Origin of the sequence: Kordia aestuariivivens (assembly GCF_014397005.1) — a bacterium.
GTDB classification, from domain to species: Bacteria; Bacteroidota; Bacteroidia; order Flavobacteriales; family Flavobacteriaceae; genus Kordia; species Kordia aestuariivivens.
The window spans coordinates 115,343-173,013 of sequence record NZ_JACGWS010000012.1 but is presented as its reverse complement, the minus strand read 5'-3'; the positions used below and the strand labels follow the sequence as shown (position 1 = coordinate 173,013).

The window sequence follows — 57,671 nt, the reverse complement described above, 5'->3', positions numbered from 1 at the left end:
AAATATATATTCTTTTGCCACAAATGTAATCAATTCAATAAAACATTAAAAATTTGTACATTAGCATTACTAACTAATACACCTAATAATATGAAGATTCTAAAGTATGTACTACTCTTACTGCTAGTACTCATTGTTGCTGGAGCAATTTTTGTAGCAACTAGACCGAATGATTACGATGTGGTACGAAGCAAAGTAATTAAGGCTCCTATTGATGTTGTGTTTAATAATATTAATGATTATAAAAATTGGGAAGCTTGGGGACCATGGATGGAAGAAGATTCTACAATTGTTGTAAAATATAATGAACAAACTTCTGGAGTTGGAGCTAATTACACATGGACAAGTAAAGATGGACCTGGAAAGATGAAAACGGTGAGTTTAACCCAAAATAAATCCTTAGAACAAGTGATGCAGTTTGGTGATTATGAACCAACAGACGTGTATTGGACGTTTGAAGAAGTACCTGAAGGAACAAAAGTAAGTTGGGGAATGAAAAGTGACAAGACAGCTTTTATGTTCAAACTTTTTGCCGCTTTAAGTGGTGGAATGGATAAAATGTTGGGCGATATGGAAGAAAAAGGACTCGCTAATATAGAACGTGAAGTGTTAGCAGAACTCAAGAAAAACCCTCCAAAACAATTCCGATTGGGAGATATTTCTCAACATGAAGCATCTGCAAAACAGTTTATTGGTTTTTATCAAAAAACGACTACCGATGCTAGCATGGAAGACATGACAAAGTTATTTACTGAATTTATGCCGCAAGCGGGAATGTATGCCGTTAATAATAAGCTAGAAGGTTATACTCCCGGATCGCTGTATATCAAATGGGATGAAGAAACTAAAGAAGCTGAATTTTACATTGGACTTTTGTTTGATGATGATACTATACTTCCTGATGGAGAAGGCATGACAAAAACAATACTTCCTGCTGGACAAATTCTGAAAATTTCAAAATTTGGTCCTTATGGAGTTGGCGATATGGATGCGCACATGAAGATTGCAACCTATATGAATGAAAAAAAATTAATGCCTGAAGGAATCGTTTGGGAATTGTATCCTAATGATCCTACAACTGTGAAACCAGAAGAAATTCAAACAGACATTTTTTATTTGGTAAAAGCAGCTGAATAATAACACTAAAAAAATTTAAGAAGATTGTCTAAACAGTATGCATTGACTACTTTTAGACAATCTTTTTAGTAAAACTCAGTTGAAGAACGGAGTCTGATTGAATAAAAATAGCAAATGAAACATTTTTTATTAGTTTTTCTTGGCGGCGGATTTGGAAGTTCACTTCGGTTTCTATTAGGTAAATATCTTAATAGCGAAACAACGGGAATTCCGTATGGAACTTTTGCTGCTAATATTTTAGGAAGCTTATTAATTGGAATTATCTTAGGATTGGCTGCTAAGAATGAAGCAATCAGCCAACAACACACATTATTACTTGCCACAGGTTTTTGTGGTGGTTTTACAACATTTTCAACTTTTGCCTACGAAAATCACGTCTTCTTAAAATCAGGCGATTTTATGACATTCGCTCTATATACTATTGCTAGTTTTGTAATTGGTTTTGCGGCTGTATTTTTAGGAATGTATGTGGTAAAATATTTCTAAATCATTCTTCACCCAAAAAAATAATACGCATTCATTAAAAAAATACTTTTAAATTAAATAACCTTGAAAATTACAAGGCATAAATTAAAATATTCACAAAAATAACAGCTTACATCCTGAATTAAAACACCCTACTGTATCTTTATCATTGTAAAATAAATGTTTTATCATGAAAAAGATAGAAGCTATCATTCGCAAATCTAAGCTTGAAGATGTTAGAGATGCACTACACGAAATTGAAGTGAATTTTTTCACCTACTGGGAAGTTTCTGGTATTGGAAACGAAAAAAAGAGTCCTGTATATCGCGATGTAAATTATAATACACATGATATTGCCAGGTATAACGTCTCCATTGTCGTTACAGATGATTTCGTAGAAGAAACCATCAATGTAATTTTAGAACACGCCTACACTGGAGAAGTTGGTGATGGTAAAATTTTTGTCATTCCTATTGAAGAAGCCTACAGAATCCGTACCATAGAAAACGGAAAGTCTTCCTTATAATACATCATTTACTTTTTTAGATTGCTGCTTTCATTTCGACGCTGCTCGATGTAACACGCAGGAATGACATTTAATGCTTATCAAAAGCTTTTACACCTGCATTAATTTCTACTTTTAAAAAGTTAACTCTTGGCGGAACAGGACACGAATACCGATCGCTGTATGCGCAATATGGATTGTATGCATTGTTGAAATCAATTTCAAGAGTGTTTCCTTCTGGAATTTTTAAATCAATATATCTTCCGCCACCGTAACTTGCAAATCCATTTGTTTCGTCGGTAAATGGTAAAAACAAATCATCTTTGTATTCTGGATCTCTATTTGGATCTTGATTTTGATAGACTTCTAATGAATATTCTTTTCCGTTTAATTTGAACGTTGCAATTCCGTAACGCTTATAGATTGGCGTTCGGGTAGTAGACGTTTTCATTTTAAAAGGTTTGGAATCTGGCGTAAGCTTGAAACTTGCCGTTACTTTAAATGTATTATTTACAGGAAAAAAGTCCAACGCTTTAAAAGTTTTCAAATCTTTTGCTTTTAGCGGCGATGTAGATGCATCTTTATAAGATGCATTCAATTCTCGTTGAAATTCAGTTTCTCCAACTAATTCCTTTTTTTCTTGTGAACAACTTACATTCATCACTAAAACACATATTATAAGAAAGATATTTTTCATCGGTAACGATTTAATTTAAATAATACATCCAAAAATACAATTTGTCATCAAATAATAAAGAACTTTTATTTTTTACCTCCATAATTTAGATAAAACTCATCTTGACTTTTCTATTTTTCTAACAAAACACCTGAAATTTGTTGCTTTTTTACATGTAACGCTCTGATTTATAGTATATGTAGGTTTTTACATTCTTTTTTAACAGAAAATAATTTCAAATAGCCAATAAGGAAGAAATTTTACGGTTTTACCGTAGTTTTGTTTAGCTTTTTTAAATTATCTTTAAACAATATTAACCAATCAATAATTCAAATTATGAAAAAAGTTACCTTAATTTTTACGTTATTAATTACAGCAATTTGCTTTGCGCAGAATGAATCTTCAGGCACAATAGCAACTTCAATTACAACTCCTAGTCCATTATCAGGAGAAACTTTTAGGTTTGGTCCTGGTTTAGTAACACAATTAGACTCAGGGTCAAATTTTGACTTTAACAGCAGATGGTTTTCTTTTGGTAGATTGAATACAGGAAGCCAGAATGTATATGGCTTGCGTTTTCAGTTGCCAAACAGAGCTCTAACGATGGGCTATCAAGACTTAAGTGATATAAATCCAAGACTTCAGTGGATAGGAGCTGGTTCGTCTGCAGGAACTGACTTTGAATTTAGAGTCGCAGATAGTTTTACCTCTACTGCCTCTACACTTGTAGCAACGATGACAAACGACGGTAAAACGTATTTCGGAAATCCATTAAGTTCAAATGAACCTTTAGTTGGTATGGATTATAGCAATTTAACTGGTAGTACACGTACGGGATTAATTGTACAAAACACATCAACTTCTGGTAGCTATTTTACGGGAATTAAAGTAATCAATGATGTTTCAGGATATGTTAAAACAGGTATTGATGTTAAAAGTGGTGGTTCATCTTACAGTACCACAGGTATTAATTCTACCGTAAGTGGAACGTATCAAAATACTGCTATTAGAGGAAGCGTAAATGGTACGGCTAGTGGAGGCATGTACGGTGTATCTGGATTCATTTCTAGTACTGCTACTGGTTTTGGAGCTGCTATTTATGGTAGTTCATCCACAAATACAAACCGATATGCAGGTTATTTTAATGGAAATGTTGTAGTTACTGGAACATTTACAGCTTCTGATGAAAGATTAAAAGAAAATGTGAAAGGTGAAAAGAATGTGTTAGATAAACTAGCTCAATTAGATGCAGTAACTTATACATTTAAAGAAAATGATCAATTAAATCTTCCAAGCGAAGTACAACATGGATTCTTGGCGCAAAACATTGAGCAAGTTTTTCCAGAATTGGTAACTACGATTAACAAGCCTATTTTAGATAAAGAAAATAATGAAGTTGATTCTTATGAGTACAAAGCTGTAAACTATGTTGGACTTATTTCTGTATTAACATCAAGTATTCAAGAATTAAATGAAGAAGTAACTTCACTTCGAAATGAATTAGAAGAAATCAAAGGAGAAGGTATTTCTAAAGATGGAAACAAAGGAACTATTGATGAAGTAGGTTTCTCAATGGAACAAAACATTCCAAATCCTTTCAACAATCAAGCAACTATCAGTTACACGTTGCCAAGTAATACAAAAGCAAACATCGCTATTTTTGATATGTCTGGGAAGTTTATCAGAGAATATGATTTGCCAAATCAAAAAGGAGAACTCGTAATAAACTCAAGTGATATAGGTCAAGGAATGTTTATCTATAGCTTAGTTTCTGGTGGTAAAATAATGGAAACTAGAAAAATGATTGTAAAGTAAAGTAACTTCTTCTCTTAAATTATAATTAGAGAATATACGATACGTATTAGAAGTTATCATAATACCCCAAAATTGAACATAGCCTGAAAGACAGTAACTAATTAAAATATTAGTTGCTGTCTTTTTTCATTAATAGATATATTATTTGAGTATAAAATTTCTTAGAAAACTTAAACCAAAAGTTTCGTAAATCAACATTCATAAACACAGCTTGTCCTCAAAAATTTAAAGATTTTTAGTTTTTGTGTACATTTTTTATGTAGTTTTGAATTCAAATACGACAAAAATGAGAATTTTCACAGTAAATACCTATGTACAAAGAACCTCTTGGAAAAGAAGTTTGGGCATTTATTTATTGTGTTGATATCACTATCACATATAACAATTTAAAAAGTCCGACTTCGCAGTCGGACTTTTTTATTTTAGTGAAACTCCATATTGAGAAGCCAATTACGGCGCACTCAATATTGTAAGTTGAGCTAACTCCGTTGAAGAGCGGAGTCAGTTTTAAAAATAACCAACCAAAAACACGAATCATGAAAAAAATGTACAGCAATTACATTGATTCATTTAAAGGATTATCAAAAGAAATATGGTATCTCGCTTTAATTTCACTTGTGAATAGAGCCGGAACGATGGTGATTCCGTTTTTATCATTGTATTTAACCAAAGAATTAGATTTCAGCGAAAGTGACGCAGGTTCAATTCTTATTTTTTTCGGGATTGGTTCGTTATTAGGATCTTTTTTAGGAGGAAAATTAGTAGACAAAATTGGGTTTTATAAAATCATGATTTTCAGTCTCTTCATTACAGGATTTGGGTTTATAGGCTTGCAGTACGTAACTTCATTTTGGGGATTGTGCTTTGCGATTTTAGGAATTATGACAATTGCCGACATGTTTCGTCCCGCAATTTTTGTTTCGCTGAAAGCGTATAGTAAACCTGAAAATCAAACGCGTTCGTTGGCGCTGATTCGTTTAGCTATTAACTTAGGAATGGGAATTGGTCCCACATTGGCTGGATTGATTATCGTGTCAAAAGGATATGATATGCTATTTTGGATTGATGGTGTTACGTGTATCATTGCTATTATCTTTTTCACCTTTTTAGTGAAAGAACAAAAAAGACCAGCAGTTGATAAAAGTAAACCCGCTATTATCAAAGAGAAATATGCTGCGTACAAAGATAAAAGTTACTGGGTTTTCATTGCGATTTGTTTCTTTATGGGAATGGCATTTTTCCAATTGATCATCACAATGCCGATTTATCAAAATGATCAATTCGGCTTGACCGAATTTGATACAGGACTCATTATGTTTATCAACGTTGCTATCATTGTAGTTTTTGAAATGCCGTTTATTAATTACTTAGAACAGCGCAATATTTCAACCACAAAACTCATCATCGTAGGCTCTTTATTATTTGGACTGAGTTTTTATGTATTACTATATAATGTTTGGGTAGGAATGCTCATTGTTTGTATTGTGATTATAACGATTGGTGAAATGATTGGTTTTCCATATACAAATGCATACGCCCTCAAAAGAGCAAAAGAAGGTCATGAAGGAAGCTATATGGCGCTATACGCGATGGCTTTTTCGCTAGCACATATTTTCAGTTCTAAAACTGGACTGGAAATTGTAGCAAACTTTGGACATCAAGTCAATTGGTTTGTGACAGGAACGTATGGAATTATTGCGATGTTATTATCAATCTGGTTACACAACCGAACTAAAAAAGGATTATAATATGAATTTGAATCAAGTTACAATTTCGTCCACAGATGTTGCAAAGGCAACCGAATTTTACACAACACTAGGATTGCGTCTCATTGTAGATGTACCTACTAAGTATGTTCGATTTGAATGCCCTGATGGCGATGCCACTTTTTCTATTCATCATGTAGAAAAAATGTCTGAAAGCAATAACATTACACTCTATTTTGAAAATGATGATTTAGACGAAACCGTCAAAGAATTGCAGTCAAAAGGAATTGAATTTACGAGTTTACCAGAAGACAAATTTTGGAAATGGCGCGAAGCACATTTATACGATTTGGACGGAAACAAATTGATTCTTTTCAAAGCTGGTGAAAACAGAAAAAATCCGCCGTGGCGGATTTCTTAAGTTGTCTATATTCAGTGTTCAGTTGACAGTTTTCAGTTTTCAGTTTTCACTAGCGTCAAGTAAGTAACAGATTGCTTCGTCGAAACTCCTCGCAAAGACGTTTTCTAGTGATCTAACAGTCAAAGAGCGTAGTCTGAGGTTCTCGAAGACTATTTCAACACTGAAAACTCAATACTCGAATCATTGAAAATCGTATGTGTTTGGTTTTTAAAATCTTCTTCTTTGGCTTTGTAAATGTTTGGCACAAAGGTTTGCGGATTCAAATCGATGAGTGGAAACCATGTACTTTGCACTTGGATCTGTAATTTGTGTCCTTTCTTAAACGTATGATAGACATCTTGTAACTGGATATTTACGGCAGTTTTTTCGTTTGGCACAAATGGTTCCGGATTTTCGAAACTATTACGGAAACGCCCACGCATTACTTCACTACGAACCATTAAATGATAATTACTCAATTTTAAATGATCTTGCATGCCACTTTCTTGTTCTGGCGTATCATGTGGATGCACATCAATAACTTTTACAATCCAATCGGCATCAGTTCCAGTAGTAGCAACTTTTAGCTTTGCCATAATATCTCCCGCAAGGGTAAAATCTTCTGTCAAGACTTCTGTTTCAAAAATAACTACATCTGGGCGACGTGCCGCAAAACGTTGATCGTCGGTCATATATTTTCGTGGTGTAAATACCGTTTTAATATCTTCTGAATATGGCACAGGACGTTTTAAATCACTGATAAATACTTCTTTTGAATCACCTTTTTTAGTGTTTGATAATTCTTGATTCGCGTTTAAGAATAGTTCTTCTTTCGCAATATTTGCTGGTGGCCAAGTATCATAACTGCTCCATTCTTTCTTTCCTGAATCAAAAACATACGCTTCTGGCAAACCAGAATTTTTACTTCCATCACCTTTTAGGAAATGATTAAAGAATTTTGTTTCTACATCACGCTGAAAGTTTAACGAAATAGAATCGCCAAAATAATAATTTCCAACAAAATTTTCTACCTTACTTCTCGCCCATCTTCCGTGATCCCAAGGTCCAAAAACAAGTGTGTTATAGTTATTTGGATTATTTTTTTCAATCGCTTTATATGTTTCTAAAGGTCCATATAAATCTTCCGCATCAAAAAAACCACCAACGACCATCGTAGCTACAGATGATTTTATATTTTTTAAATTCTGAATAATTCCTTTGGGTTTCCAAACACTATCATAGTTTGGATGATCGATGATTTCTTTCCAAAAAACATCATCAATCTTATCAGATTTAGACGTTAATACATTATCTAACTTTTCATATTCAAAATAACTATTCAAATTGCTCAGTGGTCCTGCATCTAAAAAGAATTGATATTGATCTTTAGTGCCTAAGTCGGGCAATTTGTACCACGCAGAATCTTTCGGGACATCTTTCATCGTTCCAAATAAAGAAACTGCTCTAAAGTAACTCAATAAAAAAGCGCCATTGTGATGGAAATCATCAAAAAAGAAATCGCCAATACATGCTTGTGGCGAAGATGCTTTCAACGCTGGATGCGCATCAATCGTAGCATACGTAGCGTAAAAACCAGGATACGAAATTCCCCAAATCCCTACATTACCATTATTATTTTCAACATTTTTTATGAGCCAATCTATGGTGTCATACGTATCTGAAGATTCATCAATTTGTGTGTTATCTGTTTTGTTTGGTATGTACGCGCGCATGTTATCATACACACCTTCGCTCATCCAACGACCACGCACATCTTGATATACAACGATGTTTCCTTCTTTCATTAAATGAACGTTTGGAGCAATTTTAGTAGCATATTCATCTTTTCCGTACGGTCTAGAACTATACGGCGTACGCTTCATTAATATTGGGTATTTTTTACTTTTATCTTTGGGAGAATAAATAGTGGTGTGCAACTTGATTCCGTCACGCATTTCTATGGTAACTTCTTGTTTATCATAGTTATCTTGCACATATGTTTTTTCTGCTTCAGCAGCTTCAGCTTTGATCGTTTTTTGATCTTTACAAGCTGTGACTAAAAGTAGTAATAGTAAGGTTAGTCTAAAAAAGGATTTTATCATTGTAGTAGTTAATTTTGAATGCCTAAATTTACAAAATTATAATCGCTATCATATCGCAATGAGAAAAATCGTAATACTTTTAACGTTTGCACTAGTTACTATAGGTTGTCAAGATAATGCTTCGACCAAAAAAAATGACGCTTCAGCTTCGCTCAGCGTAAACGCAGATAAGAAAGATACTCTATCAAATGTCCAAACAAAACAATTCCCTAAGCTTGAACCAAATCGTTATAATGTTGGTTTTTTAATTATGGATGGTGTATTTAATACCGAATTAACTGCGCCGTTTGATATTTTTCAGCATACTATTTTCCGTGAGAATATTAAAGCAATGAATGTGTTTACAGTGGCAAATACAGATGGAGCTGTGACTACGTTTGAAGGCATGCGAATTCTTCCCGATTTTAATTATTTGAAAGATAGTTTACCCAAGATTGATATTTTAGTCGTGCCAAGTGCCGAACACCATTTAGATACAGATTTAGACGATGCAAAAATGATTGCGTTTGTACAAAAAGTAGCCAAAGATGCGGAATTTGTTACGTCGCATTGTGATGGAGCATTCGTATTGGCTAAAGCTGGATTGCTTGATAATGTAGCTTCTACAACGTTTCCGAGCGATATTAAGAAGATGCGCGAAATGTTTCCAAATTTAGATATTAGAGACAATACACTATTTGTTCATGATGGAAAATTTATTACATCTGCTGGCGGTGCAAAATCGTTTGAAGCTGCTTTGTATTTGTGTGAATATTTATATGGAAAAGAAATTGCCAAAAGTCTCGCTGGCGGATTGGTTATTGATTGGACATTGGAAGGCTATCCGCACACAATTATTAAATAGACTCGTTCCCGCGTAGGCAGGAATCTCATGGATCGCTTTGTTCTTATACTTCCTTAGATCTTTAATCTTACTTTGATAAATGAAATTTCAATCAATAATATTGCTTTAAAAACTTTATTTTCATTTTCTTTGCGGCTCTCCCAACAATTCGAATGCGTTCAATATGACATCGCAAAAATCAAAAGATTGATTGTTAAAAAATATATCTGACTTGTATTACTAAAATTTATGGAAGAAGAAATTAAAGATAATTCGCAACGTAGTAAAGACATTACGATGGTTTTTTATACGTTTATTGCTATTGATATCATTGCTATTTTACTCATTATTTATCAAAGTTATGTACTCCAAAGCTATGAGGAAGACCCAACAAATATGTCTACAATTGAATTGTTAGATATTGTTGTTCCTGTAATGCGCATTGTACAATTTGTAATACATATAGTTTCTATTGTGTTTTTTGTCCGTTGGTTTAAGAGAGCGTATGGAAATTTGATCCGAAAGCATCAACCTATGGAATATAGTGAAAATGGTTCTGCATGGGGATTTTTTATTCCTATTGTAAGTTTGTATCGCCCGATTACGACAGCGAAGGAAATTTATTTAAAAACTCAATATGCCATTAGAGAATATAATTCTAATTTAAAAGTAGATACAGATACTTCCTTTATTGTCATTTGGTGGATTTTTATGATTTTTAATAATATGTTCTCTAGTTATTCTAGCAGAAAGTATGACAATGCTTTTGACATTGCTTCGTTTGTTGACGCCAATGCGTATGCTATTATTTCTGATGTTATTGATGTTGTCGGAATTGTTTTAGCATTGTATGTAATTTATAAAATTACCAAGGTAGAAACCTTATTACGCGATACGAATGAATCTGTTTCTAGTATTGACGAAATCGGAACGGTTATAGAGTAAAAAATCGTCCTACGTTATTTTTATAGGTTTGATATTTTTGTTGATGAATCTTTTGTAGATATTCTTCTTCCAATCGGACTTGAATTTGAATTAAGATGTATGCAATGATGAAGAAAAATAACGTTATATAATTCGGTTGCATTAAAAACAAACCTAGTAAACTCAACAACATTCCTAGAAATATTGGATTGCGCGAGAAGCCAAACAATCCCGACGTAATTAAGATTGTTTTTTCATCCAAATCAATCCCAATACGCCAAGAATATTTCATTTGGTATTGTGCAATCACGGTTATTAGTAACGAAATTAAACATGAAATAATTCCGAGATATTTCACGAAAGTGTAGTCAAAAAAAGAATCCAAAGCATTTTTCTGAAACATCATGAATATGATGTAAAAGAATATCGCTAAAATTGTAGCTCCGAAATATTTCCCGATAACACCATACGCAGAATCGTCTTTAGGGATTACCATTGCTGACTTTCCTATTTTTTTAGAAGTCATGATGCTTTTCAAAATGAAAGCAATAAAAAAGTACCCAATAAAGAATATCGGAATGAAATAGTATAAAAATGTGTTCATTTTTTGGTGTTTGATTATATCAAAAATAATTTTGAAAATGATAAGCACTTCTCGATACAAAATTCTTTCAGAATTTCACTCGAAGTGACGAATCAGTAATTAAGAAGCAAAGCGAAACGATCCAAAAGCGAAGCGATCCAAGAGCGAAGCGATCCAAGAGCGAAGCGATCCAAAAGCGAAGCGATCCAAAAGCGAAACGATCCAAGAGATTCCCACCTACGCGGGAACAAGTCCAACAGCAAAGCGCGTCTAATTACAGACTTTACATTGTTTCTTATCTTTAATTTCACCAATTAAGAATCCTTTGTCGTTAAGTTTGTAATCGCAACAATCCATGTAGCCTTGCACAATGAGTTTTCGTCCGCGTTGTATTTGTGATTTTACAGTTGCCAATGGTAATTTTAATTGAGAAGCAATCGCTGCTTGTTTCATGCCTTTGATATCTGACAATAACAATGGATTTCTATATTTCTGTGGCAAGTTTTTGATAATGCCTGGCAAGCAATCTTTTTCAGAATGTGTATAATTTTCATCACTTTCAATAACTGCATCATCCGCTAATGGAACTTCTTTAGTTGATTTTCGGAAATAATCCAATACGGTGTTTCTACTCACGCTTAACAACCAAGATTTCACTTTCTGCGCATCTTCTATTGTCGAATGTTTTGTATGTACTTTGATGAATACTTCTTGTACCAAATCATCAGTAATTTGCGCATCTTTCACCTTACTCATAATCAAGCGCTTTACATCATTTGCGTAGGTTTCCCAAAGTTCCGTAGTGGTCATATTTTTCTTTGTTTAGAAACTAAGATTGTCTTAGAAAGATAGCAATAACTTTTGTGAAATTAATACTTTGATCTTTTAAAGACAATCTATTTTTCTTTATTTACTTAACAATTACAATTTGTACAGGTACAATTTTCGCAAGTACATTGAGTGCATTGTCCATCTTTACAGTTTGTACAATTACAGGTACAGTTTTTATCAGTTTCCATCATTTTATAAATTTAAAGTTCATACAGAAGACGGAGATCGCGTTAAAAAGATGCATTTTGTGGAATAAAATTAAAATTTATTTTCAAAAACTTAGGTATCTATCTGTGAATCAGATACAAAACCTCCTTAAAAGTAACTACAAGTTCCATCCTCATTTCTAATTATTTTTCCCGTTTTACGGTTTTACGTAAGATTTATCTCAATCTACTTATTATTTTAGACTTCAATTAAGTAACGAATTAAATGACTAATTTTAAAATACTGTTCTTGTATTTGAAGAAACTAAATGTTTTTATCAACGAAAAAGAGTTTGCCATTCAATATGAATCGCATCCAGCATATCCTTCTTTGTTGGCTGTAAGTGACACTTTAAGTTTCTTTAATATTACGAATGGTGCTTTACACGTGAATGCAGCTGAGATTACTTCATTACCTCCTATTTTCATGACAAAACTCAAAGGTAACAATGATGATTCGTTAGCTTTTGTAGAAACTCAAACGGCAAATCACTCCTATACTATTTATCAAAATTCAAAAGCAATTACAATTTCTAAAGCTTCCTTATTAGAAAAATGGAAAGGCATTATTTTTTTGGTTGAAAGTAGTGTTGAAAATCAACAAGAGCGTAACAAATTTACATTTCATCAGTATTTAATAATATGTTGTCTCCTTTCCTTAATCTTACTTTTAAAACCACTTTTTTCAAGTTTCCAACAGCTATTATTTTTTAGTTTTCCACTTGTCGGATGTGTGCTTTCAATTTTTGCGCTCAAAAAAGTATTCAACATTCATACTACGATACTCGATGCTTTTTGTGGTACAACAGACAAACAAAATTGCGCTACAGTTGTAGATTCATCTGTCTGGAAACTCTTTGAAAAAGTAAATTTTAGCGATTTAAGCATTACATTTTTTAGCTTTCAAATCGTGATGTTTTCCTTAGCGGGAATCACCAATACGATCAATTTCTTCTTCCAAACACAATCAATATTGCTCATTGCAGCGATTCCGATAGTGTTACTTTCTATATATTATCAAAAATTCATCATAAAAAAATGGTGCCCAATTTGCATTTCAATCATTGGAATTTTTGTCCTTGAATTTGTGTATGTAGCAACCTATATAGGATTTCAATTTTCAATGGAAGCAACGCTGTTTCAATACAATTTACAATTATTCATATTCCTTTCGTTACTTATAAGTTGGCACTATTTAAAAGGGAAATTAATTACAATTAATCATTTACAAAGTGAATTAATTCAAGCCAATCGATTCAAACGGAATTATCATATTTTCAAAAACACCCTTTTTTCAAACCCTAAGTTTGCATTACCTCAAACCTACTTACTATTTGGAAATTCAGCTGCAAAAATCACCATTGACTTTATGACAAGTCCGTATTGCGGATTTTGCAAAGCGCCTTATAAAATGTTGAGGAATTTCTTAAAAAAACACGAAAAACAGATTGCAGTCCGATTCATTTATAATGTGAATTTGGAAAAACGCGGAGATCCTTCCAAGCTATTACTTAGAAACCTAGTACATATTCATGAGAAATTTGGAGATGAAGCTTTTTTCAATGCCTTAGATGATTTTCACGAAACAAGCAATCATGAAAAATGGTTAAAAAAACACCAACATATAACTGATTCAGAAAACATTGACGAAATGCTTCAATCGCAACGTTTGTGGTGCATTGAGCATAAATTCACCTTTACGCCATGCATATTTGTCAATGGTTACGCATATCCTAAAATGTATGAGCTATCAGATTTGAAATACTTTATCGAAGAATTAATCGACGATAAAACAACAAAATTAGCGGAAGCCGAAAAGCTATCAACAGAGTAGGCAATTATTAAATCAACTTTTTATTATTATGAAAATTTTAAACCTAAAAAACACTAAAAACTTAAGCAGAGCAGAAATGAGAGAAATCGTTGCAGGATTTGGAGAAGCATCACTGAGTGATGAAGATGCAACGGTATTGTGTAACGATGAAACTTCACACACAATAAGTAGCTGTGATGAAATGGACGCAGCATGTGAAGGTCGTGGCGGTGCCAAAATCTGCTCTGGTGGCGGAAATTAATGTCCAAAATACTAAGAGCGTCATTTGCAAAATAACGCTCTTAGTATTAAATATTTATTAAAATTCATCCCTATTACGGCTTCCCGTAATTTTAATTGAAATCATTTACCTACATTTAATAGCATATTTTTATTCGAAATGAAAAAAACGCAAAACAAGTTGTCTGTCATAGTCATATTTGCCTTCTTGGCTATTGTTTACTTGACAAGTTCAACAGCTACCATAGACCAATTAAAGACTTCAATTTCAATTAGTAATCAAGATATTGAGTCGGAATCATTTCTTGAGCCACCAACTTATAACGCTTTAGTTACTCATAGAATCAAAGAAACAGAAAACAATAACATAGTAGTTATTGGGAAATCAGATGATCCAGGAGTTTTTAAACGACCAAATTTTATAAATGATGCGTACCTTTTCGGAAAACCACATCAAGATATTGAGAAAAGCATACAAGATGATTACGCCCAAATTATTTTAAAAAATATAGACGAACCTTTATTAATGGAGTTCTCTCCAAGTGGTGATAAGAAACGTTATTCTACAAATATTTTTATCAGTCCAAATGATACGATTCAATTTGAGGTTAAGGATGAAAAAATAGTATTTATAGGAAAAAATGCCGCACAAAATAATTTATTTACAGAACTAGACGCACAAACTCCACGTTATTCAAAATCTCCTTATGCAGGGGATCTTTTTTTATATAAAGAAGAAATTAAATCTATATATGAACAGAAGAAGAAATTTGTTGCAAATTACAAAGCTATACATGCGCTTTCCAAAGAGTTTCTAGATGTGCTTAATGAACATTTAGAATTTGAATACTACAACAACCTCATCAATCCACGAAATGTAAAAGCAACAACACTAGACATTTACTTTAATGAAGCTGACTGTTTGAAAAACCTTGCGCAAAAAGAATATTCAACCAAAGAAGTGATTTTTGATTTGACTTCATATTTAGACAATATGAAAATTGAAAAGTTTAAAGATTCAAAAGCATTGCGTCATAGTCACTTTTTTAAAAATAACATTAATGCTTTCATACGTAATTACTTCGAAACTTCTGATTACCCAGCCTATTCCAAAGAAAAATTAATCGCTGAAAAAACATATATTGATAAGAATCTAGAAGGAGATTTAAAAGAGTATGCCATCGGCAGAATGATTAGAGATTATTACAGTAAAGGATTTACATATAGCGATGAAAACCGAAAATACATGCTCAATCTTATTGATGAATATAGTAAAACAATTGCTGATAAGAAATCATACAGAAAGAAAATGCAAGAAATTAAAAATGACATTCTCACCTACGATTTCAAACTCTCTGAAAGCGCTTTAAATTCAAAAATGATCAATCATGTAGGTGATACGATTACCTTACGCGACATTTTTAATCGATCCAACAAACGAATTAAAGTAGTTGATTTTTGGGCGAGTTGGTGTCCACCATGTATCAACCAAATTCAGGAAAGCAAACCATTTAAAGATCGTTTGTCGGTGGAAAATAATGTAGAATGGATTTATCTTTCTATTGATTCTGATCGTGAAAAATGGTTAAAAAAAGGTGAACAATTAAATGAGTTTTTACATTTTAGAAATTCATATTTATTACTAAAAGGAAAAAAATCATCTTTAGCCAAAGTACTTGAAGTTCATCAAATTCCTAGATATGTAGTTTTTGACAAGCATCATAAGATTATCGTGAATAGCGCGCCAAGCCCATCCGATGAGGAATTTTTTGAGCGTATTATTGACAATGCGCAATCCGCAACTCCTATTCAGTAGACGTTTCTTTCTTTTGAATCGCTTTTTTATAACGCTTTAATTCTTCTTTCACTTTTGGCGCTAATAGATACAATCCGATCATATTTGGAACTAACATTGAAAAAACCATTGCGTCTGCGAAATCTACAACGGCTTGTAAACTTGCCGCCGCGCCAATGATAACAAACATGCAAAAGATGGTTTTATAGGTATATTCCGCTTTTTTACTTCGTCCAAATAAGTACGACCACGCTTGATGTCCATAATACGACCACGAAATCATAGAAGAGAACGCAAATAGAATCACAGCAACGGTTAATAGGTATGGAAACCACGAAATACCGCTTTCTAGTGCATTGGAAGTTAGGATAGCTCCTTGCTCAAAGGAAACTTCATTTCCCGCAGTAATTTGCCCTGTAATGATCAAAACGAGTGCTGTCATGGTACAAACGACAACCGTATCAATAAATGGCTCTAGTAAAGCAACTAAACCTTCACTTGCCGCATATTTTGTTTTTACAGCCGCATGCGCAATAGACGATGAACCAATTCCAGCTTCGTTGGAAAATGCCGCACGTTTGAATCCTTGAATTAATACGCCAATGAATCCGCCAGCAACACCTTCATAACTAAAAGCACCATTAAATATTTCACCAAACGCCGCAGGAATGCTTTGGTAATTGATTCCGAGAATAACCAAAATAGCAAGGACATACACCGCAACCATGATTGGAACAACTTTATCTGTGACTTTTGCTATTTTTTTAATGCCGCCAATAATCACGATGCCGACGAAAATTGCCATGATCAATCCGAACAACCAACCTTTTCCGAAGAATATACTTTCTTCGCCGCCAGTTACGTATTGAAATAACTGAAATGCCTGATTTACCTGAAACATATTTCCGCCACCAAACGATCCACCAATACACATAATTGCGAATACTACGGCTAAAATTTTCCCAAAACGTTGCAAACCTTTTTCACGCAATCCTTTGCTTAAATAATACATGGGTCCGCCATATACAACGCCATTTTCGTCTACTTCGCGATATTTTACACCAAGTGTACATTCTACAAATTTGGACGCCATTCCTAAGAATCCGACGAGAATCATCCAAAAGGTAGCGCCAGGTCCGCCAATAGACAACGCAATCGCAACACCTGCAATATTTCCGAGTCCGACAGTTGCCGATAAAGCTGCTGTGAGTGCTTGAAAGTGTGATACTTCACCATGATTTCCTTCAATACGAATGGTATCAGGATTGTCGTTATTTTCGGTGGTATGAACTGAATCAGAAACCTCAACGATGTGATCGTCTTCTAAATCGTCATAATTTCCTCTAACTACTTTAATCGCGGTGAAAAATCCGCGAATGTTGATGAGTTTAAAGTACGTTGTAAAATACGTTGCACCAATAATCAGTACGATTAAAACCCATGGAATTCCGACTTCATCTGTGATTGGTATTTCTGCAAAAATGGCATCGGTAAACCAACTTGTAGCGTTTCGGAAATTTTCATTGATCCGTGCATCTAACGATGGTAATTCGTCTTGCGCATTCGCTAAAAAAGGAAGTAAGAAACTTAGGTAACATAATCGTACTGATTTCATCTGTTCGTTTGTTTGATTGGCACGAAGATGAAAAGTATCCTAAAGTTATAAAAGGTTACGCATTGCTGTTTCTAGTGTTGACAATGGTTAAGTATGTACTTAATCACACTCAATTGTAGCATATTGAAGTAAGTCATTTTCTGTGGCATACGCAATGAGTTGTTCTTTTCCAGCAGAACCGCTAATGTTGAGTATTTTTTTGATTTGATAGATGTGCGCCTGAAAACCATCAACGCTTATGTGCATGGCTTCGGCGATTTCTGTGTATGATTTTTTTGCACCGCACAATCCTAAGTTTGCCAATACTTCTTTTTGTCGATCAGATAAAATAATTTTTGATGCTTCTTGCAGCTTGGCAACTTTCTTTTTCTTTTGATTTAATTTTTTGGTGATGGATTGAATGGTGTCAATATGACTTTCATTCGCGGTTTTCAATTTTTCATTTTCCAAACGCAATGCATTCCGTTCCGCTTCAAGCAATACAAATTCAGATTGTTGTTGTTCTTTCTCTGAGAGGAATTTCCAACTGTATAAAAGAATAGAAAAGAGTAAGATGAAGATGAATTTAAACGATAATGCCGTAATGATTCCTAGTAAACTCCAATTGGATAAGCTTATATATTCTTGTACCATTTCATACGGAATGATTCTGTGTGAAACCGCAATTACGATCAAAATAAATAATGAAAAACAAGGCAAATACATGAATTTCATATTTCTATTGGAAAATGCTTTGTTCAATTCATATAATAAAGCCAGTGCGACCACAAGTGAAATAGGAATGTCTATCAACCAAATAAACGTGTTGCTAATTTCTTGATTGTTGTACGAAGTTGCAATGAAAACAAAAGCGATCATGCTGAAGATTCCGCCAAATAGCATCATGAATTCTTTTACAGAAAAACGTTCGACAATGCGAACAATCATATTGCGTTCTTTTTGATGCTCTATAGAAGGTAATGACAAAAGAATGAACAACGAATTGATGAGCGAAATGAAAACGCTCCAATAAATTAACCATTTTGAACTTGCAGAGAATTCAAAGTATTTGGTAGAAATTAAGGTAACAAATGCGCCAATTCCCCAAGCGAAAATTGCCAAGCCAAACCATTTAATTCCAGTGATGGTTTGTAAGTCTTGTCGTTTTTGTTCTTTGTCATAAATACGTTGAATGACGAATGCTGTAAGCAAACAAACGATTGCCGTTACGGTAGCTTCAATGTGCGCGTACATGTTTTTATTATTGATTGATGTTTTAAAGGTACTTAAAATTAAAGTTTATCAATATACTTTACAAAACTTTAGATGAATTGATAATACTGTTTGATTCACAACATCTCAACTGCGTTCGATGTGACACAACATAAACAAAAGAACAAACTAGCAGTTCTCTCTCAATTCCCCAAAACTATCTGTACTTTGTTTATAATATTCAATTGCCTTTTCAGGATTGTTTTGTTTCGTTCATATTAATAACAGTTTGTTTATTATTTCCTTTAGTTTATCTATTGAAGTCAACTGATAATAGATTGACTATTTTTTTCTTAAGCTTTCTAAAATACATTTACATCATTATTAATCTTAAAATTTATTATTATGTCAAGATGGAAAAGACCTTGGATAGGGAATCATAAAAGTAAGAAAACAGGTGTCTGTAGGCAAACTATATTCTGGATTAGGACTTGGAAAAGAGAATGTAACGATACTTAGTATTCCTATAATAAAGGCCCTATATACATATAGATTGTATATGGGGTTTTTACTGTAAGCATTATTTCGACCTAACCATTTTCTTAATGTTTTTCCATATACTTTAGAAAAAGAACAAACTACCAAAAATAAACAATCACTTTTTTTTTAATTTAACATGAATCACAACTCGCAGAAGCTTTTTGAATTTTGTATTGTATTTTTGTGTCATGTCTGAAGAAAATCTTCCCGTAAGCACGAATCTTGAAGCAATTGATTTTCAATTGCAATTGGAAAAGTTGCAGAAAGAATATGATGCAATGGAACAAGAAGTGCAAACGTTTAAAGCACTACTCTACTCACATTTGGCAGACGAAATTGTGGAAGTTCAAGAGTTGACTGTGATTTATAAGGAATTGAAACTTTCCAAAAAACAACAACGTTTGTCACAAAAACAACGCGGAAAGAGATATATCGCGCCAAAAGGCTTGAAAGTAGTTGCTGTACAAAGCGAGAAAACAATCAATAGTGACGATGCCCAAGAGAAAAAACGATTGTATAAAGAAGCCATGTTTCACGTGCATCCAGATACGTTTTCGATGGAACCTGAACAAACCGAATTGGCAACCGAAGTCACCACAAAGTTGATTCAAATTTATAAAGAAGGTGATTTGAAAGCGCTACAAGCCTATCATGCGCATATTTTTAGTGATGCATCTTTAACAGCACTTACAGAAAACGCTACTGTGGCAATTCACGCAAGTACAACTTCACATATAACAATTGAGATTGACGCACTTAGAGAACAATTGCACCAATTAAAAAATTCATCCTTATATAAAGTACTTAGCGAATATGAAAATCCGTATACGTTTGTTGATGAATTGAAAGTGTATTATAAAGATCGACTTGCCAAACTTCGAAAACGTACCCGAAAAGCATTTAAATAATCAGGTTATAAAACTTCATTTCTATATTATTAAAAACGTTAAATAGGGGTTTACCGTAACGAACTGTTTGCGCTTTTTTTTAACTTTTTAACTTATTAACCATAAATTATGTATCATGTTAAAATCAATTTTAAATCTTGAAGGAGCCAAATCGTTAAACAAATCTGAGCAATCTTCAGTTAAAGGTAGTTTTGGAAGGTGTAGCATCTTTTTATGTACTCCAGAGAGTGAAGGATGTCCTTGTTATGACAATCCTAATTCTCCAACTGGTCTTGGTTGTTGTATGGATGGTATGTGTACCGACTAATACTCTGTTTACATACAAATACGAAGTTTACTCATAAAAAAAGGCGCATTTAGCGCCTTTTTAAAGTAATTTTCTTTTGTAGCCTCTAACGGAATGGAATTTCTCCATCACATTCGCATACGGTATCTATACACAAACAACTTGTGTGTGAAGTGTTTCTTCCGCCTTTTAATTTTTCTATTGCACTAAATTTAGAAATTGTCTTCTTGTTAATTGCTAAACTTTTGATTGCTCTTTTTTTCATGATATTTTAGTTTTGGTTTATATCTTTATGAAGATACAAAAATTAAAAAAAGGAACATCTTTCGACATTCCTTTCGTTTTACTACAAACTTATCGCAGTCACTGTGAACTGGTAAATAAGCATCTGTCCAGTTAGATCCTATTTCAAAAATTTACGGAACAACAGTTGGTTGCTGTTATATCGTCAGAAATAGTTTGTGATTCTTGTGATGAAATTGATGTCTTCTTAAAACTTAATTTCTTTGAAAAAAATTTATTTTTAAAATATAATTTACTCAAATACAAGCCGTTACATTAGTATCACAATCATTTCCATTTGTTGGACATTGACCTAAATAACTTTGTCCACAACCTTCCGTGTAGATTTCAAAGCATGCTAAACATGCACTAATACCAGTTGGCGTTAAACATCCTGGATCTCTGGAAACACATTCTTGTTGCGTTTGGCATCTTGTATTATCGGTGTAGAAACATCCATCCGTGTGTCCTCCTCCTTTAATCGAAGAATAATGATCTAGTTTTGACACTGTTTTTTTGCTTAGCGATAAGCTTTTTAATTTTTGCTTTTTCATAATAATTTGTTTTAAATTAATGTTGAAACGAAAGTAAAAAATCAAGTTTTTGAAATATCATTTTTTTACTCATAATAGATACGATTGTACACATTCACACGAAGTTTTATGTCAATATATTCAGAATATGACACACTATAAAAAGAAAAAAAGCACCGTTTTCACGATACTTTTTTAACTATTATTTTTTATCACCATAAACGAGTCTAGCCGCAAAATATAGGTGTTGTTGTACAGTACATGGGCGCCAATGAGAAACAAAGTCGAGGTTCTACTGTTGCGCACCCATTTACAAACGATGGGGCACAACCTTCTGTAAATTCTTCCATACATAAAATTTCATCACTGACGGTATCTTCTCCTCCAACTATTTGATTTACTTCATTAAATCTGGAGATTGTTTTTTTACACAATGATAAACTTTTTAATCTTTTCTTTTTCATGATATACTTTTTTAAGATTTATAATATCATAAAAGTAGCAGATGCCTTTTTCTGTTTTGTTAATATTTACCTAAAGTGAGTGCGAATACACACATTTACAACTAAGTAGTTTGTAAGATTCATGAATCTATTGTTCCACGATTAACTATTTTATATTTCAAAAATTTCTACAGCTTGTTAAAGTCTGTTATTTTTTTGCAAAATATAGGTGCGAATGTACACATTGATACTTTATAAAGTAAATTCTGTTTATCTTTAACTACAAAAAAATTGATGACATTTTCTTTCTTAGACCTTGTGTTATTCGCTGGATTTATTCAAGGAATATTCCTTATTTTCTCTTTACAATTTACTTCCAGAAAAAACAGAGAAGCGAATAAACTACTTATTTTTATTATTGGGCTTGCCACATTTATTTTTGCTGGAAAAATGGCGACATTTCAAATCAAAGGCTTATGAGTTTGGCGTTTTTCTTTACTGTCAGACTGTTCAATTTATATGTATGGACCGCTTTTGTATACTTACTTTAGGACCTTAGTTTTTAAAGAACGAGCAAGCGATTCATTAACATTTAAACCTTTTATTCCTTCTTTGTTATTATTTTTATTTTTCTGTTGGACGCTCACATTGACCACTGAAGAGTACTTTGCCATGAGTTATACAATAGGAATGGGTATTGTGTATCTTGCTATGGAACTTTTTGGCGTAACTTCACTAATTGTGTATGCAATTTTATCCTATAGAATTGTGAAAAAAATTAAAAATTCGACGCATAAAGAATTTATACATGCACAAAAACTAGTACGGTATATAAAGTTCATCGTACTCGGATTGTCTGCCATCATCATATTTTGGTCAATTGGAATTTTTAGGACGTATGCACTGCATAGTTACGATTCATTTATCATCTATAAACTCGTTTGGATTAGCATGGCAATTTTCCTTTTTATCGTTGGTTATTTTAGTTTTACACAACCAGAAATTGTCCGACTAACTGTCGAAAAAACAACAACAAAAGATCGATTACGTCAAGAAGAAATTAAAATCATCACCCAAAAATTACAAGAATTGATTAATAAAGAGCAAATTTTCACGCGTTCAGATTTAAGCTTAAAGATACTTGCAAAAAAACTAGATACTTCTGCAAATAATTTGTCGTGGTTATTGAATTCTGTCTATGGAAAAACCTTTTATGAATATGTTAATGAACATCGTGTGAAAGCTTTTTTAGCAAAGGTTGAAGAAGGCGAACATAAAAAACAGACGCTTTTAGCCATTGCGATGGATGCAGGATTCAATTCAAAATCTACGTTTAATAAATCGTTTAAAACCATTATGAATGAAACGCCTTCTCGATATATTGAGAAGATGGATTCGTAAGGTTGTTATTTTCAATATAATTACTAAAAGCTATTGAAATAAAAATAATATTCTGAGTTAAACTTCAAATTACTAGCTCCTTATTTTCGTTTTCTTTGCTCGCACAAAGAAAAGAAACAAAAGAAAGTGCGCTTTTTAGTTCATGTCATTTATATTTTAAACTAAAGTATTCATGAATCTTCGATTTCCAGAGGTGTTTTTAGCTTTCTCTTCGGAAAGCCAAAACCGTATTCATTTTCCTAAATTTTCTCCAAGGCTTCAAAAATTCTTAACGGAAAATGAATACTACACTGCGGAAAAAGAATCCGTTACGAGTAATTCCTAGACCAACTTAAGTTAGTTACTTAGATTCTTCCTCAAAGAGCTTTTGAAATTTTTTCTTTTGTTTAAATTTTGCAAATAATGGAAGGTTTTGAATTGCTTGAAATCGTCGCAATCCGAGTTCTTTTGCCTTTTTGAGATTTCTGATGGTGTGTTTCAAATCGTCATTTCGAGCATAACTCTGCGCCACACGATAATACCAATAGGCTTGCTCAGGATTAAAATACACTAATAATTGATCGCAATACAAAGCATGTTTGTATTTTTTCGCGCCAATATAACCCATAGAAGATTCGTATGCGCCTGCAAAAATGGTATATTTCAAACGTTTCAACATTTTTGCTTCATTGGTGGTTTCCGCATTCGCGATGTCCAAATCTAAACGTTTCAATTCTCTACGCCACCATTGAAAATTATCGTCAGATTCCGCAGCTAAAATATCGTGAGAATACTTTTTTGAAAACTTTTCATACAGTTCATTTTCTTCATTAATGTTTGCTGCTCGCGATGTAACTTCGCTTTGATATTCTGGAGAAGTTTTTAAAGCTTCCATTTTTTGTTGAATCATTTTGACTTCAAAATACGGCGCAAAATTTTTGACAATACTTTCATATTCCAAAACAGATCTAAATTTATTGTGAATTACCAACGAGTCAGCAATCTTGTATTGAGATTCAAAATACGATTGTACAAATACTGAATCAACAGGTCGTATCTTCTTTTTATAAGCTTGCAATTCTAACCAACCAAAAGCACGTTCAATTTGTTCGCTTGGCGGCCATTTATGTGTATCATTATAGATGAATAATTCATTCGCGACTTCAAATTTGTCTAACCAATTTTTAGTATTGAACATTTCTTGATAGTTCATGTCTTCATCGCCAACCAAACCCACAAAAGAAAACATTTCTTTCGTTGGTGTAACAGATTTGTTGATTGCCAAACCTGCGCCACACGCTACAACTCCTTGTATTTTATCGGTCAATGCAGCAATGGCAGTTGCCAAACGTGAACCGCCTGAAAATCCAGAAGTATAAATTTGTTTTTCGTCTATTTTAAAGGTGGAAAAAACGGTTTCAAACAATCTATTGACAACTTCAAAATTGGTATCATACGGAACGCCGTTTTTGGTTACATTGGAAGCAATTAGTACATAATTAAACTTTTCGGCAGACGATACAAAAGGCATTATTCCTTGTTTGCCATTTCCGCTTGGATCAAATATGAAAACAACTGCTGTGAGTTTGCTTGTATCATACGATTCTGGAAGATATAATGCATACGTATCTGTACTGTTTTGCACAGGAATCGTGTTTAAAATTTTACTTTTTTCAAAACGATCTGTTTGCGCAAATCCGGCAGAAACATAGAGGCTTAGGATGCAGAGAAATACAATACGCATGAATGATACTTTCTCTAAAGTTACAGAATTAATAGAAAGCTTGCTTATTTTTAACATTTTGTATAGTTTCAAACTATATGTGATGTTAATTTGAAAAACGAAATGTATTTTCTACATTTACTTACATTGATTTACAAAAACCTATCTTTTTTAGAAACCAAAAATTCCACAGACTGATGAAAAAAATAATCATAATCGCTGTAATTACAGTATTCCTATGTTCCATTTCAAGTTGTGATAGTTACAAATCGACTACTTCTACCAACGAATTAAAAGCATTGCAAACGCAAATGACAGGTTCGTTTGATAGTAGTGAACAAGCTGCAAAAGATTCAACTTATTATAATATTTCCTTGCACATGTATCCTATTTGGAAATCAAAAGATGGCTATTGGTTGTATGTTGAGCAAGCGCTAAACACAAACCAAGCAAAACCATATCGTCAGCGAGTTTATAAAATAGAATATTTTATGAATACACGATATGTGAGTAAAGTATATACACTCCAAAATCCAGAAGACTTTATTGGGAAATGGAAAACTCCTGAGTATTTTGACCAATTTGATACTTCTATTCTAAAAGAACGCGAAGGCTGTGGTGTTTATTTAGTGAAAAAAGGAAAAAAATATATTGGTGGCACACATGGAGCTGGCTGTAAAAGCACAATGCGCGGCGCAAGCTACGCAACTTCACAAGTAACGATAAAACCCAATGTAATTGAAAGTTGGGATCGCGGTTTTAATGCTAAAGATGAACATGTTTGGGGCGCAGAAAAAGCAGGATATATTTTTGAACGATTGAAGTAAAACCATTCTTTTTTTAAAAATAAAGTGCCACGCAAAGAAAAGACCCGACTTTTTGTGACACTTTTGCATAGTAACATCAGATTGCTAACTATTTTAGTATAATTCGTTTAGTGAATTGTTTGTTCTTTTGCGAAATTTTCAAGAAATACATTCCTGCTTGATAGCCGCGTAAATCTATGGTTTGTTTTGTTTGATCTATACTGTCAAAAGTTGCTTTATAAATATTTCTTCCTGTAATATCGAAAACATTCACAGCTACATTATCGAGTTTTGTCGCTGCATTTATATATACAATTCCGTCGGTTAGTGTTGGTGCGATTGTAATTCCAAATGCTGCTTCATCATTTCCTGTAATGCTTAAGGTTCCGTCTAAGTTGGTTGATGTTGGGTAAAATACAGAGAATGAGTTTGTATTGAATCGGATGTAATAATCATCTTGATAGGAAGTAGCTACTGTATTGATAAAATCGCCCCCAGAAACATAGCCTGAAGTACAGGTATTTCCGTTTACTTTCATCACTTCTAAGTCACTGATTGTTATCAGATTGGAATCAACCAAAATTAAATCATCAACCTCATCACCTAATACATATAAGCGGACATTTACATTGCTTGAAGGTGCATTTTGAGCACTGATGGAGACTTCTCTCCGTAAATACGGTTGCCCTGAGAAGTCTCGAGTATCAGCATTGTCAATAAATAATGTGGTGGTTATAGTCCCTAAGTCATTTCCGTTAGCGTTCATCGCCGCTACGATATTGTTTGATGCATCTAAAATCGGAACCCATTCGTTTGTATTTCCTTGTAATGTTGAAATTTCTACCGTTGGTATGTTTTCACAAACGCCTGCTGTTCCTGTAGCCACAACTGGTGCGCCTTCTAAACAGAACGTAACAGCTGTAAGACTTGTTTCTAATCGGGAAACTTGTAGGTAATAGGTGTTTCCGAATACCACAGGAATAGAGCCATCATTATTAAAACAAGCAACTTCTGTTCCGCCGCAAGCATCGTAAACCGTAAAGTTGTTAAATGTTGAACTCGTATTGAGTGTAATATTTCCTGTCAGTGTAGCTTCAAACGTATACCAACTGTCCAACCATGTTTGTGTTCCGTTCTGGCAACTTCCCACGGAAGAAGCTAAGGTTGAACCGCGTAATTCTGTCGTTACATTTTGTGTGCTACATTCGCCAATTGCCGCAACCTGAATCAATTCTGCGGAAGCGCAATCTACATTTGTAATACTTTCATACGCCGTAATGACAAAACTGTCTGCGCCAGCATATATACTACTACTGACTACACGTAATGTGTACGTTCCGGTAGTGAGTCCAAATATTATTTTTTCGTTATAGAAACACTCAATTTCCGTTGGAACAGTTCCGCAAGTATCGTATAAGGTAAATCCATCCGCGAAATTCACGCCTGTAATTGTAATATTTCCGTTGACTGGCATTGTAAATTCATACCATAAATCGAGATACTCGTCTGTGGGACTTGTTTCACAGCTACTTTGCAAACTTTCGGTTGCTGAAGCATTGTTAAAGTTGATGGTCGTTGGCGTTGTGATATCTGCCGTAATGATTTCCGCATTGGCGCATTCGTCATTTGCAGCCGTTTGAAACGCTTGTATGACAAAACTATCAGCACCCGCAAAACCTGATGTACTTACTACGCGTAACGTGTACGTTCCGGCAGCTACATTGTATATAAAATGATTGTTATAAAAGCAATCGATTTCCGTTGGAACCGTTCCGCAATTGTCATAGAGTGTAAATCCGTCTGCGAAGTTGACTCCAGAAAAACTTAAGTTTCCTGTCACTGGCATCGTAAATTCAAACCAAACATCTAAATAATCTTCTGTTAAGCTTGTATCGCAACTACTTTGTAAACTTTCGGTTGCGGTTGCATTGTTGAAATTAATTGTTGTAGCTGTTGTAATATCTGCTGTGATGACTTCCGCATTAGCGCATTCGTCATTCGCAGCTGTTTCAAAAGCTTGCATTGTAAAACTATCAGCGTTTGCATTACTCGAAGTACTTACCACTCGTAATGTATAGGTTCCTGTGGTTAATCCGAATATAAAATTATTATTGTAAAAGCAATCGATTTCCGTCGGAACCGTTCCGCAATTGTCATAGAGTGTAAAACCATCTGCAAAGTTAATCCCTGTAAAACTTAAATTTCCATTGACTGGCATTGTGAATTCATACCAAAGATCTAAATAATCTTCTGTTAGGCTTGTATCGCAACTACTTTGTAAACTTTCGGTTGCTGTTGCATTGTTGAAATTAATCGTCGTAGCTGTTGTAATATCATCTGAAATGACTTCTGCATTCGCACATTCGTCATTGGTCGCTGTTCCTAAAGCTTGAATGACAAAACTATCAGCGTTTGCATTTCCAGCTGTACTCACCACACGTAATGTATAGGTTCCGGCAGCTAAATTGTATGTAAAATTATTGTTGTAGAAACAATCGATTTCCGTCGGAACCGTTCCGCAGTTATCATATAATGTAAAACCGTCGGCAAAGTTAACGCCTGTGATTCGTAGATTTCCAGTAACTGGCATTGTGAATTCGTACCATAAGTCTAAATAGTCTTGAGTTGGACTTGTATCACAGCTACTTTGCAAACTTTCGGTTGCTTGTGCATTGTTGAAATTAATCGTCGTAGCTGTTGTAATATCGTCCGTAATGACTTCGGCATTCGCGCATTCGTCATTGGCTGCCGCTTCAAATGCTTGAATTTGAAAACTGTCCGCTCCAGCTTGACTGGCAGTACTAACAGCTCTTAATTTGTATGTTCCTGCTGTGAGATTGTAAAAGAATCCATCGTCATAAAAACAATCTATTTCTGCGCCGCCACATGTATTGTATAGTGAAAAACCGTCTGCAAAATTGACAGCTGTAATTCGTATATTTCCCGTAACTGGCATCGTAAATTCGTACCAAACATCTAAGTATGAAGTTGGCGAAGTATCACAACTACTGAGCAAACTTTGTGTTGCCATTTCGTTATTGAAACTGACTAATGTTGTTCCTGTTGTTGTTACTGTAATAACTTCAGCATCAACGCAATCATTGTTTGCTGGTACTTGCGCATGACTGTAGTATATAGTGAATAGAATTCCTAAGAAAAGTAGTTTTGCCCTCATGTAATTGCCCCTAATTTAGTTTACGAGCCATGAAAGTACTTCCTTTTAAATTGTCTCATAAAAAAAATGTGTAAACCGTCTCGATTTACACATTTTTGGTATGATATACTTTCTGTTTAGTTGAAGTTGCTTGTTTCTTCGATATTGGTTTTTTTTTCGAGAAGATGAAAGACCGCTGCGCTGTTAGATTATAGAATAGAGACTGAATAGTAATTATTGGAAAAATTGCGAGGGTTTTTGTAAATATTTTATAACCAATTAGTTAATTATATTTTTAGTAGTTTTCACATAAACTCTTTGGTTATTTAAGAGTATCTCCTCAGCTATTCTACTTCTTCTTTTATTTTCGACTACAAACAAAGAAGATATTCATTAAATCAATTTTATTGATTTATAGCTTTCGTCAGTCCAAATATAGTCTGAAGTTGTCATATATTCAATTCCTTTTTCTTTCAATATTTTGATTCCTTCCATCGTCAAATTTGTTGTCAGAATTAAGTAATGTGACTTATCAAAATCTAACTTTGAAATAACTTTTTCTAACTCTCTTGATAGAACAACATCATTTCGGTCAGTCTTAAATGACACAATTTTTTTCCCAATTTGGTTTTTAGTTATAAGTTTAATAAATCCATTTGGTACTTTTGAAAAGTCGTACTTATCTTTTAAATATATTGTTTGAAATTTTATCATTTTTTTCCAATTGCACACAACGTGTTCACTCATGGTTTATTGCGTGTTTAAGTATCTAATTTAGCAAATAAATCACAGATAAAATATTCCGCAGGAATGTTCGTAAGTCGGCAGTGACCTAGCAATTAAATATACACGTCATAATTTAGCATTTCGTTTTTAACCTAGTTTTAACTTTATTAGACAAGATCATAAACTTATTTAACACCAATTTAAGGGAGTTTAACTCAAACCGTTAAATATTTTTCAATAGCTTTTTCTTGGTGTAGTTTTGTTGTCTAATTTAAATATATTTAACTAAATGACAAAGCAAGATTTTTTAGATATACATAAAGAACGTTTAAAAGCTTTTGTATTAAAACAAAAAGAAAATTTAAAAAATGATTCACCCAATAACTTTAAAAATTTTACTCACAGAGCAGATTATTTAAGCCAACAAATTATTGATAAATCAGATTTATTAATTTCTGAAATATTCAGAGACTATGGTTTATCTTCAACAGATACAATAAACTTCAAAGGGACAATTATTAGTATATTAGAATACTTTCTACTAGGCGTATCTTCAACTTATATTGATTGCATAAAGGATTTTGATGCATACTCAGACAAAATTCTACTTTTAAAATTTCACTCTAAGAATTGAATTGTAAAATCAAATTAAAACGTAAGGTTTTTATACTCGTTAAGATTGATTGTTGGATATCTGTTTTCTGTCAAATAGTTACTGCGTCACCCTGAATTTATTTAGCTTCGCTGATTTAAAAACTCAGGGTCTCACATATATATTTGATTCACAGAAGCATGAGATTCTGAATCAAGTTCAGAATGACGTACTTTGTAGTTTTATGACAATTTAATGAACCTGCAAAAATTACTACATATTTCTTCGATATTGTCCACCGACTTCAAATAACGAAGCTGTGATTTGTCCTAACGAACATACTTTACATACTTCCATTAAGGCTTCAAATATGTTTTCATTATTGATTGCTTTCTTTTGTAATTCAAGTAATAATTCGTCCGTATCGTGTGCTTTTTGAAGATTTTCTAAGATTCTGATTTGATACTGTTTTTCTTCTTCCGTTGCACGAATTACCTCTTTTGGAACTACCGTTGGCGAACCTTTACTACTTAGGAATGTGTTTACACCAATGATTGGAAATTGTCCATTGTGTTTTAAGGTTTCGTAGTATAAACTTTCTTCCTGAATTTTAGAACGTTGGTACATGGTTTCCATCGCGCCTAAAACGCCACCACGTTCCGTAATTCTATCAAATTCTAGTAAAACCGCTTCTTCTACCAAGTCTGTCAATTCTTCAATGATAAACGAACCTTGAATTGGATTTTCGTTTTTCGCCAATCCTAATTCTTTGTTGATGATTAACTGAATTGCCATGGCTCTACGAACCGATTCTTCCGTTGGCGTTGTAATAGCTTCGTCATACGCGTTTGTGTGCAACGAGTTACAGTTATCATAGATTGCATATAACGCTTGCAACGTGGTACGAATGTCGTTGAAATCAATTTCTTGTGCGTGTAAACTACGTCCCGAAGTTTGAATGTGATATTTCAACATTTGCGCTCTTGAATTCGCTCCGTATTTATGTTTTAAGGCTTTCGCCCAGATTTTACGCGCTACACGTCCAATGACTGCATATTCTGGATCGATTCCGTTGGAGAAGAAAAATGATAAGTTTGGACCAAATTTATTGATGTCCATTCCGCGACTTAAATAGTACTCTACATACGTGAAACCATTTGATAAGGTTAATGCCAATTGTGTAATTGGGTTTGCGCCTGCTTCCGCGATGTGATATCCAGAAATGGAAACCGAATAGAAGTTACGTACATTGTTTTCAATGAAATATTCTTGAACATCTCCCATCAATCGCAATGCAAATTCTGTTGAGAAAATACACGTATTTTGTGCTTGATCTTCTTTTAAGATATCTGCCTGAACCGTTCCACGAACTTGTGCTATTGTTTTTACTTTGATATCGTTATAAACATCCGCTGGCAAAACTTGATCGCCCGTAACTCCCAAAAGCATCAAACCTAAACCGTTATTACTTTCTGGTAATTCGGCATTGTATTTTGGACGTTCTTTCCCTTTGTAAATTTCAGCAATTTTTGCTTCCACTTCCGTTTCTAGTTCATTTTCCTTGATGTAGATTTCACATTGCTGATCAATAGCTGCATTCATGAAAAATCCTAATAACATTGGTGCTGGACCATTGATCGTCATACTTACCGAAGTCATGATATCAGCTAAATTAAAACCAGAGTATAGTTTTTTCGCATCATCTAAACAGCAAATAGAAACGCCTGCATTTCCAATTTTACCATAAATATCTGGTCGTAAATCTGGATCGTTTCCGTAAAGAGTTACACTGTCAAAAGCTGTTGATAAACGTTTTGCGGGCATTCCTGCACTTACGTAGTGAAAACGTTTGTTGGTACGTTCGGGTCCGCCTTCTCCTGCAAACATTCGCGCTGGATCTTCTCCTGTACGTTTGAAAGGATATAATCCTGCTGTGTATGGAAATTCTCCTGGTACGTTTTCTTGCAAACACCATTTTAAGATATCGCCCCAAGCTTGATACTTTGGCAACGCTACTTTTGGTATTTGTACGTGTGATAACGATTCTGTGTGTGTTTCTATTTTGATTTCTTTGTCTCGTACTTTGAACGAATAGATTGGGTTTTTGTATGTATTTACTTTTTCGCTCCAACCGATGATGATTTCCCAGTTGTAAGGATCCAAGTTTAGCTTTACGCGATCAAACTCTTTGAGTAATAATTTTACTAAGTCAATGTCTGCTTCTTTCTCGATTCGATCTAAAATAATCGTTTCATCCAAACCAATTTTTGACATGAATGACATCTCAACTGCGCTCGATGTGACATTTGTGATAGAAGCGATTGTTTTATAAATTCCGTACAAACGTTGTGCAACTTCAACTTGTGTTTCAGCTTTTTTATCGTAGGCTCTGTTACTTTCAGCAATTTCAGATAGATAGCGTGTTCTTGATGGTGGAATGACGAATATTTTTTCGCTCATTTCACTTGAAATTTTAGAAGTCGATTGTAAATCTGCTTCCGTTTTCTCCACCAATTTGTCCATGACAGCTTTGTACAAGGTATTCATTCCTGGATCGTTGAATTGTGAAGCAATTGTTCCGAATACTGGCAAATCATCTTGGTGTACATGCCACAGATTGTTATTACGCATGTATTGTTTTTTTACATCGCGCAAAGCATCTAATGAACCTCTTTTATCAAATTTGTTGATTGCTACTAAATCAGCGAAATCAAGCATGTCAATTTTTTCTAATTGTGTTGCTGCGCCAAATTCTGGTGTCATTACGTATAAAGCCACATCACTGTGCTCCATGATTTCCGTATCCGATTGTCCAATTCCTGATGTTTCAAGAATGATGATATCGTATTCCGCAGCTTTTAAAACTTGTACTGCTTCATTTACATATTTTGATAAGGCTAAATTAGATTGACGTGTTGCCAAACTACGCATATAGACTCTTGGTGAGTTGATGGCATTCATACGAATACGATCTCCAAGTAATGCGCCGCCTGTTTTGCGTTTTGATGGATCAACCGAGATTAATCCGATGGTTTTTTCTGGAAAGTCAATTAAGAAGCGACGTACTAATTCGTCCACTAAACTTGATTTTCCTGCGCCACCAGTTCCGGTGATTCCTAAAACGGGTGTTTTTGAATTTTTATTTTTTTCGTGAATAATGTCTAATGATTCTTTGGCAACTTCTGGAAAGTTTTCTGCCGAAGAGATCACACGTGCAATTGCTTTTGGATTTTTTTCGTGTAGAATATTCACTTCTCCATTTAATGTGTCGCCAATGGCATAATCTGATTGTTGCACCAAATCATTAATCATTCCTTGCAAGCCCATTTCACGTCCATCATCAGGTGAATAGATACGTGTAATTCCATAGTCCATTAAGTCTTTGATTTCTTCTGGAAGAATTACGCCGCCACCGCCGCCAAATATTTTGATGTGTCCTGCGCCTTTTTCTTGCAACAAGTCATACATGTATTTAAAATACTCATTGTGTCCACCTTGATACGAAGTCATCGCAATGGCATTTGCATCTTCTTGAATTGCCGTATTTACGACTTCTTCTACACTTCGATCGTGTCCTAAATGAATAACCTCAACACCTGTTGACTGAATGATGCGTCGCATGATATTGATTGCGGCATCGTGTCCATCAAATAGTGATGCTGCTGTAACGATTCGTACTTTATATGTGGGTTTGTAAGGTTGCGCTTGTTCCATCTGTAATGAAGTCTATATTTTAGGCGTGCAATTTACGGAATATTCAAAAAAATCGACTGTTTTTTAAGAAATATATAAGAATCAATGTTGTCCGACTAAAGATAAAAGACCGCTACGCTGTTAGATTGTAGAATAAAGACTCATTTGTAATTATTTGGGCGTTTTACTGGTTTTATTTTTAAAGTCCAAAACGCATTCCTTCTTTCGCAAATCGGAAACCTAGTTTTTGCAAACTGTCTTTTAGTGGATGTGCGTCTTGCAATGCTGGATTGGAATGATTGAAATGTATGAAAATGACTTTGTTTTTTGTCGCTTTAGCTGCTGATTGAAATAGTGTTGCCGTTTCTTCAATGAATGGATGCGGCACTTCGCTCATCGGTCTTGGAATTTCGCCGTCTTTGAAAAATGTGGCATCTAGGAATGCGTAATCTACTTTTTTGACTTCTGCTACAATGTCTTTTTCCCAAAGTTGCCATTTGTTAATGTCTGGAATGAATAATGCCGATTTGAGTTTACCTTCAATTTTATAACCAACCGTTTCCGAAAACTCATCCCGATGCGGCACTAGAAAAGGTGTAACTTTGAGTCCGTTTGTCAAATCTACAGCAGTGTTATGTTCTAACTTTTTAAGCTGTATATTTTCCAACGCAACCAATTGACTCCAAGGTCCGTTTGTTTCTAAGTAGCTTTTCATTTTGGGCATTGTATAGACAGGAACTTTAGTTGCGCCCATAGCTTCACGACCAAGATACATGAGTCCTGTGTAATGTCCGATGTGTGCGTGTGTTAGAAAAATGCCGTCTAGTACGTTTGTAGTTTCTAGGTGATTTTCAGTAATATTTTGCACTTGTAGTGCGATATCTGGTGTGGCATCAAATAGCCATTTTTGCTTTGCTTTGAGATCAATTAAACCCAAACAAGAAATTAATTTTTTATCCACTTTTCCATCGTGATACGGTTTGCAACATGATTTTTTACAATTGATTTGCGGATACCCTGCATCTTGTGCGGTTCCTAAAACCGTGATGTATTGTGCACTTTCAACTTTTGGTTCTGTATTTTCTACAGGAGTTGATTTTGTTTGACAACTGACAAATAGTAGTAAGGTTAAAAACAATCCTCTGTACATCCTTATTTTTTTATGTAAGATATTATTTTTTACTGAGATTCATTGATACAACATTTCATATGACACAAAAAAGAATCCTATTAATAATTCATGTATTTTTGTGGTATGCATTTTGTAAATGATTAAACCATTTATATACTATATCTTCTAAAAAACTTAAATACATTTTACATGAAAAAGATCATTATTGCTTTTGTTGGATTATTGATGTTGAATTCTTGTGCAGAGTTACAACAAGTTGTGAATCAGTTGCCACAAGGTGGAACACTTGGAAACGCTGATATTGCAGCTGGATTGCGTCAGGCACTAGATTTTGGAATTGAAAAGCAAGTGAAAAAATTAACCTTGAAAGATGGTTTTTATGGAAATAGTCTTGTGAAGATTTTAATGCCCGAAGAGTTACGAAAAGTAGATAAGACATTACGTGATATTGGATTGGGAAGTTTGGCTGATGATGGAATTAAAATGTTGAATAGAGCTGCGGAAGATGCGGTAAAAGAAGCAACTCCTATTTTCGTAAATGCGGTAAAAGATATTACGTTTGCGGACGCAAAAAATATTTTGTTAGGTAATAATGATGCAGCAACTAGCTATTTACAAGGAAAAACAAACACTGCATTGTACAATAAGTTTAACCCAGTGATTAAGAACTCGTTTGCGAAAGTTGGCGCGGATCAAATTTGGTCGAATTTAATTAATCGTTATAATAAGATTCCTTTTGTGAATAAGGTAAATCCAGATTTAACGGATTATGTAACGAATCAGGCATTGAAAGGTGTGTATACTATGATTGCTGTGGAAGAGCAAAAGATTCGCACGAAAGTTGGATCAAGAACAACTGCTTTATTGCAAAAAGTTTTTGCATTGCAGGATTAGGTTTATCAGCTTTTGGTTTCTAACCGTTAGCTTTTAATTAAAAATATAAAACGTCTTTGTGAGATTTTAGAATTCTCGTGAAGGCGTTTTTTTTTGGGGAAGTTGTGTTTTACGGTTAACCGTAATTGTATGTTGTTTGGTTTTGATAGTTTTACATTATATAACCTATAACATGATTAAAAAGAAAAAGAAAAAAAAAGTCATCACTAAAATAGTCGCTGTAATTTCATTTATAGTCTTGCTTACTACACTCATTCTCAATTTCAATGATGTTAAAAATATTTTTAGTTCTAAGGTCGATATCACAGGAGAATGGACTTTGAATTTCCATATTCAAGAAACATCCTATAACGCTTACAACAACAAGACTGCTGAGTATAAAATGCATTTTATACAAAGTAATAAACAAATAAAAGGCGAAGGTGAGAAATGGCGATTTAATAATAAAGAGCTTCCTTTTAATGAACATGATCCATTAATCGTTACTGGTAAATATAAAAATGATAGCATTTATTGTACTTATGTTTTGAAAGGTGTTCGCAGAGAAACCAAAGGAAGTTTTGTTGTTGCTTACGAGAACGATGAAATGAACGGTTATTTTTCGGGAACAGCAGCGAATTCTAAAGGTAAAGTATCCGGTAAACGAGTAAAATAAAGAAATGAAAGTATTCCTATCTATATTTTTATTTCTAGTTTCCTTAAACATTCAAGCACAAGACGTTTACAAAACACCTTCTGGAAAGCGATATCATTTGAGTTCATGCAGAATGGTGGAAAATGTTTCTAGTAAGTTGGTTGGACTCGAAACGATTGCTGCTTCCAAATTAACACCTTGCAAGATTTGCAAACCACCACCAAAAAGTCAACTTCAAAAACGATTGAATTCTGAAGATAAATCAGTTGGCACTTCCGTTTCTGTTCGTTGTAAAGGTTATACAAAGAAAGGAACGCGTTGTAAACATAAAACACGACTCGCCAATGGTTATTGTTTTCAACATACTAAACAAAATAGCAATGCTTCAAGGAATTCTCAAAGTTCTTCAAGATGTCGTGGAAAAACAAAATCGGGAAATCGTTGTAAGCGAAAAGTAAAAAACGGTAATTATTGTTATCAGCATGATTGAGATTGAAGAACTAGGTTTAAGAAATTATATTTTCAAATCATCAAATTGATCCATTAATAAATCGTCACATTGTTACATTAAAATCCTTATCATTTTTGTATCTTTAGTAGATAACACTTAATTAAAATTATGAACAGACAAAAGATATATACAAGCGATTCACAGATTCAAATTATGGACGCAAAGCACATTTTAGACGAAGCTGGCATTAATTATTTTGAAATCAATAAAATGGACACTGCATACGCTGGTATTTTGGGCGGAAGCATAGAATTGCATGTAGAAGAAGCCGATGCAGAAAAATCCTTAAAATTATTAGCTGATTTAAAATAGTAGCGATTTTAACATTGAAAATATATTCTAAAAAAAGCTATTCAAACTGTCCTAATTGTTGGACAAATTTGACGTTGCTTTTGCAATTTTAATATTCATTTTTAAACCAAGTGTTTTCCCCCTTTTGGAATTTATACATTTTTTTTAATTTGCCATATCTAAAAAATTTACAAGCATGGAATGTTCAAACCTCATCGAATCAGCACTCAAAAAAGGAAATATACATCAATCTTTATTTAAAGGATCTTCAGATAAAACACTAATTACAGATTTGCAACGAACACTGTTTGAATTGGGTTTTAGAAAGGAACTTCGTTGGGACGATTATCAAGCTGATGGCGATTATGGCAAAGCAACCACAAAAGCTGTTGCGGCTTTTGCAGCAAAAAACGATCATTCAAGTGACGGAACTTCTGTTTCAGATTCCTTAGCAAAACTAATTCTACAACGTCATGATTTTCTTCCTGAAATGTACATTTTATGGTCAATTCACACTTCTGACCTTAGAACTAGGAAATTTATTTCTAAAGGAACACGTATGAGCATTTCTGCCATACAAGTATTTCTAAATACGCTCGGTTATGGCAATGAACTTAATTTCGCAAAGTTTGGCGCTGACGGATTGTATGGAAATAGCACACGCAAAGCTGTGATAAAATATGCCAAAGACAATGGAATTCAATCTGATGGAGACGCGCTCACACGACCCGTTGTGGATCTTTTCTTGAAAGATATTAACAAGTATTACGGAAGCAAATGGAGTGATTTAGCGGCGAAAAATTTACCTAGTAAAAAATCGCCTTTAGTATTATTTCAAGGATCTCGATTTTCAGGAAAACCGTGTAGAGCCGATATTCAATTTGTGCCTGCACTTGAAAAAATTAACAAATATGCTGAGCAAGCTGATGTTATTATACATGTAACGAGTTCTTTTAGAACAACAACCAATGTACAAGGTGCCATTGTAAAACCAGCAACTTTTTCAAACCATTTGGCTGGACATGGAATTGACATGAATGTCCGTTATGGAAATGGTAAATTTGCAAATTCTAAAGTATTGGCAAAATATCCGAATGTGCCTGCGCCTGTAAAACAGTTTTTGAGTTCAATTATTAATGATCCTGAATTGCGCTGGGGCGGATTATTTAACACTAAAGATCCTGTACATATTGACGATCATTTGAACAAAGACCGCGCAGTTTGGAGAAAACGGTATGAAGCCATGCAAAAAGCGGTACAATTAGGGAAGTTTAATTAATTCCTTTTAATACATATTGAACACTAAAAAAGCCAACGAAAATATAACTTCGTTGGCTTTTTTTGATTCCTATTCTTAAAATATTTATTCTCATAAATATCAATCAGTGCTACCAACATGTGAAGCACATCCTCTTCTTTGGTTACTTAAAGGATCAGTAAGAGAAGATATGCATGAAGTATCTGGTTCATCTGTTTTACACAAAGCTAGATCTAATGTAATTGAACATTCCGCGTTATTTGTTTGCCCTGCACCGATAATATGATATTGTGCGCGAAATGATGCAATTGTAAATTTTTTCAGCTTAAGAATTTTACTTTTTTTTTTCATAATTTGAGTTTTAGTGTTAGGTTAATGCATTTCAAAACTACAATTATTTACTTTTTATTGTACTGAAAAACAACTAGATAATAGACAATTGATCTATTGTCACTAGAATATCGTGTATTTATTCGTTTTATTCTGCTAGAAAAATAAAAGAAAGCGAATTGCTATAAAAAAAATGTATTTTAGTAATTCTATATCCTCTATATGACATTAAAACACTATTTCATTGCAGCATGTTTCCTTTTTTGCAACTTCTATATATATGGTCAAAAACAAAACACTTTTAAGATAGATTCCCTTTCAGAAAAAAGTTTTGAAGAGTTGCACAAACATTTTTTTGCTCCACAAACTTCTGATGTTGAAGCGAGTTTGTATGCAGATGCGTATTTAAAGAAAGCAAAACAACGTAACGATTCAAAAAAAATAATTAATGGCTATTACTATAAAGGTTTAATTGATTCTGACTCATTAAAGATACAATATATAGACAGTCTTATTCAGCTTTCTGCAAAACGTACAGATCATTATTTGATGGAGAATGCATTAGTAATCAAAGCAGGAAATTTTTATAATTCTAGATCGTATAAAAAAGCATTAAACATCTATCTAAAAGCTCAGAAATATGCTAAAAAAAGTAATAATAAGCATGCATTGTTTAACATTGAATATAATATTGGAATCATTTATAATTTAATTGAAGATTATGAAAATGGATTGAATACATTTAAAGAATCCTTGAAAAACTTTGAAACATTGGAGTTTGAAGACCAATGGAAACGCTTACAAATTACATCGAGTATGATTGTATCATACAGACAACTCGGCAAGTATGATTCTATAACTCATTATACAACCGAAGGAATAAAACAAACACATAAGCAACCAAAATACAAGTATTTATATAATTTATTCGTGCTAAATGAAGGCATAAATTTATATTTCAAAAAGAAGTATTCCGATGCAATTGATAGCATTCAAAAAACAGTTCCTTATCTTAAAAGTAAAAAAGATGATTCTAAATTAACGTTTGCCTATTTTTATCTTGCCAAAACGTATTTGGCAACTCAACGCACTGAAGAAGCTATTGATTATTTAAAAAAGGCAGATACTATCTTCTTAAAAATAAATTATTTATTTCCAGAAACAAGAGCAACGTATGAACTATTAATTGATCATTACAAAAAGAAGAAGGATTTAAAAAAACAGCTTACGTATATTGATCGATTGTTACGTTTAGACAGTATTATACATGACAAAGAAATGTATTTAGCCAAACACATTTCGGAAGGTTATAACACGCCAAGATTAATTGCAGCTAAACAAGAAATCATACATTCACTTCAAAAGAAAGAGAATTTTTATGTGGTGAGTATTATCGGTGCAATTCTTTTAATTCTATTGATTGGAGGTTTCTTGATATACCAATACATACAACGAAATGTATATAAAAAACGTTTTGAACAATTACTGAAAGATCAAGAAAATACGAAACAACATACAATCATTGATGTTTCCGATCGTAAAAAAAGTGAATTAAATATTCCCGAAGATATCGTAACGTCAGTATTAAAAAACTTAAATGACTTCAAACAGAAAGATGAATTTTTATCGTCTAATGTGACACTTCAAAAGTTAGCCAAACGCTTTAAAACAAATCATACCTATTTGTCTAAAATCATCAATGTGTATGAAGATAAAAGCTTCAACCAATTCATTAATGAGTTACGCATTACGTATGCTATTGAACGATTGCAAACAGATGCAACTTTTAGAAAGTATACCATTGACGCTATTGCCGAAGAATCTGGCTTTAGCAATACACGTACATTTTCAAGAGCTTTTCAGCGAAAAACCAATTTGAATCCTTCGTATTTTATAAAAAACTTAAAAGCTTCACATTCTGTATAACGCTTTTTTTGTTGTTTTTAATGGTTAAAAAAGACAATAGATGAATTGTCGTGCAAAATGATTTATACCGTAAGCAACTATGTTTTCAGGAAGATCAAAAAATGCTTTTCTCTAGAAACAAACTTCTCTAAAAACATTTAATTCATTCAAAAACAAATACTTACGATTCTCTAATTTATTTTAAAACGATATAAAATACATCTTGCATCGTTGCCTTTCAAGCGATTGTCATTATATAAATTGACAAATCATGTGCTTTTTTTAGGCTAAATGTTTGTATAGTTTTACTTCAAGTTTAATCAAAACATTTACTCATTATGAAAAAAAACAAAGTACAACACGGGACATTAAAATTGAATAAAGGACGCATTGCTGATTTACAAGCTGGAACTATTTTTGGAGGTGAAGATAGAGGCGGAAGAAATAAAGCGACGGATAATGATTGCATAGACAGTGTTGACTGTACCGTAACATTATCTACTGGAGTTTCAAATTTTGTTTGTCCAGATCCGAGCAATGATACTGCAACTTATTAAAAAATAAATCATGAAAAAGCAAAAATTAGGATTGAACAAGTTAAGCTTGACAAAATCAAGAATTGCAGAGTTGAACACACTAAACGCTAAAGGCGCTGGTCGTGAATCTACAAATCCGCAATGTATCCTTACAGGAGTTGTTGATGGATGCGATATTACCGAAAATTGCAACACAAACGATTGTGGAAGTAATAACTGTACCGATGGTTGTAATCCAACAGCAACTAGAGCAATTTTATCTTGCCTCTTTCCTTGCTAAACAGTCTGCAACTTATTAAAAGGGAATATATAATTTAGTAGTTATATATCATGTTTGAAATCGCCTGGAAAAATTTTCTGGGCGATTTCTTTTGTCTGTAATTTTATTTTTCTTTCGAAAATCTAGTTATAAAAAAAGCGAACCGAAGTTCGCTAACATTTAATCCCAACATGGGTAACATGACTCAGTATGTGGTGGACAAGAAGTTGATGGCACACAATCATCGGTTATTTGATAAGGAGGACAAGGACCTGTAACACAACCTATAAGTTTTGAAATATTTATGTCTCCACCACGTATATTTTTTCCATTCAGCGAAGAGATCGCTTTTTTATTTAGTAATAACGACTTAAGATTCTTTTTTTTCATTTTGATATATTTTAGAATTAATGATGAAACAAATGTAGCTCAAGAAGTAAGCAAACACTAATCAACTATCTGACAATTCAGTGAATTATAGGTAATTAAGAAAACTATAGTATGTAAGATTTATCTAAAACTTATGAAGAAGAATATGGTAACACTAAGTAAAATGCTCTTGTTAGATCAAGTTTTACAAAATCATCTAAAAGCGTTTTGAGAAGAATGAAAAGTTGCGATGTTTGACACCTATTTTTCTTTCACATATAAACCATCAAAAACTGTCGCCCATGTTTTTTGATCACCAGAAGTTTCCCAATGTTGACGTACCGAACCATTTTCGTTCAATGTCCAAGTGACTCTGTTTACATATTTTTGCCCTTTTGGAGAAGTAACCTCATCACTTTGTAAAATCATCTCATTCCCTACTCTATTGCCTTTTAAGTGTAAACTTCCACCTTTATTGTCAATCCAAATTTGTTCCCATTGCTTTTTTTGTGCATTGTAAAAATTATAACTTGTTCCTGTATAACCTCCCTTAGCACTTGTCCAATTCTCACGAAGGACACATTCATCTTCAATTTTTGTAATTATATTTTTTCCGGCGGGTGTTCCATCTGTGTTGGTCACATTCCAAGTGCCAACCCAAAAATCAAATGCTTGATGATTTTCAGTACAACATGCACAAGTATCTTGTTGTGCATTTACAGTCATTGAAATGAAAACGGCTAATACAAAAAGTAATTTTTTCATCGTTAAATAAATTAGTTAGTTAATTACAATATAGCGTGAAAAGCAGGAACACATCGTTAATCAATTGTTAAAAAGCGAACCGAAGTTCGCTAACATTTAACCCCAACATGGGTAACATGAAGTGTCACAAGATGCTGCTTTGCGGCTTGGGCAAGAAGTTGTTGGTACGCAATCATCAGTTATTTGGTTAGGGCCATTACCTCCAGAAAAACGCATCCATATACAAATCGTAGACAGCGACTAACTTTATCCTTTATTTTCTAACTTTTTGATGAATTATTCTTTACATTTCTATGAAATTAATTTTAAAAGGCAGTGTAATGGATTATCAATTGAAGAAAGAGTCAAAAAATAAACAGCAGTCGGTTGCAAATTCAATTGCGAAAAAAGCGACTACAAATACACCATTTCAATTCGTTGATAAAAGACCAACTAAAACTTTACAGCTAAAATCACTACAACTCCTTGAACAAAAAGTAACACAACTCGGAAAAAAAGGGGGAAAAAAAGCTAAGAAACCTAGCAAACCAAAAATGTATAAGCCTGTTCCAGGTGGCTGGGACGATGATAAAGCTATGAAAGATCATTGTTGGACATATTGTGATAAGACACAAACTACGCTAGTTCAAGCTGCTGAAAAATTAGGATTGCAACCTCCAATGTTAGGACATGGATCAGGTTCTAGTAAAAGTGGTACAGGGAAAGATGCTCAATTGTATGCCGTTTTTAAAGCATACATGGAATTTGCATTAAAAGATTCTCCAGGAAGAACTTTAGATGCAAAAGCTAAAAAAGTTCTCAAAGGATAGTTACATTAAATTTTAGCAATTCTTTAATATATTTCTAATATTCTCTTAACATACAAAATCTAGTTTTCGACATATATTTGCAGTGTTGTAATACTCCATACAACATTTTTGGGTTAGTTAAAGAAATTAAATCGGGTCTCATTGCCCGATTTTTCTTGTTTAGAGACTTTTGTGAAGTTGCTTGAAATAAGCAAAAGCTTTAGAAAGTCGCGAGCCATACCAACTAAAATATTCACCATCTACAAAAACAGTTTTCGCATGATGCGTATGTCGTCCGAGTTCAAAAGCATGTGCTGACTTAAACGGATATGGTTCTGAAGATAACATTACAATTGCTGGATCGCCTTGCAAACGAATCTTTTTGATCTCAACTTCTGGATACCTTCCGTGTGATTCGTATATGTTTTCAAATTTACAAAGCTTCAATAAGTAATTGATAAATGTATCTTTTCCTGCTGCCATCCATGGCTTTCGCCAGATAAAATACGCAACTTTTTGCACAGGAATATCTTTAACAAACTCTTGAAAATCTTTTAAGTGAAATCGAATTTTATCGTTGATTTTAGAAGCTTCTGTATTGCACTTAAAAATTGTTCCGTACTGCGTGATCATTTCCAGCGATTCGTCAATATTTTGTATATCAGAAACATGTACTGGATATAATTTTTCTAGTTCCTCAACAATTTCTTTGGTGTTTTCTTCTTTGTTACACAGAATAATATCTGGCTGCAACGCGATAATTTTAGCCAGCTTGATGTTTTTTGTTCCGCCAACAATGGTCTTCGTGCTTTTTAAATGATATGGATGTACACAGAATTTTGTAATACCAACAATACTGTCTTCTAAACCCAAATCGTATAGCAATTCAGTTTGTGAAGGCACTAAGGAAACAATTCGTTTTGGCGTAGTTTCCAACGTAAACGTTCGCTGCATCTGATCTGTAAATTCCATATTGAATAGAAAACGATTTATTGTGCTAAAATTTCTGCCATTTGTGTTTGTAACTCTGCCGCTTTTTCGGCTGCAGCCGAAGCAAAATTTTCTTGATTTGAAGCATAAATAATTCCTCTAGACGAATTGATTAAAAGTCCAACATCTTTGGTCATTCCGTAGTTGCAAACGTCTTGCAAGTTTCCGCCTTGAGCGCCAACACCAGGAACTAATAAAAAACTTTCCGGAATAATTTTTCTAATTTCTCCTAAGAAAGAAGCTTTGGTCGCGCCTACAACATACATTAAATTTTCACTGTTTTTCCAACCTTTAGAAGTTTCTAACACATGTTTGTAAACTTCTTTATTGTCTATTAATTTCGTTTGAAAGTCATACGCACCTTCATTTGATGTTAAGGCTAACAAAATTGTATGTTTTCCTTCAAATGCTAAGAAAGGTTCTACGGAATCTTTTCCCATGTATGGAGCCACAGTGACCGAATCGAATGCTAAGTCTTCAAAGAAAGCTTTTGCATACATGCTTGATGTATTTCCGATATCGCCACGTTTGGCATCTGCAATGGTAAAGATTTCAGGATGATTGGTATTGAGGTACTGAATCGTTTTTTCCAACGCTCGCCAACCTTTGATTCCGTACGCTTCGTAAAATGCAGTATTTGGTTTGTACGCAACTGCCAAATGATGTGTAGTGTCAATAATTGCTTTGTTGAACTCAAATATTGGATCGTCCGTTTCTAGTAAATGCTTCGGGATTTTTTGCAAATCAACATCAAGTCCAATACAGAGAAAGGATTTTTTTCTATGAATTTCGGCGATTAGTTGTGTGGTGGTCATTAGTTGGTTTTTAGGTATTGGGTTTTAGGTTTTTGGGTATTGGGTCTTAACGTACTTAACCAATGAATTGATCCTTTTTTGAAGTGTCTGTATCTTTTCAATAATAAGCGTACCATCTTCATCAGAAATATAAGAAAGTCGCATGCAAATAACAAACTGTGTTTCTATTTCAAAAGCCGATCCCAAACCTATTTTTAAAAATCGAGCGAAATCCTTTTGAGAATCTTTTGCAGAACCTTCGGCTATATTTGAAGGAATTGACACGACTGCTCTTGAAATTTGAGAACGTAACCCAAATTTTTCTACATCTGGAAGTTGCTCTAATATTTCATAGACATCAGCCACAAGGTCAATTGCGCTTTTCCAAACATCAAGTTTTCTAAAATCTCGCATTTATTTATAATTATATCAAACCTAAGACCTAAGACCTAAGACCTAAGACCTAAGACCTAAATTACATTATTTCGCTAGCTTCTTTCAGCTTTTCAGTGTTTTCAACTAGCATTAATTCGTCGAGTATTTTTTGAATATCTCCATTCATGATGTTTGATAAATCGTATAGTGTTAATCCAATTCTGTGATCTGTAACACGTCCTTGCGAATAGTTATAGGTTCTAATCTTAGCACTTCTATCTCCAGAAGACACCATACTTTTACGGCGAACAGAATCTGCTGCTAGTTTTTTCTCTAATTCTTTATCGTATAATCTAGAACGCAATACTTTTAATGCTTTTTCTAAATTTTTATGTGACGATTTTTGATCTTGACAGCTTACCACTAATCCTGATGGTGCATGATGTAAACGAATTGCAGAATAGGTTGTGTTTACCGATTGTCCTCCAGGACCAGTAGATGTTGTTCTTTCTATACGAACATCTTTCATATCTAATTCTACATCAAACTCTTCTGCTTCTGGCAATACCATTACTGTTGCTGCACTTGTATGTACACGTCCTTGTGTTTCTGTTTGTGGTACACGTTGTACACGATGCACTCCAGCTTCAAACTTCATGGTTCCATAAACATCATCACCTGAAACTTCAAAAATAATTTCTTTGAATCCTCCCGAAGTTCCTTCGCTATAATCTACGATACTTACATTCCAACCGCGACCTTCACAGTATTTTGTGTACATACGGTGTAAATCACCTGCAAAAATACTTGCTTCATCTCCTCCGGTTCCTGCACGTACTTCCATGACAATGTTTTTACTATCTTCTGGATCTTTTGGAATCAATAAGAGTTTAATTTCATCTTCAAGCTTTGGCAATTCATCTTTTGCTTCTTCTAATTGCATCTTTGCCATTTCGGTCATTTCTGCATCACTTCCATCTGCAATGATTTCTTCTGCCTCCGCAATATTGTCCAAGAGCTCTTTGTATACGTCGCGTTTTTCCACGAGTATTTTAAGATCTTTATATTCTTTATTGAGCTGTACGTATCTTTTTTGGTCTGAAATGATGTCTGGTTGAATAATTAAATCATTCACCTCATCAAAACGTTGTTTTACTATCTGTAATTTATCTAACATAGAACTTCTTCTTTTCAGGTTTGCAAATTTACAATTTTTATTGATTGTTTTAGATTTTCTGTGTGAGTTCTAAAACACTTTCGTTAAAAAAGTAATTTTCAACGATATCTTCTTGACTTATCTCACATTTTAATTGTATTTTTAGTACTATTAATTAACCATATAAAATTACCACACATGAAAAAAAGAGGTATAAACAGTTTAAAATTAAACAAAATTAGTATTTCATCTTTAAAAGAAATTGTAAAAGGTGGGCTTCGTACGCCACTAGATAGTGATTGTTCTTCTTACGGAAATGGAGAATGTGACGAAACCTATTGTAATTGTGAAACGCAAGAACACTAGTTCATAGACTACACACATTATTTTTTAACTGCATCATTTTCTATTGAAAATGATGCAGTTTTGTTTATGACAACATTTCTTTTATTATGGAGAAACGTTATTTTCTTCAATAATTATAGGTTTTATTTTACTTATTAATTGTATTTTTAAGACTATTAATTAACCATATAAAATACCACACATGAAAAAAAGAAATTTAAGTACATTACAGTTGAACAAAAGAAGCATTTCATCATTAAAAGAAGTTATAAAAGGTGGATTTCGATCACCTAGTGACTGTACTTCTCTCGGAAATGGAGATCCATGTCCTGAGTCACATGATTGTGAAACGCAATAGCGATAGTTCTCAAAACACATAGAATGTCTTATAACTGCATCATTTTCAATAGAAAACGATGCAGTTTTTTTATTGCAAACATTACTTTTATTACGGATTATCCATATATAGTTTACTTATATATTCTTTACTTTTGTGCCTTAACCAAAAACTTATATATCATGAAAAAAAAGAAAGTAACTTTAGGGAAATTAGGCTTGAAAAAGTCAAGAGTAGCTTCATTAGAATCTAATAGTGTAACAGGAGGATTCCAGTCTTGGACAGGAACTGCTGAGCCATGTTTTTCAGATTTTGGCTGTGGAGGAGAAACAAATGGTTGCCCAGTATACACTGACGGTTGTCCACCACAAACAGGTGCATGCCCAACAAATGGTTGCCCACCTGCAACGCTTTTATGTAATTCACATTCAGTATGTCCTCCAGGAGTTTATTGCTACTAAGAACACACTTTATAGTATACTAAAAAGAAAGGCTTTCAAATACATGAAAGCCTTTTGTATTTTTAGGTGTTTCTTGTATTTAGAATACTCGTACAATATTGAATCCAAAAAAGATATCACCATCGCCCCAATCGCCTTCAGCATTGCTGATAAAGCCAGGTTCATTGGTTGATTGTGCATTGGAGAATAATAATTGAAATACGTGTCCGCCAGTTTCAATATCGACACCAATTGTCAATGGATTTTTGAATTGAGAGTTGTCTGCTCTGCTAAAATTATATACATAATCCATGTTGATTGACATACGCTTGCTTACTTTTAAACGTCCACCTGCGCCCATGGCAAATTGATCGTGTTTCTGAGCAGCTTCTAGCGTTAAGTTTTGACGTACATACGAAGGTGCTAATTCAAGAGAAAAGCTATTACTGAATCTTCTTGAAACTAATAATTGCGTTGTATAACTCAATCGATCGTCAAAAGTTAAGAATGGAAAACGGTCTTTTCGCACTTGCGTGTTGATATTCACGGTAGCATATCCGACAAGGTTTACTGGAAAACTATCAGATTGATTTTTCAATTTCATCTTCGTAGAAAGCGCGTACGTTTGTCGCAACGATTCTCTGCTGATTCCAAATTGCCAACCATCTAAAAGTCCGTAGACCAATTGTATTTTAGTGTTTGCATTGTCAAATCCGAAAAAAGTAGACAATCCATCGTCTAATGTTCCAAATCTGTGTGAAACATAAAGGTAGAAATCGCCTTTTGCTGCCACTTTTGTCGATTGTAAGTTTCCAATCTTCATCGCTTTGAATGCAGGTGATTCAAAGGTTTGTGGTACAGCTTCATCTTCTAATTCGTCTAGCAAATCGTCTTGAGCATGCAATAATCCCACACTAAATATTGAGAATAGTACAAGTATGTAATAATGTTTCATTTCGGTTGGTTCGTTTAACGTTTGATCGTAGAATTATTTTTGGATAACGATTGCTTTATCGAGTTTTAACTCTTCCATTAAGTCATCATATCCAATGATTCTACCCATGATTTTTAATTTTTGGTTTTCAAAGAGTTCACTCGTAGACGTTCCTTCTGCTAATTGAAAATAGATACTTTCGTTTAGCGAAATTCCCTTTTCGTCTGTTGCCGTAATGACTCCTACAAGTTTTATTACTTTTTCTCCTTGTGTCCAACTTTCAGGATTTTCTTTTATTTTTTCTAAAAATTCAATTGCTGTACCTTCAAAAGCTACTTCCATGTCAGTAATAGCAGTATGTGGCGCATAAGCGTATTTGTATCCTGCATACGCAGAAACGGCAATAATTAGGACTAATCCGATAAGGAATTTACTTTTTTTCGACAAGCTCATAGTTTAGTGTTACGTTAATTTCTTTTGCGATTTTATCTCTTACAATACTTGGTATATCAATATCAAAGTCTTGTGGTTTTACTGTGAAGAATGATTTGATGACAATTTTGTCGCCGTCTTTAGAAATCATTGCGGTGGTTTCAATCTCTTTTGCTTTTCCGCGAACTGTTAGTGTTCCTGAAAGTTTGTATTCTTTCGCGGTAGCTGATAGATCAGACATGTTAAAATCTTTCAATTTCCCTTTAAAAGTAGCTTTCGGGAATTTATCCGAATCCATGTAGTTTTCGTTGAAATGTTCTTCCATCAACGCCACTTTAAAGTGAAACGACTTCATGAATAATAACGCTGCTAAATCGCCTGTATCTACTTTTAAAATTGAAGTGGTACTATTGCTTTTTGCTTCTACAGGTTCAAAAGCATCTACGGAAGCTTTGAAATCTGTTTCTCCTGTTTTTGTGTAATACTTTTGCGCGGAAACCGTTCCCACTACAAAGAGTAAACACAGTACTAGTATTTTTTGCATATTGTTATTTTTTGAGGTTTAATTTTCAAGGTAGCCGTCAATAATCCATTGATCAATGATTTGGCGTGTTTCGGGTGGCAATTGTCCCGTTGGCGGCATAGGATTTGCAGAGTTATTGATCCGATTGACCAAATTTCCTTGTTCTGCTGCGGCTCTCACATTTGCATAGCCTGTTAATTGCAAACCTGCGTTTGCATTGGGTCCGCTATGACAAGTGACACAATTCGTTGTGATGATAGCTGCTACATCATCATCATACGTAACAGTTTCAACAATTGGCGGTAAGTCTTCTACATCGCCTTCATCAAGCGTATTGGTTGTACAGTTATAAAGTACAACCGGAATTATTGCCAAACATAGTATGGTAAGTTTACGATACATTTTTTTAATTTTTTAATTTTCCTTTTTCTTAGAATGTTTTCAATTTACTAAAAATAATGTAGTGTTTTATATATTCTTCTAAAAAATTCACGATCTCTTTTTTATGTGTATTTAGGCAACGTGAGTACGATACAACTTTACTTTTATTATTTTGTTTTTCAGCATTTTAAGACAAATGTCAAATCGAGCGCAGTCGAGGTTCAATAAAAACAGTCGTGTTCTTTAGCTTCTCGACTGCGCTCGAAGTTGATAAAGTGTTGATTTTATTGTATTTCGGGTTTATGTAACGATTTCTTACATCGAACTCACGTTAAGCAACTATTTTACTTTTTTGTTCTATTTTTGTGTGGAATGCATCCAGTATTATGAAAATAAAAGCAACACTTCAATTGGAAAAAATTGCCTTTGGTGGCGGCTGTCATTGGTGCACCGAAGCGGTTTTTCAATCGTTGATTGGTGTGCATGATGTGGCACAAGGTTGGGTACAATCTACGGAAGTGAACAACACATTTTCAGAAGCCGTCATTGTAGCGTTTGATGCAAATGTCATTCCATTAAAAATTCTCACAGAGATTCATCTGCGGACGCATAAATCTACTGTACAACATTCCATGCGGAAGAAATATCGTTCGGCCGTTTATTTTTTTGAGGATATACAAGAAGAAATTATTGAAGATATTCTTTCTGAACTTCAAGATGGTTTTGATTCAACTATCATCACGCAAATATTACCATTTGTAGCATTTAAACCTTCGCAAAATGATTTTACAAATTATTATTATTCCAAGCCAACAAAACCATTTTGTGAACAGTATATTAATCCGAAATTGAAGTTGTTATTACGTGATTTTTCAAGTTTTGCGGATACAGGGAAATTGAAGGGTTTGGAATAGTCTCAGTATTCAGTTCGTCATTCTGGGCTTGACTCAGAATCACATATAAAACTCAACTTTATGGGAAGCTGAATCAAGTTCAGCTTGACGTTCAACGTACACTAAGCGGAGTCTAAGTCTAAAAATAAGAAATGACAATTGTATCGCAAAAACAGAAACGGAATAACGCTCTATTTTTTACGAATGAGTATAGGTTTCATTATTTCTTTAATTTCTTTATTTATATAATAATAAGATCTATGAGTACTATCTACCCTATATTCATTATATATTTTTTCTGATCCTTTGAGCTTTAAACTATCTCTGATAAAGGTTAACCAATCGTATCTGTCTACTTTTGTTCTGTCTAAAGATTTTACGTTTGTCAAATCTGTACTTCTTAAATTCGTATTACTCAAATTAGCACCTCTCAAATCTGCACTCCTTAAATTCGCATTACTCAAATCTGCAAAAGTCAAATTTGCATTGCCTAATTCCGCATTACTCAAATCCGCATAAGTCAAATTCGCATTACCTAATTCCGCATTACTCAAATTCGCAAAAGACAAATTCGCATCACTCAAATTCGCAAAAGGCAAATTCGCGTCACTCAAATTCGCAAAAGACAAATTCACATACGCTAAATTCGTTTTAGGTAAATTCGCTTTTCCCAAATTTGCATTGTTAAGTTCTGCATAGCTGAAGTTTGAATTATTCCGCCCTAAAATGTTTTTTCTAAAAAAAACACTATCTATCTTACTTCTTAGCAACGTAATTAATAATTGTCCCCTTTCTGGGCTTATGATTTTGGTAAACGCTAAACTATCTGAATATCCTCCTTCTCGATATGATTGAAGATATTTATAAGGTTTCATGGAGCGAGAAAGACTTATGATACGTCCGACCAACGTATTTGATAAGGTATCTTTTTTATTTAATGGGTCTTTTAATTCAGTATTAAGATCACTTAAAACTTCTCCCATAATAAACATTTGAGTTGAGCGTCTTGAAGCTTCCACCAATTGGGTTTGTTGATCCATTTTCTTGTTTTGGCTTTCAAAAAGTTTATTCTGGTTCAGGGTTAACATCGTGACCACTAAACCGCTGCAACCGGCAATAAAAGTTAACATGACACGCAACGCCCAATTTCGATAATTGGACCACAATAGAAAGCTAATAATTCGTGGTGCATATAGCTTCATCTTTTCTTTGTCAGTACTTTCTATGGGAAGCGTTTGCACTACTTTTTCTGAGACGATGTTTAACGTACTTTGAGATTCTTCAATAATGTTATCAAAGTCTACATCTTTTCCAAAGAACTTTTTTATGATCCGATTTCTAAACCAAACCGTTCCTAAAAACAAAATAGCAATGAAAATAAAGATAGATATGAAAATTAGATAGACTTCTTTTTGATAATCTGAAGCTATATTCAATCCCCAAATCACCACAAAGCCAACAAAAGCACCTACTATGATTCCAATTAAAAGTTTTTCGTTATTGCTTTTAGGTCTTATTTTTTTTAAACGCTCGTTTTCCTCTTGAAGTTTTTTTATTTCGTTTTCGGTCATAATTGATTAGCTTACAACCAAATGTAATACATTTCTTTAAATAAAGTGACGTGAGTTAGACATAAGCTTCATTCAAATAAAATTTAGTCAACATTTAATATATAAGGATTAAAATGATGAAAATCATATTTTCACTTTCATTTTCTTTGCTCGCACAAAGAAAAGAAACAAAAGAAAGTGCGCTTTTCCAGAGGTATTTTTAGTTTTTCTTTTTTTGAAAAACTAAAACCGCATGAATTTTTCTAAATTTTCTCCAAGGCTTCAAAAATTCTTAACGAAAAATCCCTGCTATACTGCGGAAAAGAAGAAAGCATCTTTTAAATTTTATATCGAACTCAGGTTAAAGTAGTGTTTGAAATGAGTTTGTCTGTTTGTGAATGAAGTTTGAGTTTTCTTTGAAACAGATTGCTTCGGCTCACCTCGCAAAGACGTAATGAATAAAAAGTATACTTTCAAAACCCTTGTAATTACTGAGCTTACGAACGTATGATTTCTACTCAAGAGCACAGATTCTCTGCTCAAGAACGCTTGTTCTCTGCTTTTGAGTAAAAAATATTGTACTCAAGTGTAGAAATTGAGCACTTTGTTAAAGCGTAGTTATTTAGCTATTTTATGTGACCTTGAATCAAGTTCAAGGTGACGCACAACTAGTTTTTCACCAAAAGCTAACAGCCAATAGCTAGAAGCTGGTTAGTTATACTCAAATATCCCATATTCACTAGAAATCGTCAGCTTTTTACTGTCTGAAGTTTCTACGCGACCGACAATTTGTGCGTCAACATTGTATGATTTTGAAATGGCAATGATATCTTCTGCAACTTCTGGAGAAACGTATATTTCCATACGATGTCCGCAGTTGAAGACTTGATACATTTCTTTCCAATCGGTATTCGATTGCTCTTGAATGAGTTTGAAAAGTGGTGGAATTTCAAACATATTGTTTTTGATAATATGTAAGTTTTCCACGAAGTGTAATATTTTGGTTTGCGCGCCACCACTACAATGCACCATTCCATGAATGTCTTCAGAAGTGTATTTATCTAAGATATTTTTAATGATTGGTGCGTACGTTCGCGTTGGAGATAAGACTAATTTTCCAGCGTCAATTGGCGAATCTGCCACAGCATCTGTCAACTTCGTTTTTCCAGAATACACTAGATCACTTGGCACTGCATTGTCAAAACTTTCAGGATATTTTTCGGCAAGATATTTATCAAAAACATCATGACGCGCAGATGTTAATCCGTTGCTTCCCATTCCGCCGTTATATGATTTCTCATAACTTGCTTGACCAAAAGAAGCCAAACCAACAATGACATCGCCCGCTTTTATGTTTGCGTTGTCAATCACGTCTTTGCGTTTCATGCGTGCCGTTACCGTAGAATCTACAATGATTGTTCGTACTAAATCACCCACATCAGCCGTTTCGCCACCTGTGGAATGAATCGTAACATCAAATTCTTTGAGTTCTTTGATAAGTTCTTCACTTCCGTTGATGATTGCCGAAATCACTTCACCTGGAATTGCATTTTTGTTTCTTCCAATGGTAGATGATAACATAATGTTATCCGTTGCGCCAACACATAATAAGTCGTCAATATTCATGATTAATGCATCTTGCGCTATGCCTTTCCAAACTGACAAATCGCCTGTTTCTTTCCAATACATATACGCTAATGATGATTTTGTTCCAGCGCCATCTGCATGCATGATTAAGCAATATTCTTCATCATTCGTGAGATAATCAGGAACAATTTTACAGAACGCTTGTGGAAATAAACCTTTATCAATGTTTTTGATGGCATTGTGTACATCTTCTTTCGATGCCGAAACGCCTCGCATTGCATACCGTTTTGATACTTCTTGACTCATAGTTGTGTTGTTGTGCTGCAAAGATAATTTTTTCGTCTAAACACAAGAATTTATCATCACATAAATATACGATGAATGTCGTATGTTCTCGTTTTTGATTATTCAGCATATTTGTTTTATAACTTAAATACATTTCTCATGAATTGTCTTTTCATTGTTTTCTTTGGATTATTTGCTACGTTTTCTTTTTCACAAGAAGTAAAAACTCAAAAAGAGATTTTAGGTATACCAAATACAGATTTGGTTACTGATTTTAATTTGAAGATCGGTAAAGGAGCTGTAATTCCAAAATTGATTAATGAGAAACAGTTTGATCAACGAAAAAAAAGAGGTTCGCAAGAAATTAGTACTACTTTAGAAAGAACGAAAGTGTGGAATTTTGACACCGAGAATAAAAGAATTACTTCTAATTCTATTATTTATAGAGATCAGACATCAACAGAAAGATACTTCTACAATCAACAAGAAAGCTTATTGACGTATAATTATAAGAGTCCTACTTTTAAATACACAAATACTTTTACCTATGATGCTAATGGAACGTTTAGGTATATAAAGATTTATGAAGGAAAATCTAATAGTTCTAAACAAACGTTCAAAAAAACAGATTATGGTTATATTTCTAGTGGACTTATTTTTCAAAAATTTTATTTGAATAAAAAATTAGTTGATAAGATTGTTACAAATTATAACAGCAACGAACCTTCTGAAACAATTTACACCTACGATGCCAAAAATCAGTTAGTTACGTCTGAATCTGCTTTTGGAATTACGAATTATACATACAATTCAAATGGCGAAGTGGAAACTTTTGTAGAAACATCAAAAAACACCAATACTGTTACAAAGAGAAACTATGTCTATTTGTATGATAAGTATGGAAATTGGACGATTTCTTTATCGCTTTTAGATTTGAGTTATGCAAAAAAAATCCAAAGTTTTCCGAATCCGAGATTGCGTAAAATCACATATAGTAACGGTGAAGTTACCGGAACAACAAATATTGATGACGTTACTACTGAACTTATTTCGCTACGAGCAAAAATTCGTCAATCAGCCAATACCTCACTTTCAGGAGCTGCTACTTGGAAAAAAGTGGACGCTGATAATTTCACTTTTTTTATCGGAAACCAAAGAGTTACTACTGGGAAAAATGCACGTATGGGCGATCATCTTTTGTTTTACAGCGCAAATACAAATGAATTATTCCTTTTAGAAAATTTTGAATCGCAACCAATTAACTCCATAATTGAAGCTAAAAAAATGACGGTTGCTACCGAAAACGGTTTTTGGTATAGAATTCCGAAAGGTGGCGTACATGTGTTTCTGAATGATGGAACTTATATTAGCAAGACGCAAGTCTTTGAGTATACATCCAATAATAAAGATGTGTTTTTTAAAGGTGAGAAACATCCCGAAAAAGTCGTTTTAACAAATTACAGAACTGCAAAATCGTATACCGTATATCCTGTTACATTGCTTCGAGATTATACAAATACTTCTTCTGGAAACATGACAGATAGCGCGCAACAATTGGCTAATAGTTTGGATGAATATTCAGAATATTTTACAGGCGAATGTGTAAAAGGCGATTGCAAAGATGGCTACGGAGAGAAAGAATTTAAAGACGGAAAAACAGCAAGTGGTTTTTTTAAGGACGGAAAAGTATATGGTCCGATGCATACAGCAGGAAAAAATGACAAGAAAAGTTCATTCTCGGTTTTTAAAGGTTCATTCCTAGACCAAGAAGGATTTGCGTATGAATATAATGGTGACAACTTGATGATTTTCACAGATAAGTCTAAAAATATTGGTTTTTATAATGATTCTAAAACTAAGAAAACCTATCAATTGAATTACAGAAACGGAGAAGTAATTTCTAAAAAAGAGCTTCAATATAACAATTCAAAAACCTGTGTTGTTGGGAATTGTAGCAATGGTGTTGGAATTTATGAGTACGGAAATTCAACCTATTTGGGAACGTTTAAAAATGGCAAAAGAAATGGTTTTGGCATGCTCTATTTTAAATCTGGTGGCGATTATATCGGTGAATTTTACAATGGAAATTATCACGGACTAGGAACCTATACACGATCTGAATATGATTATTATATGGGCTATTACCAAAACGGAAAACAACATGGACAAGGCGTTCAGTATTTTACGAAAGACAGCTACAATGCTGGAAATTGGGTGAATGGGAAGTTCCAATCGACAGCAACAACAACCTCAACTTCAAGTTCAAATTCAACCTCAACTTCATCTTCAACTTCAAATTCAGCTTCAAGTTCAAACACAACAGCCGTCACTAGTTTTTCTGATGAACAAAAGAATGGAATTTTAGCTTGTAAGAATGATGCCAAGTGCGTGAAAGAATATTTTAATTCGCTGTATACGCGAGAAAGTAAAAATTTATCTGGAGCAGCTTTGACTCAAAAAATGACCGATTATTTTCATAGTTTGCATACGATGAATCCTAAACTAGCTTTTGATATTCTGTTTAAGATTGATATTAGCATTATTGATTTAAAGTCGTTGCCGCAAGCTGTTCAAAGTGATTTAAAAGCGAGAGCACAGAAGATTTCGGATGGTTATCAAGAACATAAGAGAAAGCAGGGGAATTGATATTAACAGTTGTTTTTTATTCAATATATGTTTGAAATTTCCCGATGTACAAATTTATCTGTTTCGTAAATAGATTCTTTATAGGACCAATTAGTTCATTTTTATTAATTCTTTTATGAGAAGAATTTGTAATAAAATTTATAAAATAATCTAAATCTTCTTTATTTGCGTCAATCTTCTTTTTACTTGTAATATCACTATGAAATTCTTGAACTATTAAAAAAACAGTATCAATTTCATTTCTGATAGCCTCATCAATTGAACCAGCAAGCCAATATGTAAGTTGATATCTTAAATTGATGAATTCAGAATCGCTATTGAATCTTTTGTACAATTCTATTATTCTATCTAATTTTCTTGATTTTTTATTTTTGATTTTCGCATTGATACTTAAAATCCATTCTTTATCAATATAATTTTCTCCAAAGTGTTCATCCG

Annotated in this window: 56 protein-coding genes (1 of these 56 cut by a window edge); 29 read left to right on the top strand and 27 right to left on the bottom strand. The window is 33.6% G+C overall.

Going from position 1 to position 57,671, the window contains the following annotated elements; translation table 11 throughout:
- Window positions 1–90 precede the first annotated feature (90 nt).
- The 3 genes from H2O64_RS18300 (at window position 91) to H2O64_RS18290 (ending at window position 2,128) form a co-directional block, all read left to right on the top strand.
- The gene (locus H2O64_RS18300) at window positions 91–1,137 is read left to right on the top strand and encodes an SRPBCC family protein (protein ID WP_187563667.1); all 1,047 of its coding nucleotides are present in this window, start codon (window positions 91–93) and stop codon (window positions 1,135–1,137) included.
- Window positions 1,138–1,251: 114 nt separating this feature from the next.
- Complete coding sequence (crcB, locus tag H2O64_RS18295; RefSeq protein WP_187563666.1) at window positions 1,252–1,623, top strand: fluoride efflux transporter CrcB; 372 nt, start codon at window positions 1,252–1,254, stop codon at window positions 1,621–1,623.
- A 169-nt stretch (window positions 1,624–1,792) separates the two neighbouring features.
- Window positions 1,793–2,128 (top strand): P-II family nitrogen regulator, encoded by a 336-nt coding sequence (locus tag H2O64_RS18290; RefSeq protein ID WP_187563665.1) that lies wholly within the window; start codon window positions 1,793–1,795, stop codon window positions 2,126–2,128.
- 70 nt (window positions 2,129–2,198) lie between these two features.
- Here the strand turns inward: H2O64_RS18290 and H2O64_RS18285 are convergent, their stop codons facing one another.
- The gene (locus tag H2O64_RS18285) at window positions 2,199–2,804 is read right to left on the bottom strand and encodes a DUF1684 domain-containing protein (RefSeq protein ID WP_187563664.1); all 606 of its coding nucleotides are present in this window, start codon (window positions 2,802–2,804) and stop codon (window positions 2,199–2,201) included.
- A gap of 315 nt (window positions 2,805–3,119) precedes the next feature.
- On the opposite strand from H2O64_RS18285, the gene H2O64_RS18280 reads away from it, so the two are divergent.
- The 3 genes from H2O64_RS18280 to H2O64_RS18270 all read left to right on the top strand — a co-directional run bounded on the left by H2O64_RS18280 (window position 3,120) and on the right by H2O64_RS18270 (window position 6,725).
- The gene (locus H2O64_RS18280; protein WP_187563663.1) at window positions 3,120–4,598 is read left to right on the top strand and encodes a tail fiber domain-containing protein; all 1,479 of its coding nucleotides are present in this window, start codon (window positions 3,120–3,122) and stop codon (window positions 4,596–4,598) included.
- Between the two features lie 536 nt (window positions 4,599–5,134).
- Window positions 5,135–6,346 carry an MDR family MFS transporter gene (locus H2O64_RS18275; protein WP_187563662.1) on the top strand — a complete coding sequence of 404 codons (1,212 nt, stop codon included), beginning with the start codon at window positions 5,135–5,137 and terminating at the stop codon, window positions 6,344–6,346.
- 1 nt (window position 6,347) lies between these two features.
- Complete coding sequence (locus H2O64_RS18270) at window positions 6,348–6,725, top strand: VOC family protein (RefSeq protein ID WP_187563661.1); 378 nt, start codon at window positions 6,348–6,350, stop codon at window positions 6,723–6,725.
- Window positions 6,726–6,874: 149 nt separating this feature from the next.
- Here H2O64_RS18270 and H2O64_RS18265 read toward each other — a convergent pair whose 3' ends face one another.
- Window positions 6,875–8,806 (bottom strand): CocE/NonD family hydrolase, encoded by a 1,932-nt coding sequence (locus H2O64_RS18265; RefSeq protein ID WP_187563660.1) that lies wholly within the window; start codon window positions 8,804–8,806, stop codon window positions 6,875–6,877.
- Window positions 8,807–8,864: 58 nt separating this feature from the next.
- Here H2O64_RS18265 and H2O64_RS18260 point away from each other — a divergent pair, with 58 nt between their 5' ends.
- Window positions 8,865–9,650, top strand: coding sequence for a DJ-1/PfpI family protein (locus tag H2O64_RS18260; protein WP_187563659.1), 786 nt, complete (start codon window positions 8,865–8,867; stop codon window positions 9,648–9,650).
- Between the two features lie 228 nt (window positions 9,651–9,878).
- A complete protein-coding gene (locus H2O64_RS18255) occupies window positions 9,879–10,574 on the top strand; it encodes a DUF4328 domain-containing protein (RefSeq protein ID WP_187563658.1) in 696 nt (231 codons plus the stop codon).
- Here H2O64_RS18255 and H2O64_RS18250 read toward each other — a convergent pair.
- Together H2O64_RS18250 and H2O64_RS18245 are read right to left on the bottom strand one after the other, a co-directional pair.
- The gene (locus tag H2O64_RS18250) at window positions 10,564–11,157 is read right to left on the bottom strand and encodes a methyltransferase family protein (RefSeq protein WP_187563657.1); all 594 of its coding nucleotides are present in this window, start codon (window positions 11,155–11,157) and stop codon (window positions 10,564–10,566) included. The genes H2O64_RS18255 and H2O64_RS18250 overlap by 11 nt on opposite strands.
- 249 nt (window positions 11,158–11,406) lie before the next feature.
- Window positions 11,407–11,946: a sigma-70 family RNA polymerase sigma factor gene (locus H2O64_RS18245; RefSeq protein ID WP_187563656.1), complete on the bottom strand. Its 540-nt coding sequence runs from the start codon at window positions 11,944–11,946 to the stop codon at window positions 11,407–11,409.
- Window positions 11,947–12,429: 483 nt separating this feature from the next.
- Here H2O64_RS18245 and H2O64_RS18240 point away from each other — a divergent pair, with 483 nt between their 5' ends.
- The 3 genes from H2O64_RS18240 to H2O64_RS18230 all read left to right on the top strand — a co-directional run bounded on the left by H2O64_RS18240 (window position 12,430) and on the right by H2O64_RS18230 (window position 16,042).
- The gene (locus H2O64_RS18240) at window positions 12,430–14,007 is read left to right on the top strand and encodes a vitamin K epoxide reductase family protein (RefSeq protein WP_187563655.1); all 1,578 of its coding nucleotides are present in this window, start codon (window positions 12,430–12,432) and stop codon (window positions 14,005–14,007) included.
- Between the two features lie 28 nt (window positions 14,008–14,035).
- A complete protein-coding gene (locus H2O64_RS18235) occupies window positions 14,036–14,248 on the top strand; it encodes a hypothetical protein (protein ID WP_187563654.1) in 213 nt (70 codons plus the stop codon).
- Between the two features lie 138 nt (window positions 14,249–14,386).
- Complete coding sequence (locus tag H2O64_RS18230) at window positions 14,387–16,042, top strand: TlpA family protein disulfide reductase (protein ID WP_187563653.1); 1,656 nt, start codon at window positions 14,387–14,389, stop codon at window positions 16,040–16,042.
- Here the strand turns inward: H2O64_RS18230 and H2O64_RS18225 are convergent.
- Window positions 16,032–17,636 carry an alanine/glycine:cation symporter family protein gene (locus H2O64_RS18225; RefSeq protein ID WP_187563652.1) on the bottom strand — a complete coding sequence of 535 codons (1,605 nt, stop codon included), beginning with the start codon at window positions 17,634–17,636 and terminating at the stop codon, window positions 16,032–16,034. The two genes, H2O64_RS18230 and H2O64_RS18225, sit on opposite strands and share 11 nt — an antisense overlap.
- Window positions 17,637–17,735: 99 nt before the next feature.
- Window positions 17,736–18,869, bottom strand: coding sequence for a response regulator transcription factor (locus H2O64_RS18220; protein ID WP_187563651.1), 1,134 nt, complete (start codon window positions 18,867–18,869; stop codon window positions 17,736–17,738).
- Between the two features lie 686 nt (window positions 18,870–19,555).
- On the opposite strand from H2O64_RS18220, the gene H2O64_RS18215 reads away from it, so the two are divergent.
- Window positions 19,556–20,275, top strand: coding sequence for a hypothetical protein (locus H2O64_RS18215; RefSeq protein WP_187563650.1), 720 nt, complete (start codon window positions 19,556–19,558; stop codon window positions 20,273–20,275).
- Window positions 20,276–20,667: 392 nt separating this feature from the next.
- On the opposite strand, the gene H2O64_RS18210 is transcribed toward H2O64_RS18215, so the two are convergent.
- From H2O64_RS18210 to H2O64_RS18200, 3 genes are all read right to left on the bottom strand, one after another.
- Complete coding sequence (locus tag H2O64_RS18210; RefSeq protein WP_187563649.1) at window positions 20,668–20,826, bottom strand: hypothetical protein; 159 nt, start codon at window positions 20,824–20,826, stop codon at window positions 20,668–20,670.
- Between the two features lie 274 nt (window positions 20,827–21,100).
- Window positions 21,101–21,397 (bottom strand): hypothetical protein, encoded by a 297-nt coding sequence (locus H2O64_RS18205; RefSeq protein WP_187563648.1) that lies wholly within the window; start codon window positions 21,395–21,397, stop codon window positions 21,101–21,103.
- A 206-nt stretch (window positions 21,398–21,603) separates the two neighbouring features.
- Window positions 21,604–21,840: a hypothetical protein gene (locus H2O64_RS18200; RefSeq protein ID WP_187563647.1), complete on the bottom strand. Its 237-nt coding sequence runs from the start codon at window positions 21,838–21,840 to the stop codon at window positions 21,604–21,606.
- A gap of 651 nt (window positions 21,841–22,491) precedes the next feature.
- Between H2O64_RS18200 and H2O64_RS18195 the strand changes: the two genes are divergently transcribed.
- Window positions 22,492–23,220 carry a helix-turn-helix domain-containing protein gene (locus tag H2O64_RS18195; protein ID WP_187563646.1) on the top strand — a complete coding sequence of 243 codons (729 nt, stop codon included), beginning with the start codon at window positions 22,492–22,494 and terminating at the stop codon, window positions 23,218–23,220.
- 340 nt (window positions 23,221–23,560) lie between these two features.
- On the opposite strand, the gene H2O64_RS18190 is transcribed toward H2O64_RS18195, so the two are convergent.
- Window positions 23,561–25,000, bottom strand: a complete 1,440-nt coding sequence (locus H2O64_RS18190; RefSeq protein ID WP_187563645.1) for an acetylxylan esterase — start codon at window positions 24,998–25,000, stop codon at window positions 23,561–23,563.
- A 119-nt stretch (window positions 25,001–25,119) separates the two neighbouring features.
- Between H2O64_RS18190 and H2O64_RS18185 the strand changes: the two genes are divergently transcribed.
- On the top strand, window positions 25,120–25,749 hold the full coding sequence (locus H2O64_RS18185; RefSeq protein ID WP_187563644.1) for a chromophore lyase CpcT/CpeT: 630 nt from the start codon (window positions 25,120–25,122) through the stop codon (window positions 25,747–25,749).
- Window positions 25,750–25,837: 88 nt separating this feature from the next.
- Here the strand turns inward: H2O64_RS18185 and H2O64_RS18180 are convergent, their stop codons facing one another.
- Both H2O64_RS18180 and H2O64_RS18175 read right to left on the bottom strand, forming a co-directional pair.
- Window positions 25,838–28,903 carry a T9SS type A sorting domain-containing protein gene (locus H2O64_RS18180; protein ID WP_187563643.1) on the bottom strand — a complete coding sequence of 1,022 codons (3,066 nt, stop codon included), beginning with the start codon at window positions 28,901–28,903 and terminating at the stop codon, window positions 25,838–25,840.
- A gap of 372 nt (window positions 28,904–29,275) precedes the next feature.
- On the bottom strand, window positions 29,276–29,629 hold the full coding sequence (locus tag H2O64_RS18175) for a hypothetical protein (RefSeq protein ID WP_187563642.1): 354 nt from the start codon (window positions 29,627–29,629) through the stop codon (window positions 29,276–29,278).
- Between the two features lie 268 nt (window positions 29,630–29,897).
- Between H2O64_RS18175 and H2O64_RS18170 the strand changes: the two genes are divergently transcribed.
- Window positions 29,898–30,242, top strand: a complete 345-nt coding sequence (locus H2O64_RS18170) for a hypothetical protein (protein ID WP_187563641.1) — start codon at window positions 29,898–29,900, stop codon at window positions 30,240–30,242.
- A gap of 231 nt (window positions 30,243–30,473) precedes the next feature.
- On the opposite strand, the gene H2O64_RS18165 is transcribed toward H2O64_RS18170, so the two are convergent.
- Window positions 30,474–33,914 (bottom strand): methylmalonyl-CoA mutase family protein, encoded by a 3,441-nt coding sequence (locus H2O64_RS18165; RefSeq protein WP_187563640.1) that lies wholly within the window; start codon window positions 33,912–33,914, stop codon window positions 30,474–30,476.
- Between the two features lie 178 nt (window positions 33,915–34,092).
- Window positions 34,093–35,043, bottom strand: a complete 951-nt coding sequence (locus H2O64_RS18160; RefSeq protein ID WP_187563639.1) for an MBL fold metallo-hydrolase — start codon at window positions 35,041–35,043, stop codon at window positions 34,093–34,095.
- Window positions 35,044–35,214: 171 nt separating this feature from the next.
- Between H2O64_RS18160 and H2O64_RS18155 the strand changes: the two genes are divergently transcribed.
- The 5 genes from H2O64_RS18155 (at window position 35,215) to H2O64_RS18135 (ending at window position 38,634) form a co-directional block, all read left to right on the top strand.
- The gene (locus tag H2O64_RS18155) at window positions 35,215–35,919 is read left to right on the top strand and encodes a DUF4197 domain-containing protein (RefSeq protein ID WP_187563638.1); all 705 of its coding nucleotides are present in this window, start codon (window positions 35,215–35,217) and stop codon (window positions 35,917–35,919) included.
- 172 nt (window positions 35,920–36,091) lie between these two features.
- Entirely contained in the window at window positions 36,092–36,574 is a 483-nt protein-coding gene (locus H2O64_RS18150; RefSeq protein ID WP_187563637.1) for a hypothetical protein, read from the top strand.
- Between the two features lie 4 nt (window positions 36,575–36,578).
- Window positions 36,579–37,043 carry a DUF5763 domain-containing protein gene (locus H2O64_RS18145; RefSeq protein WP_187563636.1) on the top strand — a complete coding sequence of 155 codons (465 nt, stop codon included), beginning with the start codon at window positions 36,579–36,581 and terminating at the stop codon, window positions 37,041–37,043.
- A gap of 129 nt (window positions 37,044–37,172) precedes the next feature.
- Entirely contained in the window at window positions 37,173–37,376 is a 204-nt protein-coding gene (locus H2O64_RS18140) for a putative signal transducing protein (protein ID WP_187563635.1), read from the top strand.
- A gap of 175 nt (window positions 37,377–37,551) precedes the next feature.
- The gene (locus H2O64_RS18135) at window positions 37,552–38,634 is read left to right on the top strand and encodes a peptidoglycan-binding domain-containing protein (protein ID WP_187563634.1); all 1,083 of its coding nucleotides are present in this window, start codon (window positions 37,552–37,554) and stop codon (window positions 38,632–38,634) included.
- Between the two features lie 99 nt (window positions 38,635–38,733).
- On the opposite strand, the gene H2O64_RS18130 is transcribed toward H2O64_RS18135, so the two are convergent.
- Window positions 38,734–38,964 (bottom strand): hypothetical protein, encoded by a 231-nt coding sequence (locus H2O64_RS18130; RefSeq protein WP_187563633.1) that lies wholly within the window; start codon window positions 38,962–38,964, stop codon window positions 38,734–38,736.
- 318 nt (window positions 38,965–39,282) lie between these two features.
- Between H2O64_RS18130 and H2O64_RS18125 the strand changes: the two genes are divergently transcribed.
- The 3 genes from H2O64_RS18125 (at window position 39,283) to H2O64_RS18115 (ending at window position 41,664) form a co-directional block, all read left to right on the top strand.
- Window positions 39,283–40,869 carry a helix-turn-helix domain-containing protein gene (locus H2O64_RS18125; RefSeq protein WP_187563632.1) on the top strand — a complete coding sequence of 529 codons (1,587 nt, stop codon included), beginning with the start codon at window positions 39,283–39,285 and terminating at the stop codon, window positions 40,867–40,869.
- 317 nt (window positions 40,870–41,186) lie between these two features.
- Complete coding sequence (locus tag H2O64_RS18120; protein WP_187563631.1) at window positions 41,187–41,405, top strand: hypothetical protein; 219 nt, start codon at window positions 41,187–41,189, stop codon at window positions 41,403–41,405.
- Between the two features lie 10 nt (window positions 41,406–41,415).
- On the top strand, window positions 41,416–41,664 hold the full coding sequence (locus H2O64_RS18115) for a hypothetical protein (protein ID WP_187563630.1): 249 nt from the start codon (window positions 41,416–41,418) through the stop codon (window positions 41,662–41,664).
- 609 nt (window positions 41,665–42,273) lie between these two features.
- Here the strand turns inward: H2O64_RS18115 and H2O64_RS18110 are convergent.
- On the bottom strand, window positions 42,274–42,777 hold the full coding sequence (locus H2O64_RS18110) for a hypothetical protein (protein ID WP_187563629.1): 504 nt from the start codon (window positions 42,775–42,777) through the stop codon (window positions 42,274–42,276).
- A gap of 293 nt (window positions 42,778–43,070) precedes the next feature.
- Between H2O64_RS18110 and H2O64_RS18105 the strand changes: the two genes are divergently transcribed.
- Window positions 43,071–43,586 (top strand): hypothetical protein, encoded by a 516-nt coding sequence (locus H2O64_RS18105; protein WP_187563628.1) that lies wholly within the window; start codon window positions 43,071–43,073, stop codon window positions 43,584–43,586.
- Between the two features lie 159 nt (window positions 43,587–43,745).
- Here the strand turns inward: H2O64_RS18105 and H2O64_RS18100 are convergent, their stop codons facing one another.
- The 4 genes from H2O64_RS18100 to prfA all read right to left on the bottom strand — a co-directional run bounded on the left by H2O64_RS18100 (window position 43,746) and on the right by prfA (window position 46,901).
- On the bottom strand, window positions 43,746–44,537 hold the full coding sequence (locus H2O64_RS18100; protein ID WP_187563627.1) for an ABC transporter substrate-binding protein: 792 nt from the start codon (window positions 44,535–44,537) through the stop codon (window positions 43,746–43,748).
- A gap of 17 nt (window positions 44,538–44,554) precedes the next feature.
- Complete coding sequence (pyrF, locus tag H2O64_RS18095; RefSeq protein ID WP_187563626.1) at window positions 44,555–45,370, bottom strand: orotidine-5'-phosphate decarboxylase; 816 nt, start codon at window positions 45,368–45,370, stop codon at window positions 44,555–44,557.
- A 24-nt stretch (window positions 45,371–45,394) separates the two neighbouring features.
- On the bottom strand, window positions 45,395–45,763 hold the full coding sequence (locus H2O64_RS18090; RefSeq protein ID WP_187563625.1) for a four helix bundle protein: 369 nt from the start codon (window positions 45,761–45,763) through the stop codon (window positions 45,395–45,397).
- A 61-nt stretch (window positions 45,764–45,824) separates the two neighbouring features.
- Window positions 45,825–46,901, bottom strand: a complete 1,077-nt coding sequence (prfA, locus tag H2O64_RS18085; RefSeq protein ID WP_187563624.1) for a peptide chain release factor 1 — start codon at window positions 46,899–46,901, stop codon at window positions 45,825–45,827.
- Between the two features lie 177 nt (window positions 46,902–47,078).
- Between prfA and H2O64_RS18080 the strand changes: the two genes are divergently transcribed.
- The 3 genes from H2O64_RS18080 to H2O64_RS18070 all read left to right on the top strand — a co-directional run bounded on the left by H2O64_RS18080 (window position 47,079) and on the right by H2O64_RS18070 (window position 48,023).
- Window positions 47,079–47,246: a hypothetical protein gene (locus tag H2O64_RS18080; RefSeq protein WP_187563623.1), complete on the top strand. Its 168-nt coding sequence runs from the start codon at window positions 47,079–47,081 to the stop codon at window positions 47,244–47,246.
- A 181-nt stretch (window positions 47,247–47,427) separates the two neighbouring features.
- Entirely contained in the window at window positions 47,428–47,583 is a 156-nt protein-coding gene (locus H2O64_RS18075; protein ID WP_187563622.1) for a hypothetical protein, read from the top strand.
- Between the two features lie 161 nt (window positions 47,584–47,744).
- On the top strand, window positions 47,745–48,023 hold the full coding sequence (locus H2O64_RS18070) for a hypothetical protein (protein ID WP_187563621.1): 279 nt from the start codon (window positions 47,745–47,747) through the stop codon (window positions 48,021–48,023).
- Window positions 48,024–48,102: 79 nt separating this feature from the next.
- Here the strand turns inward: H2O64_RS18070 and H2O64_RS18065 are convergent, their stop codons facing one another.
- Genes H2O64_RS18065 through H2O64_RS18050 form a run of 4 tightly spaced genes read right to left on the bottom strand, consistent with a single transcriptional unit; the run spans window position 48,103 to window position 50,293 of the window.
- Window positions 48,103–48,957: a DUF5777 family beta-barrel protein gene (locus H2O64_RS18065; RefSeq protein ID WP_187563620.1), complete on the bottom strand. Its 855-nt coding sequence runs from the start codon at window positions 48,955–48,957 to the stop codon at window positions 48,103–48,105.
- Window positions 48,958–48,990: 33 nt separating this feature from the next.
- Window positions 48,991–49,389, bottom strand: a complete 399-nt coding sequence (locus H2O64_RS18060; RefSeq protein ID WP_187563619.1) for a hypothetical protein — start codon at window positions 49,387–49,389, stop codon at window positions 48,991–48,993.
- Entirely contained in the window at window positions 49,367–49,912 is a 546-nt protein-coding gene (locus H2O64_RS18055) for a YceI family protein (RefSeq protein ID WP_187563618.1), read from the bottom strand. The genes H2O64_RS18060 and H2O64_RS18055 overlap by 23 nt, the downstream gene beginning before the upstream one ends.
- Before the next feature lie 18 nt (window positions 49,913–49,930).
- Window positions 49,931–50,293 carry a c-type cytochrome gene (locus H2O64_RS18050; protein WP_187563617.1) on the bottom strand — a complete coding sequence of 121 codons (363 nt, stop codon included), beginning with the start codon at window positions 50,291–50,293 and terminating at the stop codon, window positions 49,931–49,933.
- Window positions 50,294–50,658: 365 nt separating this feature from the next.
- Here H2O64_RS18050 and H2O64_RS18045 point away from each other — a divergent pair, with 365 nt between their 5' ends.
- Window positions 50,659–51,186, top strand: coding sequence for a peptide-methionine (S)-S-oxide reductase (locus tag H2O64_RS18045; protein WP_187563616.1), 528 nt, complete (start codon window positions 50,659–50,661; stop codon window positions 51,184–51,186).
- A 170-nt stretch (window positions 51,187–51,356) separates the two neighbouring features.
- Here H2O64_RS18045 and H2O64_RS18040 read toward each other — a convergent pair whose 3' ends face one another.
- Window positions 51,357–52,736, bottom strand: a complete 1,380-nt coding sequence (locus H2O64_RS18040; protein ID WP_187563615.1) for a pentapeptide repeat-containing protein — start codon at window positions 52,734–52,736, stop codon at window positions 51,357–51,359.
- Between the two features lie 690 nt (window positions 52,737–53,426).
- The gene (locus H2O64_RS18035) at window positions 53,427–54,608 is read right to left on the bottom strand and encodes an AIR synthase related protein (RefSeq protein ID WP_187563614.1); all 1,182 of its coding nucleotides are present in this window, start codon (window positions 54,606–54,608) and stop codon (window positions 53,427–53,429) included.
- Window positions 54,609–54,746: 138 nt separating this feature from the next.
- On the opposite strand from H2O64_RS18035, the gene H2O64_RS18030 reads away from it, so the two are divergent.
- Window positions 54,747–57,233 carry an MORN repeat-containing protein gene (locus tag H2O64_RS18030; protein ID WP_187563613.1) on the top strand — a complete coding sequence of 829 codons (2,487 nt, stop codon included), beginning with the start codon at window positions 54,747–54,749 and terminating at the stop codon, window positions 57,231–57,233.
- Window positions 57,234–57,249: 16 nt separating this feature from the next.
- Here the strand turns inward: H2O64_RS18030 and H2O64_RS18025 are convergent, their stop codons facing one another.
- Window positions 57,250–57,671 carry the 3' portion of a DUF6946 family protein gene (locus tag H2O64_RS18025; protein ID WP_187563612.1) on the bottom strand. The gene runs 322 nt beyond the window's last position, so only the last 422 of its 744 coding nucleotides appear in the window; its start codon lies beyond the right edge, outside the window — the gene reads right to left on this strand; its stop codon occupies window positions 57,250–57,252.

Coding starts and splice junctions, on each gene's coding strand:
- H2O64_RS18045 (WP_187563616.1), top strand. CDS start 50,659: ATGAAAATAAAAGCAACACTTCAATTGGAAAAAATTGCCTTTGGTGGC.
- H2O64_RS18160 (WP_187563639.1), bottom strand. CDS start 35,043: ATGTACAGAGGATTGTTTTTAACCTTACTACTATTTGTCAGTTGTCAA.
- H2O64_RS18145 (WP_187563636.1), top strand. CDS start 36,579: ATGAAAGTATTCCTATCTATATTTTTATTTCTAGTTTCCTTAAACATT.
- H2O64_RS18055 (WP_187563618.1), bottom strand. CDS start 49,912: ATGCAAAAAATACTAGTACTGTGTTTACTCTTTGTAGTGGGAACGGTT.
- H2O64_RS18260 (WP_187563659.1), top strand. CDS start 8,865: ATGAGAAAAATCGTAATACTTTTAACGTTTGCACTAGTTACTATAGGT.
- H2O64_RS18035 (WP_187563614.1), bottom strand. CDS start 54,608: ATGAGTCAAGAAGTATCAAAACGGTATGCAATGCGAGGCGTTTCGGCA.
- H2O64_RS18040 (WP_187563615.1), bottom strand. CDS start 52,736: ATGACCGAAAACGAAATAAAAAAACTTCAAGAGGAAAACGAGCGTTTA.
- H2O64_RS18265 (WP_187563660.1), bottom strand. CDS start 8,806: ATGATAAAATCCTTTTTTAGACTAACCTTACTATTACTACTTTTAGTC.
- H2O64_RS18180 (WP_187563643.1), bottom strand. CDS start 28,903: ATGAGGGCAAAACTACTTTTCTTAGGAATTCTATTCACTATATACTAC.
- H2O64_RS18290 (WP_187563665.1), top strand. CDS start 1,793: ATGAAAAAGATAGAAGCTATCATTCGCAAATCTAAGCTTGAAGATGTT.
- H2O64_RS18105 (WP_187563628.1), top strand. CDS start 43,071: ATGAAATTAATTTTAAAAGGCAGTGTAATGGATTATCAATTGAAGAAA.
- H2O64_RS18225 (WP_187563652.1), bottom strand. CDS start 17,636: ATGAAATCAGTACGATTATGTTACCTAAGTTTCTTACTTCCTTTTTTA.
- H2O64_RS18115 (WP_187563630.1), top strand. CDS start 41,416: ATGAAAAAGCAAAAATTAGGATTGAACAAGTTAAGCTTGACAAAATCA.
- H2O64_RS18245 (WP_187563656.1), bottom strand. CDS start 11,946: ATGACCACTACGGAACTTTGGGAAACCTACGCAAATGATGTAAAGCGC.
- H2O64_RS18100 (WP_187563627.1), bottom strand. CDS start 44,537: ATGGAATTTACAGATCAGATGCAGCGAACGTTTACGTTGGAAACTACG.
- H2O64_RS18050 (WP_187563617.1), bottom strand. CDS start 50,293: ATGTATCGTAAACTTACCATACTATGTTTGGCAATAATTCCGGTTGTA.
- H2O64_RS18080 (WP_187563623.1), top strand. CDS start 47,079: ATGAAAAAAAGAGGTATAAACAGTTTAAAATTAAACAAAATTAGTATT.
- H2O64_RS18120 (WP_187563631.1), top strand. CDS start 41,187: ATGAAAAAAAACAAAGTACAACACGGGACATTAAAATTGAATAAAGGA.
- H2O64_RS18285 (WP_187563664.1), bottom strand. CDS start 2,804: ATGAAAAATATCTTTCTTATAATATGTGTTTTAGTGATGAATGTAAGT.
- H2O64_RS18235 (WP_187563654.1), top strand. CDS start 14,036: ATGAAAATTTTAAACCTAAAAAACACTAAAAACTTAAGCAGAGCAGAA.
- H2O64_RS18220 (WP_187563651.1), bottom strand. CDS start 18,869: ATGTACGCGCACATTGAAGCTACCGTAACGGCAATCGTTTGTTTGCTT.
- H2O64_RS18075 (WP_187563622.1), top strand. CDS start 47,428: ATGAAAAAAAGAAATTTAAGTACATTACAGTTGAACAAAAGAAGCATT.
- H2O64_RS18175 (WP_187563642.1), bottom strand. CDS start 29,629: ATGAGTGAACACGTTGTGTGCAATTGGAAAAAAATGATAAAATTTCAA.
- pyrF (WP_187563626.1), bottom strand. CDS start 45,370: ATGACCACCACACAACTAATCGCCGAAATTCATAGAAAAAAATCCTTT.
- H2O64_RS18065 (WP_187563620.1), bottom strand. CDS start 48,957: ATGAAACATTATTACATACTTGTACTATTCTCAATATTTAGTGTGGGA.
- H2O64_RS18255 (WP_187563658.1), top strand. CDS start 9,879: ATGGAAGAAGAAATTAAAGATAATTCGCAACGTAGTAAAGACATTACG.
- H2O64_RS18190 (WP_187563645.1), bottom strand. CDS start 25,000: ATGTTAAAAATAAGCAAGCTTTCTATTAATTCTGTAACTTTAGAGAAA.
- H2O64_RS18170 (WP_187563641.1), top strand. CDS start 29,898: ATGACAAAGCAAGATTTTTTAGATATACATAAAGAACGTTTAAAAGCT.
- H2O64_RS18210 (WP_187563649.1), bottom strand. CDS start 20,826: ATGAAAAAAAGAGCAATCAAAAGTTTAGCAATTAACAAGAAGACAATT.
- H2O64_RS18280 (WP_187563663.1), top strand. CDS start 3,120: ATGAAAAAAGTTACCTTAATTTTTACGTTATTAATTACAGCAATTTGC.
- H2O64_RS18070 (WP_187563621.1), top strand. CDS start 47,745: ATGAAAAAAAAGAAAGTAACTTTAGGGAAATTAGGCTTGAAAAAGTCA.
- H2O64_RS18215 (WP_187563650.1), top strand. CDS start 19,556: ATGTCTGAAGAAAATCTTCCCGTAAGCACGAATCTTGAAGCAATTGAT.
- crcB (WP_187563666.1), top strand. CDS start 1,252: ATGAAACATTTTTTATTAGTTTTTCTTGGCGGCGGATTTGGAAGTTCA.
- H2O64_RS18275 (WP_187563662.1), top strand. CDS start 5,135: ATGAAAAAAATGTACAGCAATTACATTGATTCATTTAAAGGATTATCA.
- H2O64_RS18110 (WP_187563629.1), bottom strand. CDS start 42,777: ATGAAAAAATTACTTTTTGTATTAGCCGTTTTCATTTCAATGACTGTA.
- H2O64_RS18030 (WP_187563613.1), top strand. CDS start 54,747: ATGAATTGTCTTTTCATTGTTTTCTTTGGATTATTTGCTACGTTTTCT.
- H2O64_RS18200 (WP_187563647.1), bottom strand. CDS start 21,840: ATGAAAAAGAAAAGATTAAAAAGTTTATCATTGTGTAAAAAAACAATC.
- H2O64_RS18090 (WP_187563625.1), bottom strand. CDS start 45,763: ATGCGAGATTTTAGAAAACTTGATGTTTGGAAAAGCGCAATTGACCTT.
- prfA (WP_187563624.1), bottom strand. CDS start 46,901: ATGTTAGATAAATTACAGATAGTAAAACAACGTTTTGATGAGGTGAAT.
- H2O64_RS18300 (WP_187563667.1), top strand. CDS start 91: ATGAAGATTCTAAAGTATGTACTACTCTTACTGCTAGTACTCATTGTT.
- H2O64_RS18130 (WP_187563633.1), bottom strand. CDS start 38,964: ATGAAAAAAAAAAGTAAAATTCTTAAGCTGAAAAAATTTACAATTGCA.
- H2O64_RS18165 (WP_187563640.1), bottom strand. CDS start 33,914: ATGGAACAAGCGCAACCTTACAAACCCACATATAAAGTACGAATCGTT.
- H2O64_RS18205 (WP_187563648.1), bottom strand. CDS start 21,397: ATGAAAAAGCAAAAATTAAAAAGCTTATCGCTAAGCAAAAAAACAGTG.
- H2O64_RS18195 (WP_187563646.1), top strand. CDS start 22,492: ATGAGTTATACAATAGGAATGGGTATTGTGTATCTTGCTATGGAACTT.
- H2O64_RS18230 (WP_187563653.1), top strand. CDS start 14,387: ATGAAAAAAACGCAAAACAAGTTGTCTGTCATAGTCATATTTGCCTTC.
- H2O64_RS18150 (WP_187563637.1), top strand. CDS start 36,092: ATGATTAAAAAGAAAAAGAAAAAAAAAGTCATCACTAAAATAGTCGCT.
- H2O64_RS18185 (WP_187563644.1), top strand. CDS start 25,120: ATGAAAAAAATAATCATAATCGCTGTAATTACAGTATTCCTATGTTCC.
- H2O64_RS18135 (WP_187563634.1), top strand. CDS start 37,552: ATGGAATGTTCAAACCTCATCGAATCAGCACTCAAAAAAGGAAATATA.
- H2O64_RS18060 (WP_187563619.1), bottom strand. CDS start 49,389: ATGAGCTTGTCGAAAAAAAGTAAATTCCTTATCGGATTAGTCCTAATT.
- H2O64_RS18155 (WP_187563638.1), top strand. CDS start 35,215: ATGAAAAAGATCATTATTGCTTTTGTTGGATTATTGATGTTGAATTCT.
- H2O64_RS18140 (WP_187563635.1), top strand. CDS start 37,173: ATGAACAGACAAAAGATATATACAAGCGATTCACAGATTCAAATTATG.
- H2O64_RS18270 (WP_187563661.1), top strand. CDS start 6,348: ATGAATTTGAATCAAGTTACAATTTCGTCCACAGATGTTGCAAAGGCA.
- H2O64_RS18250 (WP_187563657.1), bottom strand. CDS start 11,157: ATGAACACATTTTTATACTATTTCATTCCGATATTCTTTATTGGGTAC.